This window comes from Brevundimonas sp. (assembly GCF_036677305.1).
In the GTDB taxonomy this organism is placed as follows: domain Bacteria; phylum Pseudomonadota; class Alphaproteobacteria; order Caulobacterales; family Caulobacteraceae; genus Brevundimonas.
Genome location: NZ_JAKFEB010000085.1, coordinates 1 through 57,671, shown reverse-complemented (window position 1 = coordinate 57,671; position 57,671 = coordinate 1). Strand labels below are relative to the sequence as shown.

34 protein-coding genes (1 of these 34 running past the window's edge) are annotated in these 57,671 nt (G+C 68.6%); 14 read left to right on the top strand and 20 right to left on the bottom strand.

The window, feature by feature from the left end; all coding sequences use genetic code 11:
• Window positions 1-1,315, top strand: the 3' portion of a protein-coding gene (gene gyrB, locus V6M42_RS05020) for a DNA topoisomerase (ATP-hydrolyzing) subunit B (protein ID WP_332677586.1). Its footprint begins 1,136 nt before the window's first position; only the last 1,315 of its 2,451 coding nucleotides appear in the window; the start codon falls outside the window, past its left edge; it ends in the stop codon at window positions 1,313-1,315.
• Window positions 1,316-1,318: 3 nt separating this feature from the next.
• On the opposite strand, the gene V6M42_RS05015 is transcribed toward gyrB, so the two are convergent.
• From V6M42_RS05015 to V6M42_RS04995, 5 genes are all read right to left on the bottom strand, one after another.
• On the bottom strand, window positions 1,319-1,753 hold the full coding sequence (locus V6M42_RS05015) for a surface-adhesin E family protein (RefSeq protein WP_332677585.1): 435 nt from the start codon (window positions 1,751-1,753) through the stop codon (window positions 1,319-1,321).
• A gap of 74 nt (window positions 1,754-1,827) precedes the next feature.
• Window positions 1,828-3,003 (bottom strand): DNA cytosine methyltransferase, encoded by a 1,176-nt coding sequence (locus tag V6M42_RS05010; protein ID WP_332677583.1) that lies wholly within the window; start codon window positions 3,001-3,003, stop codon window positions 1,828-1,830.
• Window positions 3,004-3,056: 53 nt separating this feature from the next.
• Window positions 3,057-3,338: a DUF5985 family protein gene (locus V6M42_RS05005; protein ID WP_332659125.1), complete on the bottom strand. Its 282-nt coding sequence runs from the start codon at window positions 3,336-3,338 to the stop codon at window positions 3,057-3,059.
• Window positions 3,335-3,595 carry a DUF5985 family protein gene (locus tag V6M42_RS05000; protein ID WP_332677581.1) on the bottom strand — a complete coding sequence of 87 codons (261 nt, stop codon included), beginning with the start codon at window positions 3,593-3,595 and terminating at the stop codon, window positions 3,335-3,337. Before V6M42_RS05000 ends, V6M42_RS05005 begins: the two co-directional genes overlap by 4 nt.
• An 8-nt stretch (window positions 3,596-3,603) precedes the next feature.
• Window positions 3,604-3,996, bottom strand: a complete 393-nt coding sequence (locus V6M42_RS04995) for a hypothetical protein (protein WP_332677579.1) — start codon at window positions 3,994-3,996, stop codon at window positions 3,604-3,606.
• A 246-nt stretch (window positions 3,997-4,242) separates the two neighbouring features.
• Between V6M42_RS04995 and V6M42_RS04990 the strand changes: the two genes are divergently transcribed.
• Both V6M42_RS04990 and V6M42_RS04985 read left to right on the top strand, forming a co-directional pair.
• Entirely contained in the window at window positions 4,243-8,943 is a 4,701-nt protein-coding gene (locus tag V6M42_RS04990; protein ID WP_332677577.1) for a HAMP domain-containing protein, read from the top strand.
• Entirely contained in the window at window positions 8,943-10,970 is a 2,028-nt protein-coding gene (locus V6M42_RS04985) for a response regulator (protein ID WP_332677575.1), read from the top strand. The genes V6M42_RS04990 and V6M42_RS04985 overlap by 1 nt, the downstream gene beginning before the upstream one ends.
• 19 nt (window positions 10,971-10,989) lie before the next feature.
• Here V6M42_RS04985 and V6M42_RS04980 read toward each other — a convergent pair whose 3' ends face one another.
• The 3 genes from V6M42_RS04980 to V6M42_RS04970 form a co-directional block, all read right to left on the bottom strand.
• Entirely contained in the window at window positions 10,990-12,009 is a 1,020-nt protein-coding gene (locus V6M42_RS04980; protein WP_332677573.1) for a cupin-like domain-containing protein, read from the bottom strand.
• Between the two features lie 118 nt (window positions 12,010-12,127).
• Entirely contained in the window at window positions 12,128-13,213 is a 1,086-nt protein-coding gene (locus V6M42_RS04975; protein ID WP_332677571.1) for a LacI family DNA-binding transcriptional regulator, read from the bottom strand.
• 60 nt (window positions 13,214-13,273) lie between these two features.
• Window positions 13,274-14,575, bottom strand: a complete 1,302-nt coding sequence (locus V6M42_RS04970; RefSeq protein ID WP_332677569.1) for an MFS transporter — start codon at window positions 14,573-14,575, stop codon at window positions 13,274-13,276.
• Between the two features lie 319 nt (window positions 14,576-14,894).
• On the opposite strand from V6M42_RS04970, the gene V6M42_RS04965 reads away from it, so the two are divergent.
• Complete coding sequence (locus V6M42_RS04965) at window positions 14,895-17,027, top strand: alpha-glucuronidase family glycosyl hydrolase (protein ID WP_332677567.1); 2,133 nt, start codon at window positions 14,895-14,897, stop codon at window positions 17,025-17,027.
• Here the strand turns inward: V6M42_RS04965 and V6M42_RS04960 are convergent.
• From V6M42_RS04960 to V6M42_RS04935, 6 genes are all read right to left on the bottom strand, one after another.
• On the bottom strand, window positions 17,024-17,878 hold the full coding sequence (locus tag V6M42_RS04960) for an aldose 1-epimerase (protein ID WP_332677565.1): 855 nt from the start codon (window positions 17,876-17,878) through the stop codon (window positions 17,024-17,026). The two genes, V6M42_RS04965 and V6M42_RS04960, sit on opposite strands and share 4 nt — an antisense overlap.
• Window positions 17,875-18,735, bottom strand: coding sequence for an SMP-30/gluconolactonase/LRE family protein (locus V6M42_RS04955; protein WP_332677563.1), 861 nt, complete (start codon window positions 18,733-18,735; stop codon window positions 17,875-17,877). The genes V6M42_RS04960 and V6M42_RS04955 overlap by 4 nt, the downstream gene beginning before the upstream one ends.
• Before the next feature lie 3 nt (window positions 18,736-18,738).
• Entirely contained in the window at window positions 18,739-20,181 is a 1,443-nt protein-coding gene (locus V6M42_RS04950; RefSeq protein ID WP_332659138.1) for an aldehyde dehydrogenase family protein, read from the bottom strand.
• 74 nt (window positions 20,182-20,255) lie between these two features.
• Complete coding sequence (locus tag V6M42_RS04945) at window positions 20,256-21,695, bottom strand: sugar porter family MFS transporter (protein ID WP_332677560.1); 1,440 nt, start codon at window positions 21,693-21,695, stop codon at window positions 20,256-20,258.
• 47 nt (window positions 21,696-21,742) lie between these two features.
• Window positions 21,743-22,498 (bottom strand): SDR family NAD(P)-dependent oxidoreductase, encoded by a 756-nt coding sequence (locus tag V6M42_RS04940; RefSeq protein ID WP_332659140.1) that lies wholly within the window; start codon window positions 22,496-22,498, stop codon window positions 21,743-21,745.
• Window positions 22,473-23,642, bottom strand: a complete 1,170-nt coding sequence (locus V6M42_RS04935) for a fumarylacetoacetate hydrolase family protein (protein ID WP_332677558.1) — start codon at window positions 23,640-23,642, stop codon at window positions 22,473-22,475. Before V6M42_RS04935 ends, V6M42_RS04940 begins: the two co-directional genes overlap by 26 nt.
• 169 nt (window positions 23,643-23,811) lie before the next feature.
• Between V6M42_RS04935 and V6M42_RS04930 the strand changes: the two genes are divergently transcribed.
• A complete protein-coding gene (locus tag V6M42_RS04930; protein ID WP_332677556.1) occupies window positions 23,812-25,542 on the top strand; it encodes a glycoside hydrolase family 43 protein in 1,731 nt (576 codons plus the stop codon).
• Window positions 25,543-25,572: 30 nt separating this feature from the next.
• Here V6M42_RS04930 and V6M42_RS04925 read toward each other — a convergent pair whose 3' ends face one another.
• Window positions 25,573-28,002, bottom strand: coding sequence for a glycoside hydrolase family 3 N-terminal domain-containing protein (locus V6M42_RS04925; protein WP_332677554.1), 2,430 nt, complete (start codon window positions 28,000-28,002; stop codon window positions 25,573-25,575).
• A gap of 155 nt (window positions 28,003-28,157) precedes the next feature.
• On the opposite strand from V6M42_RS04925, the gene V6M42_RS04920 reads away from it, so the two are divergent.
• From V6M42_RS04920 to V6M42_RS04910, 3 genes are all read left to right on the top strand, one after another.
• Entirely contained in the window at window positions 28,158-28,904 is a 747-nt protein-coding gene (locus tag V6M42_RS04920) for a FadR/GntR family transcriptional regulator (RefSeq protein ID WP_332677552.1), read from the top strand.
• 75 nt (window positions 28,905-28,979) lie between these two features.
• On the top strand, window positions 28,980-30,764 hold the full coding sequence (locus V6M42_RS04915; RefSeq protein ID WP_332677549.1) for an IlvD/Edd family dehydratase: 1,785 nt from the start codon (window positions 28,980-28,982) through the stop codon (window positions 30,762-30,764).
• 21 nt (window positions 30,765-30,785) lie between these two features.
• On the top strand, window positions 30,786-32,330 hold the full coding sequence (locus tag V6M42_RS04910; RefSeq protein WP_332677547.1) for a tryptophan halogenase family protein: 1,545 nt from the start codon (window positions 30,786-30,788) through the stop codon (window positions 32,328-32,330).
• Here the strand turns inward: V6M42_RS04910 and V6M42_RS04905 are convergent.
• The 4 genes from V6M42_RS04905 to V6M42_RS04890 form a co-directional block, all read right to left on the bottom strand.
• Complete coding sequence (locus V6M42_RS04905; protein WP_332677545.1) at window positions 32,288-34,192, bottom strand: glycoside hydrolase family 9 protein; 1,905 nt, start codon at window positions 34,190-34,192, stop codon at window positions 32,288-32,290. The two genes, V6M42_RS04910 and V6M42_RS04905, sit on opposite strands and share 43 nt — an antisense overlap.
• The gene (locus V6M42_RS04900) at window positions 34,189-34,776 is read right to left on the bottom strand and encodes a hypothetical protein (RefSeq protein WP_332677541.1); all 588 of its coding nucleotides are present in this window, start codon (window positions 34,774-34,776) and stop codon (window positions 34,189-34,191) included. The genes V6M42_RS04905 and V6M42_RS04900 overlap by 4 nt, the downstream gene beginning before the upstream one ends.
• Before the next feature lie 96 nt (window positions 34,777-34,872).
• A complete protein-coding gene (locus tag V6M42_RS04895) occupies window positions 34,873-36,375 on the bottom strand; it encodes a tryptophan halogenase family protein (protein ID WP_332677539.1) in 1,503 nt (500 codons plus the stop codon).
• Window positions 36,376-36,385: 10 nt separating this feature from the next.
• Window positions 36,386-37,888 (bottom strand): tryptophan halogenase family protein, encoded by a 1,503-nt coding sequence (locus V6M42_RS04890; RefSeq protein ID WP_332677537.1) that lies wholly within the window; start codon window positions 37,886-37,888, stop codon window positions 36,386-36,388.
• Between the two features lie 271 nt (window positions 37,889-38,159).
• Between V6M42_RS04890 and V6M42_RS04885 the strand changes: the two genes are divergently transcribed.
• The 4 genes from V6M42_RS04885 (at window position 38,160) to V6M42_RS04870 (ending at window position 47,076) form a co-directional block, all read left to right on the top strand.
• The gene (locus tag V6M42_RS04885) at window positions 38,160-41,285 is read left to right on the top strand and encodes a TonB-dependent receptor (protein ID WP_332677535.1); all 3,126 of its coding nucleotides are present in this window, start codon (window positions 38,160-38,162) and stop codon (window positions 41,283-41,285) included.
• Window positions 41,286-41,345: 60 nt separating this feature from the next.
• Entirely contained in the window at window positions 41,346-42,485 is a 1,140-nt protein-coding gene (locus V6M42_RS04880; protein ID WP_332677533.1) for an endo-1,4-beta-xylanase, read from the top strand.
• Between the two features lie 86 nt (window positions 42,486-42,571).
• Window positions 42,572-45,097: a glycoside hydrolase family 3 protein gene (locus V6M42_RS04875; protein ID WP_332677531.1), complete on the top strand. Its 2,526-nt coding sequence runs from the start codon at window positions 42,572-42,574 to the stop codon at window positions 45,095-45,097.
• Between the two features lie 20 nt (window positions 45,098-45,117).
• Entirely contained in the window at window positions 45,118-47,076 is a 1,959-nt protein-coding gene (locus V6M42_RS04870) for a sialate O-acetylesterase (RefSeq protein WP_332677529.1), read from the top strand.
• A 3-nt stretch (window positions 47,077-47,079) separates the two neighbouring features.
• On the opposite strand, the gene V6M42_RS04865 is transcribed toward V6M42_RS04870, so the two are convergent.
• Entirely contained in the window at window positions 47,080-47,919 is an 840-nt protein-coding gene (locus V6M42_RS04865; protein ID WP_332677527.1) for a transglutaminase-like cysteine peptidase, read from the bottom strand.
• Window positions 47,920-48,351: 432 nt separating this feature from the next.
• Between V6M42_RS04865 and V6M42_RS04860 the strand changes: the two genes are divergently transcribed.
• Window positions 48,352-49,998 (top strand): ShlB/FhaC/HecB family hemolysin secretion/activation protein, encoded by a 1,647-nt coding sequence (locus V6M42_RS04860; RefSeq protein ID WP_332677525.1) that lies wholly within the window; start codon window positions 48,352-48,354, stop codon window positions 49,996-49,998.
• 54 nt (window positions 49,999-50,052) lie between these two features.
• On the top strand, window positions 50,053-57,671 hold a 7,619-nt coding region (locus V6M42_RS04855), incomplete at its 3' end, for a two-partner secretion domain-containing protein (protein ID WP_332677523.1).

Here is a 57,671-nt window from a genome sequence, read left to right as displayed (position 1 = left end):
CTCGGAAGGTCTGTCGACCTGGTTCGAGGAACATCCGGTCGAGGCCAGACAGGTCGTCGCCAAGATCATCGAGGCCGCCGCCGCCCGCGAGGCCGCGCGCAAGGCCCGCGACCTGACCCGCCGCAAGACGGCGATGGAGATCAGCTCCCTGCCCGGCAAGCTGGCCGACTGTCAGGAACGCGATCCGGCCAAGTCCGAACTGTTCATCGTCGAGGGCGATTCCGCCGGCGGCTCGGCCAAACAGGCCCGCAACCGCGAGAACCAGGCCGTCCTGCCCCTGCGCGGCAAGATCCTGAACGTCGAGCGCGCCCGCTTCGACCGCATGCTGTCGTCGGAACTGATCGGGACGCTGATCCTGGCGCTGGGCACCGGCATCGGCCGCGACGATTTCAACGCCGACAAGCTGCGCTATCACAAGATCATCCTGATGGCCGACGCCGACGTCGACGGCGCCCACATCCGGACCCTGCTGCTGACCTTCTTCTACCGGCAGATGCCCGAGCTGATCGAGCGCGGGCACGTCTATATCGCCCAGCCGCCGCTCTACAAGGTCGCCAAGGGCAAGCAGTCCCGCTACCTCAAGGACCAGTCCGAGATGGACGCCTACCTCATCGAGGAAGGCTCGTCCGAGGCCGAGCTGGACCTGCCGACCGGCGAGCGCCGCACCGGCATGGACCTGCAGTCGCTCGTGCGCGAGGCCAAGGCCTTCAAGGCCGGCGTCGACCGCCTGAGCCAGCGCGCCCCGACCTTCGCCATCGAACAGGCGGCCCTGGCCGGCCTGTTCGACGAAGCCGCCGCCGACCCGGCCAAGGCCGCCGCCCGCCTGAACCTCTACGCCGAGGAAGGCGACGGCGACTGGACCGGCTCGCCGGGCGCGCAGGGGGCCGTGGCCTTCGAACGCGTGCGCCGCGCCGTGACCGAGCGCATCGTGCTGGAAGAGGCCCTGATCCGCTCGCTGGACGCCCGCCGTCTGGCCGAACGCTCGGCCGCCTTCGAGGGCCTGTTCGACAAGCCGGCCATCTTCCGCCGCAAGGACAAGGTGGTCACGGTCCGCGGTCCGCTGGACCTTCTGGAAGCCGTCCTCGACGCCGGCAAGAAGGGCATCGCCATCCAGCGCTACAAGGGCCTGGGCGAGATGAACCCGGAACAGCTGTGGGAGACCACGCTCGACGTGAACGCCCGCACGCTGCTGAAGGTGCAGGTCGAGCATCAGGAAGACGCGTCGGACCTGTTCGCCAAGCTGATGGGCGACGTGGTCGAGCCGCGCCGCGAGTTCATCCAGGCCAACGCCCTGGACGCCGCCGTCGACGCCTGACGCCTAGGGGCGGCCTGCGTCGACGAATTCCTTGATCGTCGGCCAGACCGGCGGCTGGGCGCGCGAGCCCTCGCAGGCGATGTTGCTGAGGAAGGCGGGCGCCGTATTGGGCCGCACGTCCTCGAACGGCGAGCCCTCCTCGGGATAGCGGTCGGTTTCCGCGCCGTCGGCGCCGTATTCGACCACCCCCGCCGTGCGCCATTTCCGGTCGGCGCACTGGAGCTCATAGGTCTCGATCGAGTGGCTGTAGTCGCCCGGCGCCCCGCGGCGCGGCGCCGTGACAACCCGCACCGAGGTGACGTCGCCGTTCACGACGATGCTGTCGACGTCGGCCATGAAGACGTTGTTCGGGCTGCGCGAAAACGGATGCCAGCTCTCGGCCGCCGCCGGCGCGGCCCCGGCCGTCAGAACGACGAGGCTCAACACAAGATATTTCACGATGATCTCCCCAGACCCCTGCATCCGCATGATGCGCCGCTGAACGGCTTTGGCAAGAGGGCGCCGTGGCGGGCTCAGGCGGCGCGTCGAGCCGCCGCAGCGCCGTCCAGGATTGGCTCGAACAGCCATTTCGCCAGATGGCGCACGACCGGCACGGCGACGCCGTCTCCGGTCAGCCGGTACGCGGCGCTGCTGGACGCGGGAAGCCGGTAGCTGTCCGCCAGGCCCATCAGCCGGGCGGTTTCCCGCGCCGACATCAGGCGCGACCGGACCTCGCCCCGGTCGATGACCAGCACCGTCTGCCGGCTGGATCCCCCCGCCGGGGTGCGCAGGCAGCCGGCGATGTCGAACCGGACCTCGGCCCGCTGAAGCTTGCCGCCGTCGGCGCCCTGACGGGTCCGCCGGTACAGGGCTCCGACCCTCCGTCCGCCGTCGCGGCGCGCCTGCTCGACCTTGGCCAGATTGACGGGCGACATCAGGGCCAGCAGCCGCGCCGTCCGCTCCGGGGGGCTCCAGGGCGCATCGGCCGGATCATCCTCGATGACCGTCGCCAGATCCGTCGGCGGCGTGGCCGGTTCGGGCAGCCGCCACCAGGCCATCCGGGCGCGCAGCGCCTCCGGCAGCCGGTCGACGGCGCGACGCAGGGAGGCCGGGTGGAACGGCTCCAGCGGCCCCGGCGCGGCGAGCCCCGGGGGCGTGGCCAGATCGCCTCGAACGCCGATCACGAACAGGCGCGGCCGCGACTGTGGCACGAACCGGTCGGCGTTGATGATCAGGACCCCCGGCCGGTAGCCGGCGTCGACATAGGTCTGGCAGACGACCTCGAAATCCCGCCCGCCCCGCGAGGTCAGCGTGCCGCACACATTCTCCACGGCCACGATGGCCGGCGCCCGTCCGTCGGCGGCCAGGCCCCGGGCCACGTCCCAGAAGGCGTGAAACGTGCCCGAGCGACGTCCGCCCAGCCCGGCTCCGGCCCCGGCGAGCGACAGGTCCTGACACGGAAACGAGCCCCACATCAGCTCGGCCTCGCCGGGCAGGCCGGAGGCGGAAACGGCGCCGATGTCGCCAAGATGGAAATCGGCCTCGCCCCAGTTGGCGCGATAGGCCAGGCCCTTGCCCGCGTCGATGTCATTGGCGAACAGGCAGCGCCAGCCCTCGCCCAACCCGGCCCGGACCATGCCGCCGCCGGCGAAGAACTCGTAGAAGCCGGGCCGCCGATCATGGGGCGGTTGGGCGGGCGATTCGATCATGTCCCGACTCTCACGCCCCGGCGCCCCCAAGTCCAATGAAAGGCGCGGGCGATCTATTCCGGCGGTTGCTGTTTCGGCGCGGCGCGTGACTTGCCGACAATGGCGCAGATGATGATCACGAAGGCGGCCAGACGGATCAGATAGAAGGGACTCTGCTCCTCGCGCGGGACCTGCATCAGGGTCGTCAGAAGCGGGACCAGTCCCATCAGGAGGAATGCCGCGGCGAACGCCAGGAACAGCCGGTCGTCGGTCCGGCGCCAGAATTTGAGGAAGAAGAGGGCCGCGATGACATTGCCCATGATCACCGCGCCGTTGGCCATGGCCATGGCGCTCATCGGTCGACCTCCCAGATGAAGCCGTACAGCAGGACCCCCACGGCCAGGAGGGCGGTCACGACGCGAGCCGGTCCGAGATCGACTTCCCGCAGAACCAGGCGGTCCAGGAACAGCAGCAGGTTGTTCGCCGCCAGAAGGCTGAAGCAGCCAGCACTCCAGAGGAGCAGGGGCTGCCGCGACCTTCGCCAGGATCTCGCCAGCAGCACGGCGCAGATCGCGCTGGTCAGCAGGCAGAGCCCGTACACGAGTTGCGGCATCCAGTCGGTCATGCCTTCCATCCCCCCAGCCGGAACGAGTCCGCGAACCCTTTCAACGGGTCGGACCTTCGCGCCGTGATCCAGTTGACGACGGCGACGGGCCGTTGGCGATAGGCGCCCTGCAACGCGTCGGCCAGGCCCGCCAACGCGGGCGAGGCGGGCGCGTACCGGACCGACCCCGAATGTTCGATGACCAGGCCGGCGCGCTGGAGAACCAGTATGCAATCGGTCACCAGCGTCGCGCTGGCGCGCATTTCCGCGACCAGATCGTCGGTCGCCCAGCCGATGTCCGGGTCCCGTTTCAGAACGATCAGCGCCTCAAGCGCCCACACGGAAGGAATGGCCGCCTCGATGAAGGCCGCCAACTCAGGATCCACGCCGCCTTGCCCCGCCGCGCTCACGCCCCGAACGCCCGCTCTGGCTTCGTGTGCATGGCGGGGGAAGCTAGCGGCGGAATCCTGATTGGCAATGGCAAAATTTCTTCCTGTTCGCCGGAACCCATTGCCACCTTGGCAGTTTTTTCCAGTTGGTTCGGGGGCGTGGACGGCGCATGGCGGGGGCGTGGCGGACGCGGGAGCGGTTGCCACATTTTCTGCACATCGCGGACCCAGCCGACGGACAGCCTGCTTCTGAGCTGAAGGTGAATGATGTCGCTTGCCACCGTCGTTGAACCCACCCTCGACAACCGCCAGCTCCTCACGGCCCTGAGGGCCTTCCGAAGGGGCGACTTTTCGGTCCGCCTGCCCGGCGGGCTGACCGGCATGGACGGCGAACTGGCCGAGGCCTTCAACGACGTCGTCGAGCTGAACGACCGGATGAGCCGGGAATTCAGCCGCCTGGGCGAGGCCGTCGGCCGGCAGGGCAAGATCAACAACCGCGCGCGCGTGCCGTCGGCGACCGGGGCCTGGGCGGACAGCGTCGATGCGGTCAACACCCTGATCGCCGACATGGTCCACCCGACCGCCGAAATGGCCCGCGTGATCGGCGCCGTGGCCAAGGGCGACCTCAGCCAGACCATGGACCTCGAGAACGAGGAACAGCCCCTGCGCGGCGAATTCCTGCGCATCGGCCGGGTCGTGAACACCATGGTGGGCCAGCTGGGCTCGTTCGCCTCGGAAGTGACGCGCGTGGCCCGGGAAGTGGGCACCGAGGGCAAGCTGGGCGGTCAGGCGAACGTGAAGGGCGTGGCCGGCACCTGGAAGGACCTGACCGACAACGTGAACTTCATGGCCGCCAACCTGACGGGTCAGGTGCGGAACATCGCCGAGGTGACCACCGCCGTGGCCAACGGCGACCTGTCCAAGAAGATCACCGTGGACGTGAAGGGCGAGATCCTCGAGCTCAAGTCGACCATCAACGTCATGGTGGACCAGCTGAACGCCTTCGCCTCGGAAGTGACGCGGGTGGCCCGTGAAGTGGGCACCGAGGGCAACCTCGGCGGTCAGGCGCAGGTGACCGGCGTGACCGGCACGTGGAAGGACCTGACCGACAATGTGAACCTGATGGCCGACAACCTGACCGGTCAGGTGCGCAACATCGCCGAGGTGACGACCGCCGTGGCCAACGGCGACCTGTCCAAGAAGATCACCGTGGATGTGAAGGGCGAGATCCTCGAGCTGAAATCCACCATCAACACCATGGTGGACCAGCTGAATGCCTTCGCCTCGGAAGTGACCCGGGTGGCGCGTGAAGTGGGTACGGAAGGCAAGCTGGGCGGCCAGGCCAACGTGAAGGGCGTGGCCGGCACCTGGAAGGACCTGACCGACAATGTGAACTTCATGGCCGGCAACCTGACCGGCCAGGTCCGCAACATCGCCGAAGTGACGACCGCCGTGGCCAAGGGCGACCTGTCCAAGAAGATCACCGTGGACGTGAAGGGCGAGATCCTCGAGCTGAAGAACACCATCAACGTCATGGTGGACCAGCTGAACGCCTTCGCTTCCGAAGTGACCCGCGTGGCCAAGGAGGTCGGCACCGAGGGCAAGCTGGGCGGCCAGGCGCGCGTGGAAGGCGTCGGCGGGACCTGGAAGGACCTGACCGACAATGTGAACTCCATGGCCGCCAACCTGACCGGTCAGGTGCGCGGCATCGCCGACGTGGTGACCGCCGTGGCCAACGGCGACCTGAAGCGCAAACTGACCGTGGACGCCAAGGGCGAGATCGCCTCGCTGGCCGACACCATCAACGGCATGATCGAGACCCTGGCCATCTTCGCCGACCAGGTGACCAACGTGGCCCGCGAGGTGGGCATCGAGGGCAAGCTGGGCGGTCAGGCCCGGGTGCCCGGCGCCGCCGGCCTGTGGCGCGACCTGACCGACAACGTGAACCAGCTGGCCGGCAACCTGACCACCCAGGTCCGCGCCATCGCCGAGGTGTCGACCGCCGTGACCAAGGGCGAACTGACCCGCTCCATCACCGTCGAGGCCTCGGGCGAGGTCGCGGCGCTGAAGGACAACATCAACGAGATGATCCGCAATCTGAAGGATCAGACCCTCAAGAACACCGAACAGGACTGGCTGAAGACCAACCTGGCCCGCTTCACCCGCATGCTGCAGGGCGAGCGTGACCTGGCCACGGTGTCGAACATGGTGCTGTCCGAACTGGCGCCCCTGATCAACGCCCAGCACGCCGTGTTCTACGTTTCCGACAAGGACGCCAACGACGAGCCCATCCTTGTCCTGGCCGCCGCCTACGCCTCGACCGAGCGCGAACAGCTGTCGCCGACCTTCCGTCTGGGTCAGAGCCTGATCGGCCAGGCCGCCAAGGAGAAGGAGCGCATCCTTCTGACCAACGTGCCGCAGGACTACGTCCAGATCGGTTCCGGTCTGGGGGCCTCGGCGCCGCTGAACATCATCATCCTGCCGGCCCTGTTCGAGGGCGAGGTCAAGGCGGTGATCGAACTGGCGACCTTCGGCGAGTTCTCCGAGACCCACCAGTCCTTCCTCAGCCAGCTGATGGAATCGGTCGGCATCGTGCTGAGCACCATCGCCGCCAACATGCGGACCGAAGGTCTGCTGAGCCAGTCCCAGCTGCTGACCGCCGAACTCCAGGCCCAGCAGGAAGAGCTGAAGTCCACCAACGACCGGCTGGAACAGCAGGCCGCCTCCCTGCGCCAGTCCGAGGAACTGCTGCGCGCCAAACAGGAGGAGCTGCAGCAATCCAACGCCGAACTGGAGGACAAGGCGGTCCTGCTCTCGGCCCAGAACCAGCAGGTGGAAGCCAAGAACCGGGAGGTGGAACAGGCCCGTTTCGCGCTCGAGGAAAAGGCCGAACAGCTGGCCCTGACGTCGAAATACAAGTCCGAGTTCCTGGCCAATATGAGCCACGAACTCCGCACGCCGCTGAACAGCCTGCTGATCCTGTCCAAGATGCTCAGCGAGAACACCCAGGGCAATCTGACGCCCAAACAGGTCGAGTTCTCGCGGAACATCCACGCCGCCGGTTCGGATCTGCTGGGGCTGATCAACGACATCCTCGACCTGTCGAAGATCGAGTCGGGCACCGTGACTCTCGACATCGGCGAGATGGCGCTGGAATCGCTGCGCGACCAGATGCACCGCACCTTTGCCCAGATCGCCCAGGACAAGAAACTCGACTTCTCCATCGACATCGATCCCGAGCTTCCGCCGTCGATGTACACCGACGACAAGCGACTGCTTCAGATCATCAAGAACCTGCTGTCCAACGCCTTCAAATTCACCGAGAGCGGCTCGGTGCGGCTCCGCGTCGACCGTGTCGCCGAGGGCTGGAGCCCCGGCAACGAACACCTCAACAAGGCCGGCCAGGTCCTGTCCTTCTCGGTGCATGACAGCGGCATCGGCATTCCCGAGGACAAGCAGCGCATCATCTTCGAGGCCTTCCAGCAGGCCGACGGCACCACCAGCCGCAAATACGGCGGCACGGGTCTGGGCCTGTCGATCAGCCGGGAAATCACCCGCACCCTGGGCGGCGAACTGAAGGTCGAGAGCGAGCCCGGCGAGGGCTCGACCTTCACCCTGTTCCTGCCGCTGAACTTCAGCCCGACCGCATCGACCGGCCCGACGGCCCGGGAAGCCTCCCGCGCCGTCACCGTTCGCACGGCGACCGAGGAACCCGAGATCGAGGCCGTCGAGGTGATCGCCGACGACCGCGACACGGTCGCGCCCGGCGACCCGGTGATCCTGATCGTCGAGGACGACCCGCGCTTCGGCGCCATCCTTCTGGCGCTCGTTCGCGACAGCGGTTTCAAGGGCGTCATCACCCACGAAGGCATCACCGCCGCGGCCCTGGCCCGCCGCTACAGCCCGCAGGCGATCATGCTGGATGTCGGCCTGCCCGACATGGACGGCCTGGCCCTGCTCGACCTGCTGAAGCGCACCCCCGAGACGCGGCACATCCCGGTGCATGTGATCTCGGGCCATGACCAGGCCGGGCTGGGCCTGTCCATCGGCGCCTTCGGCTTCACGCCCAAACCGATCGATCGCGAGGGGGTGGTCGCCAGTCTGGACGAGGTGAAGAAATTCGTCTCGGCCGCCAACCGTCGCCTGATCCTGGTCGGCCCCGCGGGCGAAGCGCAGGCCCTGCTGAAATCGGCCTTCGGCTCGGTCGTGAGGGTCGAAGGGCTCAAGGGTCTGGCGAAGACGAAAATGAAGCCCGCCGACAGCGTGATCATCGATGTCTCCGCCGCGCCCATTCCCGATCTGGTGGACTGGCTGAAGGCCGGCGATCGCCCCGCCGTGGTCTATGCCGGCGACTCCCTGTCGTCCCTGGACGAGCGCCGTCTGAGGCTGGCGGTCTTCGCGGGCCACGCCCGCCTGGCCCGCACGCCCGAACAATTGCTGGAGCAGGCCACCCTGCTGCTCCACGAGCCGACCGACCGGCTGTCGGAAACAGCCCGCACCACCCTGGCGCAGACGCGCAAGGAGGACGCCATCCTGACCGGCCGCACCGCCCTGGTCATCGATGACGACATCCGCAACATCTTCTCCATGGCCAGCGCCCTGGAGGAGTTCGGCGTCGATCTGCTCTATGCCGAAAGCGGCCGCGCCGGTCTCGACCTGCTGGCCCAGCATCCGGAGACCGACCTGATCCTGGTCGACATCATGATGCCCGACATGGACGGCTACGAGACCATGCGGGAGATCCGGGCCCTGCCCCGGTTCGCGCAGATTCCGATCATCGCCGTGACCGCCAAGGCGATGAAGGGCGACCGGCAGAAATGCATCCAGGCCGGGGCCTCGGACTACGTCTCCAAGCCGGTCGACATCGACTATCTGATCTCGGTCATGCGGGTGTCGATCCAGCGCGCCGATGCGGGCCGGATGTCCGTGTCCGAACAGGGCGCGCTTCCCGCGCCGGCGGCCGTCTGATGGCGCGACGCCCCAAGCCGAAGCCACTGACCGCGCGCGTCCTCATCGTCGACGACGACGAGCGCAACGCCTTCGCCGCCCGCGAGGCGCTGGAGGTGCTGGGCCACGACCTCGTCATCGCCCGGTCGGGCGAGGAGGCGCTGCGGCTGCTGCTGCACCAGGAGTTCGCGGTCATCCTGCTGGACCTGCACATGCCCGGCATGGACGGCTATGAGACAGCCAAGCTGATCCGCGAACATCCCCGCACGCGCGACACGCCGATCGTCTTCGTCACCGCCGTGTTCCGCGACGAGGCCCACATTTTCCAGGCCTATACGGCCGGGGCCGTCGACGTGGTGTTCAAGCCCGTCGACCCCTTCATCCTGCGCTCCAAGGTCGCCATCCTCGTCGAGCTGCATCTCAAGACTCTGGAGGTGCGCCGGCAGGCCGAGGAACAGCACGCCCTGCTCGAGGCCAACGCCCGCATCAGCGAGGAAAAGCTGGCCGCCGAACTGGCCCTGCGCGAGGCGCGGGAACGCCAGGACACCATTCTGAAATCCCTGCCGGTGGTCTTCACCTCCCGCGCCAGCGCGCATCCCTATCCGGCGCTGTTCGTCAGCGACAGCATCATGCCGCTGACCGGATTCGCGCCCCAGCGGTTCGTCGATGAGCCCGAGATCGGCATGGGGCGGATCCATCCCGAGGACGTCGAGAAGGTCGCCGCCTGCCTGATGCAGGCCTCGACCAGCGGCGCCTACGCCTGCGAATACCGCTGGCAGTGTTCGGACGGGACCTATCGCACCTTCCTCGACCAGGGCGTCTGGGTGCCCGACGCCAACGGCGGCGGCGGCGAGATCCTCGGCACCCTGCTGGACGTCACCGACCGCCGCCAGCTGGAGGAACATCTGGCCCAGGCGCGCAAGATGGAGGCGGTGGGTCAGCTGACCGGCGGCGTCGCCCACGACTTCAACAACCTGCTGACCGTCGTCCTGGGGAACGCCGACATCCTGTTGCGCCGGCTCGGCGACGACGAGCCTCGCATCACGCGCCAGCTGACCGCCATCCGCTCGGCGGCCGAGCGCGGCCAGACCCTGACCCGCCAGCTGCTGGCCTTCTCGCGCCGACAACAACTGAACCCGCAGGTCATAGATCTGAACGCCCTGATCCGGGACTTCACGCCCCTGGTGCAGCAGGCTGTGGGAGAGGGCGTCACCATCACGCTCGAACTGTGCGATGGCCCGCTGCACGCCTCGATCGACCCGACCCATCTGGAGACAGCCCTGCTGAACCTGGCGGTCAACGCCCGGGACGCGATGGAGGGGGATGGCCAGCTGATCGTGACCACCTCGGAAACGGCGGACGGCGATGCCGGGTCCGTGGCCTTGATCCGGGTCCGCGACACCGGACCGGGCATGGCCGAAGAGGTCGCCCAGCGCGTCTTCGAACCCTTCTACACGACCAAGGAAGTCGGTCGCGGCACGGGTCTGGGCCTGTCCCAGGTCTATGGTTTCGTCAGCCAGTCCGGGGGCCGGATCGATGTGTCAGCCACGCCAGGCGAGGGCGCGATCTTCGAGCTGACCCTGCCGCTCACCGACGAAACGCCGGCCGTTGCGGCCGCCGAGGCCGAGGCCGTCCCGGTCGAGGCGGGCTCGGAACGGGTGCTGATCGTCGAGGACGATCCGGCGGTCCTGAGCCTCTGTCTCGATATGCTGGCCAGCCTCGGCTACCGCTGCGATGTCGCTTCCAACGCGGCCGGGGCGTTGCACCGCCTGGAGACGGACCCGGACTTCGACCTGTTGTTTTCCGACGTGATCATGCCCGGCGGCATGAACGGCATAGAGTTGGCGCAGAAGGCGCAGGAACGCCGTCCGGACCTCAAGGTGCTGCTCACCTCCGGCTATCTCGGCGAGACCGGAAACCAGATGGAGCACGACTTCCCCCTGATCGACAAACCCTACCAGTGCGCGGAACTGGCCACCCGGCTCCGGGCGGTGCTGGGCGCGCCGGTCATGGCCGAGGCGGCCGCCCCCGAACGCGGGGTCCGCTAGGTCGGCGCCTTCGACCCGTTCACTGCGGCTGCGACAGGGTGCGGGCGAGGATTTCGCGGACCTGGGCGGCGGCGGCGGCGTCCATCGGCCCCTGGATTCCCTGACGTCCGGGCGGCAGGTGTCGGCCGGCCGGGGTTTCAGGGCCGAAGACGAAGGCCTCGAACATGCCGGCCCAGGCCGCGCGTTGGTCGGCGGGAAGGTCGCGCACCGCCATCATGGCGTGGATGAGCGCGGGCATGGGCGCGAGATGGGCCGGGGCCGGGTTCCACCAGTAGTTGGCGAGCACCGAAAAGGCGTCCAGCGAACGGACGTGGTGCCACCACATATAGGGGATGTAGAGCGCGTCTCCCGGCTCCAGATCGGCCAGTTCGGCCTCCGCCCAGGCGTCGGCGAACCGGGGAAAGCGCGCGTGGTCCGGAGCTTCCAGCTTCACCATGCTGACCAGGGCGCCGGCGGGCGTGGTCTCGAACGGGCCGACGTAGAGGTCCCGGGTCCGGGACGGCGGAAACAGGATGAAACGCCGCCGGCCCGCCACTGCGCAGGCGATGTTCTCGTACAGATCGTGGTGGGTCTGGACGGTGACGGCGTTGCCGATCCACAGGCGCGCAAAGGTATTCCGGTCGAGGAGCGGCTGGGGATTGGCGGCGCCGAAGCCGGGCAGGATGTCGGGCTCGGGCGCCGCCTGGACCGCCAGACCCGGGGCGTCGATGGCGGCCAGATCGGCCAGCAGCCTGTCCAGGACCTCGCTCACGGTTCCAGGCCGCTGCGCGAAATTCAGGGCCGTCAGGTCGTCGTTGTAGAAGAACCGCCCCTGCAGCGCCGGCTCCGTGGAAACGACCCTGACCGGCTTGCCGGTGTCGAAGGCGCGGATGTGATCGGCCAGGGCGGCTTCCGATCGCCGGCCCGCCTCGACGGCGGGCCAGTGCGAGACCAGCCCCTTGAGAATGGCCGGTCGTGTCAGCGGCCGGATATCCCGTTCGAACGACTCCCGCGTCACCGCCTCGAACACGGGCGTACGGCGGTCCGGATCGGGGATCAAAGGCGGCCCTCCAGCCGGGCAGGAACATGAGGCCGGAAACGGATAGGGGACATGGACCGCTCCTGCGGGAAATGTCCGACAAATAGCCGCTCGACCGCCGCTTGCGAAGCGTCCTGATTCAGGCGCCGGAAGCCGTCGGCGCGTCGCCGTCATCGCCGGCCGGCGGATGGCCGTCCGACTGGCGCCGGATGAGGGCGAAATCCATCAGCTCCGACGTGGCGGTCGGGGGTTGGCCGTCGATCTTCCGCCGGATCGCATCGGCGAGGATCGTCACGGCCTCGCGCGACATCTCGGCGACCGGCTGCCGGATGGTGGTCAGGGGCGGCCAGACGCTGCTGGCCAGCGCCGTGTCGTCATAGCCGACGATGGTCAGGTCGCGCGGCACGTCCAGGCCCTGTCGATGGGCCACGGCGATGGCGGCGGCGGCCATGTCGTCGTTGCTGGCGAAGATGGCCGTGGGCCGGTGGCGCAGGTTCAACAGCTTGTCGGCCGCGTCGAGGCCCGAGTGATAGGTGAAATAGCCCTGGACCACGAGGCGGTCGTCGACCGTAAGGCCGTGCTCGCCGAGGGCCTTGGCATAGCCTTCGTAGCGCAGGCGGCTGGCGGTCTGGTTGGGGTGGCCGCGCACGAAGGCGATACGGCGATGCCCGAGGCCGATCAGGTGACGGGTCATGGCCTCGGCGGCGGCCTGGTCGTCGATGCGGATCGCCGAGACGCTGGGCAGCGGGTCGCCCGAGGCGACGGCGACGGCGGGCAGGCCTGCGGTCTTCAGGCGTTCGATGACGATGCTCGAATCGCAGAGCGGAGGCGGCAGCAGGACGCCGTCCACGCCGCTGGCCAGAAGGCGTTCTATGGCGACGATCTCGCCCACTTCAGGCTCGCATTTCTCGACGATCAGCTGGATGCCGGAGCGGCTGCACTGATCGAGCCCGCCGAGCAGGAACTCGCTCAGATAGGCGGCGGAGGGGTTGCTGTAGAGCAGGCCGATCTTCAGCGTCTGGGCGCTGGCCAGGCTGCGGGCGGCCTGGTTCGGCGCATAGCCCAGCTCGCGAATGGCGTCCGTCACCCGCTTGCGGGTGGTGTCGCGGACGTTGCGTTCGTCGTTGATGACGCGCGACACCGTCATCGGCGAAACGCCCGCGTGCCGGGCGACGTCGTCGATGGTGTGGCCGCCGCCTTTTCGTCTTGTCGATCTCGGCTTCAATCTTTTCTCCAGCAGAGCCGGCACCCTAGCGCCCGCCGCGATCCAGAGCGAGCATGGCGGTCATTCTGCGGGCAGGCTCACGGGCGCAAGGCGCGGGGTCAGCAGATGGATGACGCCGAGGGCGATCAGATAGGCCGTTCCGGCGAAGGCCAGCAGCGGGACATAGCTGCCGGTGGTCTCCAGCGTCCAGCCGGCGAATTTGGAGATGAACATCCCGCCGACCGCGCCCCCTGCGGCGCCGAAGCCCACGACCGTGGCCACGGCGCGCCTGGGAAAGACGTCAGACACCAGGGTGTAGAGATTGGCCGACCATCCCTGGTGCGCCGCCGCCGCCAGGCCGATGACGCCCACCGCCACCAGCAGGTTGTCGGCGAAGACGGCGATCGAGATCGGGGTCGCGCACAGCGCGCACAGCAGCATGGTCCCCTTGCGGGCCCGGTTGACCGTCCAGCCCCGCGCGATCAGCCGCGACGACAGCCAGCCGCCGCCCACCGAACCCACATCGGCCAGCAGATAGACCGCCACCAGCGGCGGCCCGAAGGACAGGATGTTCAGATCATAGGTCCTGGCGAAGAAGTCCGGCAGCCAGAACAGGAACAGCCACCACACCGGGTCGGTGATGAATTTGCCCAGCAGGAAGGCCCAGGTCTCGCGTCTGAAGGCGATGACCCGCCAGCCGACCCGGCCCGGCGGATCGGCGGGGTCGCTTTCGATATGGGCCAGTTCGGCCGCCCCCAGCCGCGGATGATCGCGCGGCTGGCGATACAGCACCAGCCAGACGGCCAGCCAGAAGAAGCCGGTCAGGCCGGTCAGGATGAAGGCCCACCGCCAGCCCATGGTCACGACGATCAGCGGCACGACGATCGGCGTCAGAAGGGCGCCCACGTTCGAGCCGGCGTTGAAGATGCCCGTCGCCAGCGCCCGTTCCCGTTTGGGGAACCACTCGGACACCGCCTTGACCGAGGCCGGGAAGCCGCCGGACTCGCCCAGACCGAGGACGAAACGGGCGATGGCGAACTGGATCGCCGACCGGGCCCCGGCGTGGGCCATGGCCGCCAGACTCCATACCGTCACGGCGACGGCCAGACCCCAGCGGGCGCCGATCACGTCCATGAACCGGCCGAAGCCCAGCAGGCCGATGGCGTAGGCCGCCTGGAAGGCCACCACGATGTTGGCGTAGTCGTTCTCGTTCCATCCCAGCTCGACCTCGAGCACGGGCTTGAGCACCCCCAGCACCTGCCGGTCGATGTAGTTGATGGTGATGGCGAAGAACAACAGGGCGCAGACGGCCCAGCGATAGCGCCCGATACGGCCTGGCCCGGTTCCCTGCGGCGTCGCGGCTCCGGCGACGGGGTCGCTCATGCCCCGGCCCCGGGGCGCCCGCCGGAGCGGGCCCGCGTTCCGTCTCCCGGTCGGGTCGCCCGCAGATGGACGTGTCGGGGGGAGGGCCCGCGGCTGGACACGCGGGCCGTGATCGTCGGATCAGACAAGCCGGTTTCCTCCCGCAGCCCTCGTCGCCGTCGTGGCCCTTGCCGTGGCGGCCGGGCATGGCATGATAGCGCTACCAGAATACGATCGGCGGAGCTTGTCAACGGCTCGGAACGGTCGAGGATCAGGGCCGGAAGGCCGACGGGAGGATCGGAAGATGCGCCTTGCTGCATGGCCGCCGCTGATTGTCCTCATGCTGGCTTCCCTGCTGACATTCGCGGTGTCCGACTCGGCGGCGGCCGAGGACGGATACGAGCTGTGGCTCCGCTATCGGCCTGTGGAGGAGGGCGCCGTGCGGCCCTATCGCGCGGCGGCGACCGGCCTCCTGCCGGCCGGCGACACGCCGACCATCCGGGCCGTCACGACCGAGTTGACACGGGGGCTTTCGGGCCTGACAGGCCGGGCGGTCGGGATCGTCGAACGGCCGGGGGCGGGGACGATCGTCTACGGCACGCCGGCGTCATCTCCGCTCATCGCCGGCCTGGATCTGCCGCTGGAGGGACTGGGGGAGGAAGGCTATCTGATCCGCAGCGTGAGACTGGAGGGGCGTACCGTCACGGTGATCGCGGCCAACCGCGACATCGGCGTCCTGTACGGAGCCTTCGACTTGCTGCGCCGCATCCAGACGCGCCAGCCGGTCGCCGACCTGGACCTGCGCTCGGCGCCGGCCGTGAAGCTCAGGCTGCTGAACCACTGGGACAATCTGGATCGCACGGTCGAGCGCGGCTATGCGGGCCAGTCGATCTGGGACTGGCACAGGCTGCCGGATTTCACGCCCCGGCTCTATACCGACTACGCCCGCGCCAACGCCTCGATCGGCATCAACGGCGCGGTGCTGAACAACGTCAACACCAACGCCCTGTCGCTGACCGCGCCCTATATCGCCAAGGCGGCGGCCCTGGCCGATGTGTTCCGGCCCTGGGGGATCCGCGTCTATCTGTCGGCCCGTTTCAGCGCCCCGATGGAGATCGGAGGACTGCCCACGGCGGACCCGTTGGACCCTCGAGTCCGGGAATGGTGGACGGCCAAGGCGGACGAGGTTTACGCCGCCATCCCCGACTTCGGCGGCTTCCTGGTCAAGGCGAATTCCGAAGGCCAGCCGGGTCCGCAGGACTACGGCCGCTCCCACGCCGACGGAGCCAATATGCTGGCCGAGGCGTTGGCGCCGCACGGCGGCGTCGTGATGTGGCGGGCGTTCGTCTATTCGCACGAGAACCCCGAGGACCGGCACAAACAGGCCGGCGCCGAGTTCGAGCCGCTGGACGGCCGGTTCCTGCCCAATGTCATCGTTCAGGTGAAGAACGGCGCCATCGATTTCCAGCCGCGAGAGCCCTTCCATCCGCTGTTCGGCGCCATGTCGAAAACGCCGCTGATGATGGAGTTCCAGATCACCAAGGAATACCTCGGCTTCGCGACCCACCTCGCCTATCTCGGCCCCCTCTATGAAGAGGTGCTGCAGTCGGACACGCACCGGCCGGGACGGGGTTCGAGCGTGGCGCGGATCGTCGACGGGCGCGCTTTCGGCCATCAGCTGACCGGTATGGCCGGCGTCGCCAACATCGGCTCGGACCGCAACTGGTCCGGCAGTCATTTCGATCAGGCCAACTGGTACGTCTTCGGCCGCATGGCATGGGACCCCGAGGGAACGCGGGCCCGGCCCATCGCCGGGGAGTGGGCCCGCATGACCTTCTCCAATGACGCGCGTTTCGTCGAGCCGGTGGTCGCGATGATGATGGGGTCGCGGGAGGCGGTGGTCGACTACATGACCCCCCTGGGCCTGCACCACCTGATGGCGACGGGCCACCACTACGGACCGGGACCCTGGGTGTCCGACCTGTCCCGGCCGGAATGGAACCCTGTCTATTATCACCGCGCCGATGCGCAGGGGATCGGCTTCGACCGAACGGCGTCGGGCTCGAACGCCGTGGCCCAGTATGCGCCCGAAGTGGCGGCCGGGTTCGCTGATCTGTCGCGCGTCGACGAGCGTTATCTGCTGTGGTTCCACCATCTGCCCTGGGACCACCGGATGCGGTCCGGGCGGACCCTGTGGGACGAAATGGTGCTGACCTACGATCGGGGCGTGACCACGGTCGGCGGGATGCGGGGGACCTGGGCGTCGATGCAGCCCTATGTCGACGACCAGCGCTTCGACGAGGTCTCCGCCTTCCTGTCGATCCAGCAGAAGGAGGCGCGGTGGTGGCGCGACGCCTCGGTGGCCTATTTCCGCACCCTCTCCAACCGGCCGTTGCCCGCCGGCTCCCCTGAGCCGGAGCATTCGCTGGACCACTACAGGGCGCTGAGCTTCCCCGAAGCGCCCGGGAACTAGGCGCCGGCGTCGATCGTCATGGACAGCGAGAGGGTCTGACCGGGTTCGAGGATGACCAGACCGGACGCTTCGTCGGCGGAGGCGTTCAGCGCGTTCGGCCGGTGACTGACCGGCTCGATACAGACGAAGCCGGCGCGGCGCGGCGCGTAGACGTGGACGCGGCGCGTCCCCGGCGAGGCGAGGGTCACGGACCAGTCCGCATGCGCCAGCCGGGCCAGCCCGTTCCAGTCCTCGTAGGCGTTGTCCACGAACGGGGCGTCGGCGATCGCGGGGCCGTCGCTCCAGTCGAACACGGCCGGGGCCGGAACGCGTTCGCGCGGAATCAAGGTGTCGTCGGCGCGCCAGACGCGCGGCGCCGCCACCGTCAGCCGGTCCTCCGGAAGGCGGTTGAGATAGGGATGCAGACCCAGCCCGGCGGGCTGGGTCTCGCTGTCCTGGTTGGTCATCGAAAGCGTGATCCGGAGACCGCGCCCGGACAACTGGAACCGCTGCCCGGATGAGAAGGCCCACGGCCATTCTCCTCCGCCGGGATGCCGGAAGGTCAATACGGCTTCGGCCGGGTCGGCCCTCTCGACTTCCCAGGGGCGCCGCCAGCCGAGACCATGCAGGGCGTGCGGCTCGAAACCGGGCGTGACGCCGACATCGCGGGCGCGGCCGCCGAAGACGAACCGGCCGTCGGCGATGCGGTTGGCGTAGGGAACCAGCGGAAAACAGGCGGTCTGCAGCGGATCGACCGCATCCCGCGGCGTCGGCCTGAGGACCGGACGCCCCAGCCACTCAAGTTCGGCGACCGAGCCGCCCAGCGCCGGGTTCAGGACGGCGCGCCAGTCGCCGGCCTGAAGACGGATCACAGGCGGATCAGGGCCTGCGGCAGGCCCGGTCGATCCACGCTCATGCGGAACAGGCCGCCGGCCGCCGGCGCCTTCGCGCGCTGGGCGGCGTCCATGCCCATCCAGGCGGTGGTGAAATACATCGTCTTCAGATCGTCTCCCGCGAAGGCGACCTTGGTCACGGCGGGAACGGGCAGCTCGATCTTCCCGAGCGGGCGGCCTTCCGGGTCGAACCGGTCGACGCCCCAGCCGCCGAACAGGCCGACGTGCAGCACGCCGTCGGCGTCGACGCACGGGCCGTCCGGATAGCCGTCCCCGGTCAGGGCGAACAGGCGGCGCGCGGCGATCCGACCGTCGGCGTGGTCATAGGCATGGATCGTCTTCTCGAGGGTGTCATGGTGGTACATGGTTCGCCCGTCGGGGCTGAGCGCGGGACCGTTGGTGACGCCATAGCCGTCGTCCATCCGTTCCGGTTCGCCGCCCGTCCAACGATACAGGGCGCCGGACCTCGATTCCTCCGCGTCGTCCATAGATCCGAACCACAGCGATCCGTCCGGAGCGACGAAGCCGTCGTTGAGGCGATTGCCCGGGCGGTCCGTCTCCACCGGCCGGATCAGGCTGAAAACGCCCGTCGCGGCGTCGAACCGGTGCAGCCCGCCGCGCACGCCGCAGATCAGCGTCCCGTCCTCGGCCGGCAGGGCGAAGCCGATCTGGTCCGGCGCCTCCCACGAGGCCTGCGACCCGTCGTCGTGGCCATAGCGGTGCAGCCGACGGCCCTTGATGTCGACGAACCAGAGCGCCCGGTCCCGCGCGACCCACACCGGGCCTTCGCCCAGTTCGGCCTTCACGTCCCAGACCAGTTCCGGCGCGCCGCCCACGGGTCAGCTCCAGCTGTAGGCGGTCTTGGTCTGGGTGAAGAACTCGACCGCCGCGAACCCCTGTTCGCGCGCGCCGTAGCTCGACTTCTTCGAACCGCCGAAGGGCACGTGATAGTCGACTCCGGCGGTCGCCAGATTGACCATCACCATCCCGGCCCGCGCGCGCCGCTGGAAGTCGCGGGCGTGTTTCAGGGAGGTGGTGACGATGCCGGCGGACAGGCCGAACTCCACGCCGTTGGCGATCTCCAGCGCCTCCTCATAGCTCCCGACCCGGATGGTCGAGGCGACCGGACCGAACACCTCCTCGGTGTTGATGCGCATGTCCGGCAGGGTGTCGGCGATCAGGGTCGGCTGGACGTACCAGCCGGGCTTGGCCAGCTTCAGACGTTCGCCGCCGGTGACGATGCGGCCGCCGTCGCCGCGCGCCACGTCGATGTAGCGGTACGAGGTTTCCATCTGATCCTCGGACACCGCCGGCCCCATCTGGGTCTCCGGATCGAGAGCGTCGCCGACCCGCAGCGCCGCGACCTTTTCGGCCAGGGCGGCGACGAAGCGGTCGTGGATGGCGTCGTGGACGATCAGGCGGCTGGAGGCGGTGCAGCGCTGGCCTGTGGCGAAGAAGGAGCCGTCCAGCGCGATCTGCACCGCGCGGTCGAGGTCGGCGTCGTCCATGACGATCAGCGGATTCTTGCCGCCCATCTCGAGCTGGACCCGCGCCTGCCGCTTGATCGCGCCCAGGGCCACGCCGGCGCCGACGCCCTGCGAGCCCGTGAAGCTGATCGCGTCCACGTCCTTGTGGTCGACGATGGCCTGTCCGACGCGGCCGCGGCCGATGACCATATTGACCACGCCCCTGGGCAGGCCGGCCTCGTGCAGGATGGAGACGAGGGCCTCGGCCGTGGCCGGCGTGGGACCGGCGGGCTTGATCACCACGGTGTTTCCGAAGGCGAGGGCCGGGGCCATCTTCCAGGCCGGAATGGCGATCGGGAAGTTCCACGGCGTGATGAGGCCGTAGACGCCGACCGCCTGGCGATAGGTCTGGATCTCGACCCCGGGGCGCACCGACATCAGGTTCTGGCCGTGCAGGCGCAGGGCCTCGCCGCCGAAATATTTGAGGATGCGCGAGGCGCGGACCGTTTCGCCGATGCCCTCGGGCAGGGTCTTGCCCTCTTCGCGGGACAGCAGGCGGCCGACCTGTTCACGGCGCTCGAACAGGATGTTGGAGGCCCGGTCCAGCACGTCGGCGCGGACTTCGGGCGAAGCCTCCGACCAGCCGGTGAAGGCGGCCTTGGCCGCGGCGACCGCGGCGTCGACCTCGGCCTCGCCGCCGTCGGGCGTGCGGGCGACGATGTCGCGCGTATCGGACGGATTGTGGCTCTCGCCGGGCCGCTCGGTCGTCACCTTCTCGCCGTCGATCCAGTGAGAGAGTTCCAGCGTGTCGGTCATGGCCCGTCCTTTGTCGTTGGGTCGTTCGGGCGGCGGGGGAGCGCCGCCCGTTCAGTCGTCCGGCCGATGTAGGCCTAGCCGGTCATGTCTTCCAGTTCGCGTCCCTTGGTTTCCTTGATCAGTGACGAGACGAGGAAGAAGGAGACGACGGCGCTGGCGGCGTAGAAGCCGTAGGTGATGGTCAGGCCCAGCGACGCCGCCATGGGCGGGAAGCTGACCGAAATGCCGAAATTGGCGATCCACTGGGCGAAGCCGGCGACGGCCAGGGCCGAACCCCGCATCTGGTTGGGGAACATCTCGCCCAGCATCACCCACATGACGGGGCCCCAGCTGAGGTTGAAGAAGACCACATAGGCGTTGGCCGCGATCAGGGCGATCATGCCGGTCTGGTCATCCAGATGCAGCGCGCCGTCGAGCATGGTCGCCCGCGAGAAGCACCAGGCCATGACGGCCAGGGTCACCGCCATGCCGGCCGAACCGATCAGCAGCAGCGGCTTGCGGCCGATCTTGTCGATGACGGCGATGGCGAACAGGCAGGCCGCGATCGACAGCACGCCGGACAGGATGTTGATCTGCAGGGCGTCGTTCTCGGAGAAGCCCACCGACTGCCACAGGACGGCGCCGTAGTAGAAGACGATGTTGATGCCGACCAGTTGCTGGAACACGGCCAGGATCAGTCCGGCCCAGACGATCGGCTGGATCTTGCGGGTCGTGGGATGCAGCAGGTCCGAGAATTTCGGTTTGTGGTCCCTGGCCAGGGAGGCGCGGATTTCGGCCACCTTGCGGGCGCCCGCGCCGGCTCCGAACAGCTTCGACAGCACGACCTCGGCTTCGGCGTCGCGGCCCTTGACGACGAGGTAGCGGGGGCTCTCCGGAATGAAAAGCAGGGCGATCAGATAGATGCCGGCCGGGATGACCTGCATCCAGAACATCCAGCGCCAGGCGGGGAAGCCCATCCAGAACTCGGCGGTCGATCCGCCCGCCGTCGCCGCCAGCGCATAGTTGGCGACGAAGGCCCCGGTCAGGCCGATGATGATCATGATCTGCTGGATGCTGGACAGTCGTCCGCGGATGGCGGCCGGGGTCACTTCGGAGATGTAGGCCGGCGCCAGGACGCTGGCCGCGCCGACGCCCAGGCCGCCGATGAAGCGGGCGATGATGAAGTGGGTCGAGGTGTCGGCGGCGCCGGCCCAGATGGCGCTGATGATGAAGGCCACGGCGGCCAGCAGCATCACCGTGCGGCGGCCGATCAGGTCGGCGAGGCGGCCCGCGATGAAGGCGCCGACGGCGCAACCCAGCAGGATGGCGCCGACGTTGAAGCCGGTGCCGAGGGCCGACAGGTTGAAGGCGCTTTCCAGCCCGTCCTGGGTGCCGTTGATGACCCCCGAGTCATAGCCGAACATGAAGCCGCCGATGGTCGCCACGGCGACGATCAGCACGATGAAGCCGATATTGACGCGATCCGCGCCCGCCAGATCCGGGCCTGACGCCCCTGTCGGTCCTGCCATCTTCATTCCCTCCCTTGGCGGCCCTTGCCGGGCCTTATGATTGGACGTTCGACCTACCTCCAGCCGGCGTCCACGAAATACTCATGACCCGTTACAAAGCGCGCGTCATCCGAAGCGAGGAAAAGGCCCAGGGCGGCGACGTCGCCCGGTTGGACCCGGCCCTTCAGGCACTGGGCGGCGACGATCTCGGCCTCGCCTTCCGGCGTGTACCATCTGGCCTGGCGCGGCGTCTGGACGTTGCCCGGAACGATGCAGCAGACGCGCACCCCGTCCCCGCCCAGCTCGCGCGCCAGGGCGCGGGTCATGCCTTCGATGCCGGCCTTGGCCGTCTCGTAGAGCGACAGGTCGGGGAGGCCGAGGTGCCAGGAGATGGAGCCGAGGTTCAGGATCACCCCCTTGCCGCGCGCGCGCATCGCCGGCGTCACCGCCTGGGTCGCGAAATAGAGATGGCGCAGGTTCACGCCGATACGGTCGTCCCAGTACTCGGGCGTAACCTCGTCCAGGGCGTGGCGATCGTCGTTGGCGGCGTTGTTGACCAGCACGTCCGCGTCGCCGTGAGCGGCCGCGATATCGGCGAAACAGGCCTTGAGCGAAACCAGGTCGGTCAGGTCGCAACGCTTGAACACCGGGGCGGGCGACAGGTCGGACAGCGAGGCCTCGAGCGCGCGGGATTCCGCCTCCATGACGTCAAGGAAGACCACCCTCGCGCCCTGTCGGGCGAAGGCCTCGGTGAAGGCGGCGCCGATGCCGGAACCGCCGCCGGTGACGATGATCAGCCTGTCTCTAAGAGACGGATAGACGGCGCTCATTCGGTCGCTCCCCCAGAAGGCCGCGACCGGCCAGATTGTACATCAGATCGACCACGCCGAACCGCCAGGGCGGCGCCCGGTCGGTGGTGGTCACGCGGTTACGCAAGGTTCCGAGCCGCCCGGACGAGACGGTGACCAGATCGCCCGGCTTGTGGGTGAAGCCTTGGCCCGGCGCATCCCGATCCTTGATCGGGGCGAACATGGTGCCGAGATAGAGGGCGAACCCGTCGGGGTACTGGTGGTTCTCGTTCAGCGTCTGGCTGATCAGGTCCAGCGGATCGCGGCTGATCAGGCTCATCGAGGATTCGCCCTCCAGTACGAACCCGTCCTGGCCGCGCACCTCCAGGGAAATGCGGGCGCCGCGGACGTCGTCCATGTCGAAATCGTCGCCGAACAGACGGACGAACGGCCCCAGCGCGGCCGAGGCGTTGTTGTCCTTGGCCTTGCCGAGCAGCAGGGCCGAGCGGCCCTCGATGTCGCGCAGATTGACGTCGTTTCCGAGCGTGGCTCCGACGGGGCGGCCGGTCGGATCACAGACGATGGCGACCTCGGGCTCGGGATTGTTCCAGGCGCTGTCCGGCCGCACGCCGACGAGATCGCCCCAGCCGACCGAGGACAGGACCGGGGCCTTGGTGAAGATCTCGGCGTCCTTGCCGATGGCGACTTCCAGATACTGCGACCACAGCCCGTCGGCGATCAGGGCGTCCTTCAGGGCGTAGGCCTGGTCCGAGCCCGGCTTGACCGCCGACAGATCGGCGCCGACGCGGTCGGCCAGGGCGGCGCGGATCGACTGGGCGCGGTCCGCGTCGCCCCGCGCGCGTTCCTCGATGACCCGTTCCACGGCGGAGACGGCGAAGGTCACGCCCGACGCCTTGACGCACTGAAGGTCGACCGGGGACAGCAGGCGAGGCGAGCGGTCGGAGTCGTCCCACGCGGGGCCGAGATCAAGGGATTCGAGGTCGCCCAGATCCACGCCGGGGGCGTCGCGCAGGTCGGTCGCGGCGGCCGCTTGCGCTGACGTAGGGGCGAAGGCGGAGATATCGGTCACGCGCCCGTCGCGGACCAGGACGGGGGTCGGTCCTTCGGGCAGGCTCAATCGACCCAGGAACACGCCCTGACGCCAGTCGACCGGCAAATCGTTCACTAGAGCCGTCAATTTCCCCCGCTGTCCCCGTCTGTGCGGAGCTCTTCTTTGGTAGCGCTATCATCTCTATTCGCCGCCCCGACTGTCAAGCGCTTTGGCAGAGAAGCGGACTTGTTTCCGGTGACCGGTTCCTTAAAAGTCGGACAAATAGATAGCGGGCGGGTGGCGAATGTCGAGACTGTGCAAAAGGTCCGTCGGACCCGTCCTGGCCCTGATCCTCGCCGGCGGCGTCTGCGGCGCGGCCCTGGCCCGGCCGAATGACGACGCGCTCGCCGGGACAGCGGTGTTCGAACGCTTCGTCTACCGCGGCGGCGATCCAGCACACGAAGGTCTCCGGCCCCGCCCGGACCAGTATCTGAACCCGATCCTGCAGGGCTTTTATCCCGACCCGTCGATCACGCGCGCGGGCGACGACTACTATCTGGTGACCTCGACCTTCAGCTACTTCCCCGGCATCCCGGTCTTTCACAGCCGGGACCTGGTGAACTGGACCCAGATCGGCAATGCCATCGATCGGCCGGGCCAGCTGGATTTCGGCAAGCTCGGCCTGTCTCGCGGCGTCTTCGCCCCGACGATCGAGCACCGCGACGGCGTCTTCTACATCCTCAACACCTGCGTCGACTGCGGCGGCAATTTCCTCGTCACGGCGTCCGATCCCGCCGGGCCGTGGTCCGATCCGGTCTGGCTTCCGGACCTCGAGGGCGGCATCGACCCGGGCCTGTTCTTCGACGAGGACGGCAGCGCCTGGATCGTCAACAACGGTCCCCCCGAAGGGACGCCCCGGTATGACGGCCACCGGGCCATCTGGATCCAGCGATTCGATCCGGCGGGGCGGAAGACCTTCGGCCCGCGAACGGTTCTGGTCGATGGCGGCGTCGATCCCTCGACCCGTCCGATCTGGATCGAGGGGCCGCACATCATCCGGCGCGGCGACTGGTACTATCTGGTGTGCGCCGAGGGCGGGACGGCCGAAGGGCATTCCCAGGTCGTGCTGCGCTCGCGCCGCCCCGACGGCCCTTACGAGGCCTCGCCTGACAATCCCATACTGACCCAGCGCGGCCTGCCGCGGGACAGGACGCATCCCGTCACCTCGGCCGGCCATGCGGATCTGGTGCAACTGCCGGACGGGTCATGGTGGGCGACCTTCCTGGCGGTCCGGCCCTATGGCGACGATCTCTACAATACGGGGCGCGAGACCTTCCTTCTCCCCGTAGACTGGTCAGGCGACTGGCCGCGCATCCTCGAGCCGGGGCGCGCCATTCCGTACCTCGCTGCGCGCCCGAACCTGCCGCGCCGGCCATCGGCGGTCCCTCCGACCAGCGGCGACTTCCAGGTCGTGGACGAGTTCGACGGCGCGCGTCTGGCCCCATCCTGGATGATGATGCGAAATCCGCGCGACCCCTGGTTCGACCTGACCAGTCATCCCGGCGCCCTGACCCTGCGCATGAGGTCCGAAGGGCTGGGCGACAACGCCAACCCGTCCTTCCTCGGCCGCCGTCAGCAGCATCAGCATGCGACGGCCGAAACGATCCTGCGCGACATCCCCGCCCGGGAGGGGGATCGCGCCGGCCTGGCCGTGCTGCAGAGCGACGACTACTGGTATGCGCTCGGCGCCGTGCGACGGGACGGGCGCGCCCTGATCGAATTGCGCCGCCGCCGGGGGGCGGAAACAGATAGCGCCGGAGAGGTGATCGCCACGGCCCCGCTGGGCGGTGAGGGGCCTGTCAGGTTCCGCATCGCCGCCCGCGCCGGCGCCTATGACTTCGCATGGGCGCGCGGGGAAGGGCCCTGGACGACGCTGCTGGAAGGCGCCGACGGCGAGATGCTCAGCACCCGTGTCGCGGGCGGATTTGTCGGCGCCGTTTTCGGACCTTTCGCCCAGGCCGGACCGCCGCCCTGAAGCGGGTCCGGCCCGGCGCTGTTGATCGCCCTAGTCCGTCACCGTCAGGGTCGCCGTCTTCAGATCGACCGAGTTCGGACCGGACATCACGGTGAAGGTGCCGGGTTCGACCACCCGTTCCATGTCGATGTTCCAGAACCACAGGTCTGACGGCCGGATCTCGAAGGCCACGGTGGTGCGGGCGCCCGGCTCAAGGGTCACGCGCTGGAAATGCTTCAGCTCCTTGACCGGCCGCGTCACCGAGGCCTGGTCGTCGCGGACATACAGCTGGACCACCTCGTCGCCCTTGACCGGGCCGGTGTTGCGGACGTCCACTTCCACCCGGACCGTCTCGCCGTTGCGAATGCTGGCGCGCGCCAGACGCGGTTCGGAGATGTCGAAGGTCGTGTACGAAAGGCCGTAGCCGAACGGGAACAGGGGCTTGGTCTCGCCGAGCAGATAACCCCGCCGCGAGGTCGGTTTGTGATTGTAGAAGATCGGCAGCTGACCCACGTGGCGAGCGACCGAAAGCGGCAGCTTGCCGCCCGGATTGACCCTGCCGAACAGCACGTCGGCGACGGCGTGACCGGTCTCCTGACCGAGATACCAGCCTTCGATCAGGGCTGTGGCGCGCTCGGCGAGAAGGTTTACCGACAGGGGGCGGCCGTTCAGCAGCAGAACCACGGTGGGCTTGTTCAGGGCGAACACGGCGCGCGCCAGATCGTTCTGCTGGCCGATCAGGTCGAGGGAGTCCCGGTCGCCCAGGTGGCCGTCGGCCCAGGCCTCGCGGCTGGTCTGCTCATTGTCGCCCAGCACCATGACGATGACGTCGGCGTCGCGTGCGTCCTGCACGGCCTGCTCGATCAGCCGGGCGTTGACCGCCGGATCGACCAGGGTGACCGTGTCGGCCGCCCAGACGCGGCTTTCGGTGATGCGGACCGCCTCGGAATAGACGACCTCGAACTTGCCGCGGCCTTCAGCCTGAAGGCCCTCCAGGACACTGACCACGTGTTTGGGAACCTCGGAATAGCCGCCGATCGGCGTGTCGCGCGCATGGGTGCCAAGCACCGCCAGCTTGCGGATACGGCCCGCGTTCAGCGGCAGCAGGCCGCCTTCGTTCCTGAGCAGGATCATCGAACGCTGCGCCGCTTCCCGGGCCAGGGCGACGGCGTCCGGCGTCGCGGTCAACCGCTCGGCCGCGCGGGCGTCGACATAGGGCCGCTCGAACGCGCCCGAGAGGAATTTCATCGTCAGCAGACGTCGCACCGCCTCGTCGATCTGGGCCTCGGTCACCTTCCCGGCGCGGACCAGGTCCGGCAGGCGCGCATAGCCCTCGCCGTCGGGCAGTTCGATATCGACGCCGGCGTCGAGCGCGCGGACGGCCGCCTCCTCGATCGAACCGAACATCCGGTGGCGGGTGTTCAGTTCACGGATGGCGAAATAGTCGCTGACCACGGCGCCCTTGAATTCCCACTCCGCGCGCAGGACGTCGTGCAGCAGCCAGCGGTTGGCGTGCGACGGCAGGCCGTCGATCTCGTTGTACGACGCCATGACCGACATCACCGGCAGTTCGCGCACGGCGCGCTCGAACGGCGGGAAGAAATTCTCCCTCAGCGTCCGCTCGGAAATGTTCGACGGGCCGACGTTGGTGCCGTTCTCCGGTTGGCCGTGGCCGGTCATATGCTTCAGCGTCACCAGGACCTTGTCGGGCGCCAGGGGCAGGGTCTCGCCCTGGAAACCGCGGATGGCGGCAAGCCCCATCTCCGACACCAGGTGCGGATCCTCGCCGTAGGTTTCCTCGATGCGGCCCCAGCGCGGATCGCGGGCCACGTCCACGACGGGGGCGAGGGCCAGCTGGGTTCCGCGCGCGCGCATCTCGCGCGCAGCCACGGAGAAGACGCGGGTGACCAGCGCAGGGTCCCAGGTGGAAGCCAGGGCGATGGCCTGCGGGAAGCTGGTGGCGCCGCGCGCCACATAGCCGTGCAGCGCCTCCTCGTGCATCGTCAGGGGAATGCCGAGCCGCGTCTTTTCGACCGCCCAGCGCTGGGCGGCGTTGACGTAGTCGGCGGTCTGGCGCGGGTCGCGATTGACGGCCGCGCCCGCGGCGCCGGCTGCTCCGTTCAGCGCGGGATCGACGCCGCGGAAGTCCGAGGGGCGCGATATCTGGCCCAGGCCGTGGGGGAATTTCTCGCTGGCCCTGGTCGCGGAGAAATCGCCGTCCGGTTCCTGGATGTCGCCCTTCTTCTCCCAGATGCCGACCATCTGGGCGACCTTCTCGTCCAGGGTCATGCGCCGCAGCAGATCCTCCACCCGCGCCGCGACCGGCTGAGCGGCGTTTCGATACAGTGCGGCGGCTTCGGGACGTCCGGCCGTCTGGGCGCGGGCGGCGCCGGCCAGCGGCGCGACCGCGGCGGCGCTGAGCAGGCCGGTGACGAACGTGCGACGCCCAAGCGTCACGGACAAACCGTTGGCGGTTTTCATCGGACTTCCTCCCATGTGACCCCGCCAGTTCGGGAAAACCCGTCCAGCGATGATAGCGCTATCATTCAGGTTATGACCGGCATGGTCCAGCCGTCAACTGACTCCCGTTACCCGGGTGTGCTAAGGCCCTGTCCGAACCCCCGATGAAGGAAACGATGGCTGTTTCTCCCCCCGTCTTTCACAAGGAATCCGGTCGCCGGAAGGTCGGCAAGGAACGGCTGCACGGCTCGATCGCGCACCAGCTCGGCGTGGCCATCACGTCTGGCCGGCACAAGCCCGGCGACATCCTGAGCAATGAGATCGAGTTCAGCGAACGGCTGAAGGTCTCGCGCGGCGCCTATCGCGAGGCGGTGCGGATCCTGGCGGCCAAGGGCCTGGTCGAGAGCCGTCCGCGCGTCGGCACCCGGGTGACGGAGATGATTCGCTGGAACCTGCTCGATCCGGACGTCCTGGCCTGGTTTTTCGAAGCCGAGCCCGCGCGGGAGGTGGTCGAGGGCCTGTTCGAACTGCGGATGATCGTCGAACCCGCCGCCGCCGCCCTGGCCGCCCTGCGTCGCACGGAGGAGCAGGTCGAGGTCATGCGCGCTGCGCTGAACGACATGGAGCGGCTTACGCTGAAGACCGAGGCGGGGCAGGCGGCCGATCGCGACTTCCACCAGGCCGTCCTGGCCGCCACCTGCAACCCGCCGCTGGCCAGCCTGGCCTCGACTATCGGCGCCGGGGTGCGCTGGACCACCTTCTACAAGGGGCGCAAGCGCAAGCTGCCGGCGGATCCCATGCCCGAACACTGGGCGGTCTTCGACGCCATCGCCGCCGGCGATGCGGACGGCGCCCGGGAGGCGATGCAGGTTCTGGTCGCCAACGCCCTGTCCCAGACGGCCGAGGCGCTCGGCGATCGCTGAAGCTCGGGCGGCGCCATTGCCAAGGCTCGGCGGCGCCGTCTATTTGTCGGAGTATTGAACTCCACGAGCTGTTGAATGACCCGCCGACTCCGTTCCCGCGCCTGGTTCGACAACCCCGACAATCCGGACATGACGGCCCTCTATCTGGAGCGGTACCTGAACTACGGCCTGACGCTGGAGGAGCTGCGCTCGGGCAAGCCGATCATCGGCATCGCCCAGACGGGTTCGGACCTCAGCCCCTGCAACCGCCACCATCTGGTTCTGGCCGAACGGGTGCGCGAGGGCATTCGCGAGGCCGGCGGCATCGCCCTGGAATTCCCGGTCCATCCGATCCAGGAAACCGGCAAACGCCCGACCGCCGGGCTGGACCGCAACCTGGCCTATATGGGTCTGGTCGAACTGCTGCACGGCTATCCGATCGACGGCGTGGTCCTGACCATCGGCTGCGACAAGACCACGCCGGCCTGCCTGATGGCGGCGGCCACGGTCGACATCCCCGCCATCGCCCTGTCGGTCGGACCGATGCTGAACGGCTGGCACAGGGGCGAGCGGGTCGGGTCCGGTTCGATCATCTGGAAGGCCCGCGAGATGATGGCGGCCGGCGAGATCGACTACGAAGGCTTCATCGAGATGGTCGCGCGCTCGGCGCCCTCGGTCGGCTACTGCAACACCATGGGCACGGCGACCACGATGAACAGCCTGGCCGAGGCGCTCGGCATGTCGCTGCCCGGCTCGGCCGCCATTCCGGCGCCCTACCGCGAACGGCCGCAGATGGCCTATCTGACCGGCAAGCGCATCGTCGAAATGGTCGATGAAGATCTCAAACCCTCCAAGATCCTGACCCGGCAGGCGTTCGAGAACGCCATCGTCGTCAACTCCGCCATCGGCGGTTCGACCAACGCCCCGGTTCACCTGACGGCCCTGGCGCGGCACGCCCACGTCGACCTGCCGCTGAAGGACTGGGAGACGATCGGCCATCAGGTGCCGCTTCTGGTCAACCTTCAGCCGGCCGGCGCCTATCTGGGCGAGGACTTCCACCAGGCCGGCGGCGTTCCCGCCGTCGTGGCGGAACTGATGCGCCACGGCCTGATCCATGAGGACGCCCTGACCGTGAACGGCCGGACCATCGGCGAGAACTGCCGCGACGCCGAAGCCGTCCTGCCCGATGTGATCCGCAGCTTCGACACGGCCCTGGTCGAGGACGCCGGCTTCCTGATCCTGAGCGGCAATGTCTTCAGCAGCGCGGTCATGAAGACCAGCGTCATCAGCGCCGAGTTCCGCGACCGCTATCTGTCTGACCCGTCCAGCCCCGACGCATTCGAGGGCGTGGCCGTCGTCTTCGACGGGTCCGAGGACTATCACCGTCGCATCGACGATCCCGCCGAGAACATCACGGCTGACAGCATTCTGGTCATGCGTGGAGCCGGCCCCGTCGGCCATCCCGGCGCGGCCGAGGTCGTCAACATGCGCCCGCCTGCGTACCTGATCCGCCAGGACATCCTCGCCCTGCCCTGCATCGGCGACGGGCGGCAGTCGGGCACGTCGGGCTCCCCCTCGATCCTGAACGCCTCGCCCGAGGCGGCGACGGGGGGGAACATCGCCCTGCTGAAGACTGGCGACCGGATGCGGATCGACCTGAACACCCGCCGCGTCGACGTCCTCATCGACGACGCCGGGATGGCCGAACGCCGCAAGGCCCTGGAGGCCGCGGGCGGCTACCGGTATCCCGCGTCCCAGACCCCCTGGCAGGAGTTCCAGAGGGGCTTCGTCGGAGAACTGGAGACCGGCGCCGTGCTCGAGCCCGCAGTCAAATACCACCGGATCGTCGACACCCTCGGCCTTCCGCGCGACAACCACTGAAGCCAGCGAGGGGAGGCGACCATGGACAAGCCGTCGGGTCCGGCGGGCGGCATCCGCCGCGTCGTCATCGTCGGGGGCGGCACTGCGGGCTGGATGACCGCGGCGGCGCTGGGCAAACTGGTCGCGCCCACCGGGGTCGAGGTGATCCTGATCGAGTCAGCCGAGATCGGAACGGTCGGGGTCGGGGAATCGACCCTGCCGCACATCCGCGACTTCAACGCCCGGCTCGGGATCGACGAGGCCGAGTTCATGCGCGCCACCCGGGCGACGTTCAAACTGGGCATCGAATTCACGGACTGGGCGCGCATCGGCGACCGCTACATGCATCCGTTCGGGGAGTTTGGAGCGCCCGGCGGAAGCACGCCCTTCCACCACTACTGGCTGGCGGCGCGCGAACTCGCCGATGTCGGGTCGCTGGACGACTATTCCGTACCGATCGTGGCGGCCTACGCCGCGCGCTTCGGGCCGCCGGACGATGATCCCCGATCGATCCTGTCGACCTACAATTACGCGTACCAGCTCGACGCCAGCCTCTATGCGCAATTCCTGCGGCGGTTCGCCGAGGGGCTGGGCGTCACGCGGATCGAGGGCAGGATCGTCGACGTCCGCCAGGACGGCGAGACGGGCGCGATCCGGTCTGTGGCCCTGGAGCGCGGCGAGACGGTAGCGGGCGACCTGTTTATCGACTGCTCGGGCTTCCGCGGCCTGCTGATCGAACAGACGCTCCGGTCAGGATATACGGACTGGTCGCACTGGCTGCCGTGCGACCGGGCCGTGGCCATACCGTGCGCAGGCGTCGGCCGCACCGAGCCCTATACCCGATCCGCCGCCATGGGCGCGGGATGGCGGTTCCGCATCCCGCTGCAGCACCGCATCGGCAACGGCTACATATACGGCAGCGCCTTCATCGATCAGGACGCGGCCACCGCCGACCTGATGTCGAAGCTGGAGGGCGAGGCATTGAATACGCCCAACCATCTGCGCTTCACGGCCGGACAGCGGACCCGGAACTGGGTCGGAAACTGCGTTTCCGTGGGGCTGGCCTCGGGCTTCATCGAGCCGCTGGAGTCGACCAGCATCTATCTGATCCAGGCCTCGATCACCAAACTGGTCGAGCTGTGGCCGTCCCGTCCGCTGGACGAGGTCGCGGCGAAGGAATTCAATCGCCAGATGGATCTGCAATACGAGCGGATCCGGGACTTCATCATCCTGCACTACAAGGCCACCGAGCGCGACGACACCCCGTTCTGGGACTACATCCGGACGATGGGCATCCCCGACAGCCTGGCGGAGAAGATCGAGCTGTTCCGGGAAAAGGGCGTGGTCCAGGAGTATCGCGAAGGCCTGTTCCTGCACCCGTCATGGGTCTCGGTCTATGTCGGGCAGCGGATCATCCCGCGAACGCATCACATGCTCGCCGACGCTGAAAATCCGGAGCGGCTGGTCGCGGGCCTGCAGCGCCTGCGGACCGCTGTGGCGGAGGCGGCGGGACGGCTGGCCCTGCAGGACGACTATATCGCGGGCTACTGCGCGCGGCCCGCCGAGCCGGCGGCGCCCGCGGCCTGATCGTCCAGCGGCGCGGGGTCGATGAAGGCGGCGACCCAGACCAGGGGTGCGTTCCAGTTGATGGCGACCTCGTTCAGCGCATAGGCGCGCAGGTCGTCCGCCCAGCACGTCAGGGGCGCGCAATGCCCGGCCATGGTCCGGGCGACGTCGTCCGTCATCGCCGTATTGTTGGGGCCGCCGGACAGGGCGCCGGCGGGCGGAGCCGGCCAGGCCGGATCGGCCGAATGAGCCCAGAACCTGTGATGGGGATTCACCATCGGCCGCGCGCCCCATCCGCTCACGAACGAGCGGTCCAGCGGGTTGCGGCCCAGCAGGAAGTCGAGCGCATGGATCACGCCGTCCCGGAACGCCGCCTCGCCCGTGAAGTCGTGGGCCAGGCCCAGGATCATGGCCCGGTTCATCAGCGCGCCGTTCGAACCCCATTCGAACCGCGTCCCGCCGCGCGGCAGGCCATAGCCCTGGGCCCGGCCTTCGACGAGATACGCGCGGGCGGCCTCGACAAGGCGCCGGCGGGCCGTGTCGCGGTCGGCCGGGTCCAGCGCCGTCGGAACGACGGCGAGGGTGATGGTTCCCAACGCCGCGGTCGCGGGCCAGGCGGGGTCGCCGGTCGCCGAGGCGCCCGAGCGGGGGCCTCCCAGCCAGTGGGGCGAGGCCTTCAGCGCCTCAAGGTATCCGGCCTCTCCGGTGGCCGCGAACAGCTCGGCGGCGGCCCAGTAGAATTCGTCCGCGACCTGGCCGTCGCCATAGCCGCCGCCGCCGTCGAAGGCGCTGCTGGCGAAGACGGCGGGATGGCGCCGCGCCGCCGCCCAGGCGCGCCGCGCCGCCGTCAGGCAGGTGGCGGAGAAGGCGGGGTCCGCCTCGCGCCAGACCCGTGCGCACTGGGCGGCGACAGCGGCGAGATTGAGGGTCGCCGCGGTCGAGGGCGGGTAAAGCAGCCGCTCGGCCGGGGCGTCCGCCGGGGCGGTGGGCAGGGAGGTCCAGCTGCGGTCGTGGACCTTGTGATGCGCCATGCCGCCCGCATCGATCTCGATCAGGCGCAACGGCTCGCCGGCGGGCGCCAGCCGGCCGTCGGGAACCCGGGCGGTCGCGCCGTCGGGTATCTGCATCCGCAGCAGAAAGTCGATCTCGTAGCGGGCCTCGTCGAGCAGGTCGTCGACGCCGTTTCCAGCCTCGGGGATATCGAGGCGCCCGTCATCGAAGGCGCCTCGTCCGGCGCTCCGCGCCCGCTCCGCAGCGTTGACCAGGGTCCACACGGAGATGCCGCCGTTGACGACGTATTTGCCGTGGTCGCCCGCGTCGTACCAGCCGCCCGTGACGTCCAGGCTGTAGTCGCAGCCGGGCCAGGCCGTGCCGCGCTGGTCGACGCCCGAGAAGCAGGTCGCGACCTCGCGCGCATGGCCCGCGGGCCGGGCGAGGTCCGGACGGGACACGTGATCCGCCGAGATCGGGACGCCCGCCCGGTTCTGATAGAAATAGGCCATGGCGTCGTACTTCAGCCGGGCGAACGGTCGCGCGGCGATCCCGAACGGTCGGCTGGTCTGGTTCGCGACCTCCAGGCGGTAGCCTTCGCCCGCGCGCGTCAGCGTCGAGAAATCGATCTGGTGGACCGTCTCTCCGGAGGCGGCGTCGGCGCCGAACACCGTCGTGACGCCCCGGGCGACGGTCGTCCCGGCCGTATCGACGACGCGCCAGGGCAGGGGAGCGGCGGCGGCCGAGGCGACCGTGGCCGCCTTGGGCCCGGAGATTTCAAACCCCGCCTGGTTCATGCGCACGGCGGCGGGGCCGGAGACCTGGGCGGCGGCGGAGGGGACCGCGGCGAGGACGCACGCGACGACGGCGAACGCTGCGCGGCGGGGGCTCATGGCTCGTTACGGGGCAGTTTGGCCGCGTCGTAGTCCTGGCCGAAATTCAGGACCAGCGCCGGTCCGAGGTCGACGGTCTGGTTGTCGGTGGCCAGATGAACCGACAGGTTGGTCTGACCGCCGGCGAAGTCCTGCTGGGCCACGCCCGAGGCATAGATCATCTTCCATTCGGGGCCGACCTCGCCGGTGTCCTGGGCGATGGCCGCATAGGGGGCGGCGGCCTGCTGGACCCGGAGCGGCAGGCGGCTGGTCTGCCGGCCCTCGGGCGGCGTCTCCAGCCGGGCCCAGACGGCCAGAAGGATGGTGTCGCCGCGCTTGATCTCGCCGCGGATCGGCATCTGCGCGGCCATCGTCCATGGCTGTTCGGCCCGCTGGGCGGCGACGCGGATCGCGCGCTCGCCGAGAACCCCCTCGGCCCGTTGCGGACGCGGCGCGCGGCTGACGCCAAGCACCTGCCAGGAGTCCACCGGCGGGCTGTTGATGATGCGCTGCACGATGTCGTCGTCCTGGGCCATGACGGCGACCGGCGCGGGCGCGGCCGACAGCATCAGGGCCGCCGTTACGGCGAGCAGGGTCTTCCGCATGTCCATCTCCCTCGTCCGGGTTCTGCGACCCGGTGATCGTCAATACTCAGACAATTATCGAGCGATTGGCAAGGGTCGGCGCCGGCCCTGTGCCGGTCAGGCCGCGCAGTTGTTGCGGATGAAGTCGGCGTGGCCCGGCATCTGGTCCGCGCAGGTGCGCATCACGCTCCTGATCTCGGCGAGACGGGCGCGCGTCTCCTCCAGACTCAGGACCTCGGCCACAGGATCGAACCGTTCGGGCGTCAGGCCCTGGCCGGTCATGACGGCGAACCAGCTGGTGTCGTTGAACAGCTCGTCGTCCTCGCGGAAGATCCGGCCGGTTGTTTTGAAGAGCCGGTATTTCTCCTTCAGGCTCTCGGGCACATCCATGGTGCGGACCTGATCCCAGAACGGCGTGTCGTCGCGTTCGGTGGCGTTGTAATGCAGCACGATGAAGTCGCGGACCTGTTCGACTTCCCGCTTCGTCATGCGGTTGAAGCGGTCGATGTCGGCCTGGGGGAAGGTCCTGTCGGGGAACATCTGCAGCAGTTTGGCGATGCCGCTCTGGATCAGATGGATGCTGGTCGACTCGAGCGGCTCGATGAAGCCGGAGGACAGGCCGATGGCGACGCAGTTCTTCACCCAGGCCTGTTTGCGCCGCCCGGTGACGAAACGCAGCATGCGCGGATCGGCCAGGGGTTTGCCGTCGAGATTGGCCAGCAGGGTCGCCGCCGCCTCGTCGTCTGAGATGTGGTCGCTGGAGTAGACGTAGCCGTTGCCGATCCGGTGCTGCAGCGGGATCCGCCACTGCCAGCCGGCGTCGCGCGCCGTGGAGCGGGTGTAGGGCGTGAAGGCCGGCGCGCTTTCGCACGGCACGGCCACCGCCCGGTCGCAGGGCAGCCAGTGGGTCCAGTCCTCGTAGCCGGCCTTCAGCGTCTGTTCGATCAGCAGGCCGCGGAAACCGGAGCAGTCGATGAACAGTTCGCCCTCGAGGCGCTCTCCGCTCTCCAGGACCACGGCCTCGATGAAGCCGTCGGTCGACCGCTGCTCGACGCTGACGATCTTGCCTTCCTGGCGGCGGACGCCCCGCGCCTCGGCGAAGTCGCGAAGGAAGCGGGCGTAGAGGCCGGCGTCGAAATGGAAGGCGTAGGCGATGCTCGACAGCGGCGACGGGCCGGCGTCGATGGAGCGCATGAAGCGGTTCTCCTTCGCCGCCAGCGCCTGCAGCGAATAGGCGTCGACGGAGTGGGTGTCGCCCAGCTGATGCAGCCGCTGCCAGTAGGCGTGGAAGGAGACGCCTTCCATGTCGACGCCATAGGGGCCGAACGGATGGAAATAGACGTGCCCCTTGCGGCCCCAGTCGACGAACTGGATGCCCAGTTTGAAGCTGCCCTGGGTGCGGCGCAGGAATTCGTTCTCGTCCAGACCGAGCATGCGGTTGAAGATGCCGATCTGGGGAATGGTGGCCTCGCCGACGCCGACGATCCCGATCTCGTCGGACTCGACGAGGACGATCTCGGCGTAGTTCGGGCCCAGAAGCTTGCCCAGGGCGGCGGCCGTCATCCAGCCGGCGGTTCCGCCCCCGACGATGACGATCTTCCGGATGCGGGTATCGGACACGGCGGACTCCTCAGGCGGCCGCGACGTGGCGGGCGATGGTTTCGGATTGCAGCGGCATGGCCTCGGCGACGGCGCGCACATGGGCGCGCGTCTCTTCCAGCAGGCGGACCAGGTCGGCCTCGGGCAGGGCGTCGACCAGCGGATCGTAGGTTTCGGGCGTCACCTTCTGGCCGAGCATGACGGCCAGCCAGCTGGACTCGGCGAACAGTTCGTCCTCGTGCCGGAAGAAGCGGCCGCTGTGCCGGAACAGGTCCATACGGCGCTGCAGGGATTCGGGGACTTCCATCGCGCGGCAGGCGTCCCACAGCGGCTCGCCGACCCGGCCGTTGGCCTTGTAGTGCAGGATGATGAAGTCGCGGACCTGCTCGATCTGCATATTGGTCAGGCGATTGTATTCGGCGATGTTGCGCGGGTCGAAGCCGCGGTCCGGGAACATGGCCAGCAGTTTGGTGATCCCGGCCTGGATCATGTGGATGCTGGTCGACTCGATGGGCTCGAGGAAACCCGAGGCCAGACCCAGGGCGACGCAGTTCTTGACCCAGGCCTGTTTGCGGCGTCCGGCGCGGAAGCTCAGCTTCCAGGGCTCGGCCAGCGGCGCCCCGTCGAGGTTGGCCATCAGGGTCGCGGCCGCCTCGTCATCCGAGATGTGGGCGCTGGAATAGACATAGCCGTTGCCGATGCGGTGCTGCAGCGGGATGCGCCACTGCCACCCGGCCCTGCGCGCGGTGGCGCGGGTGTAGGGCGTCAGGGGCCCGTCGCCATGGGCGCACGGGACGGCCACGGCGCGGTCGCAGGGCAGCCAGTGGTTCCAGTCCTCGAATCCGGCCTTCAGGGTCTGTTCGATCAGCAGGCCGCGGAAACCGGTGCAGTCGATGAACAGGTCGCCCTCGACGGGGTCGCCGTGCTCCATGACCACGGACTTGATGAAGCCGGTGCCGCCATGCTGTTCGACGCCGGTCACCTTGCCCTCGCGCCTTATGACGCCGCGCGCTTCGGAATATTTGCGCAGGTAGCCGGCGTAGAGGGCGGCGTCGAAATGATAGGCCCAGACCATGCGGGTGACCGGCGACCCGGCATCCCCCGGGCCGAAGCGGTTGAGCCAGGCCGCCGTCTCGCAAAGATTGTATTCGCCGAAGGCTCCGGCCTTCCCCTGATCATGCAGCTTGCGCCATATCTGGTGGAATTTGACGCCGTCGATGTCCCCCCCGAACGCGCCGAACGGGTGCATGTATCGATCGGTCGGCGAGGTCCATCCGACGAAGTCGATGCCGAGTTTGAAGGCGCCCCGGGTCTGTTTGACGAAGTCGGCCTCGTCGATCCCGAGCATGGCGTTGAACGTCCGGATCGGCGGGATGGTGGCCTCGCCGACGCCCACGGTCGCGATGCTGTCGGACTCGACAAGCGTGATCTGCGTCACTCCGTTGGCGCGCAATCGCGAGAGGGCCGCGGCGGCCATCCAGCCCGCCGTTCCGCCTCCCACGACAACGATGTTCCGAATCGGATTCGACGCCATTCCACTTCCCCACCGAGCGCGATCTCCGCCGCGTCTCACTCGACAATCACCTTGCAGAACAGCGAAATCAACGGGCTTGCGCACTGCCGAATGCTGAGATACGTTCATTACTCAGACATTTCACCGCTACACAATGGTAGCGCTAACACAAAGAAATGCTGAGCAGGGGAGGTTCAAGGCCATGCGTTTTACCACGCCACGCGTCCGTCCTGAGATCGCCAGGAGCTCAATGCTCAGAGGGGGCGCATCGCTTATCGCTTTCGCCGCCGTCATGGCTGCGACCCCGGCGTTCGCACAGGATCAGACGCCGCAGACGGACGCCACCGAGGTCGACGAGGTCGTCGTAACCGGCATCCGGGGAAGCCTGCGCAGCAGCCAGACGATCAAGCGGGACGCCGAGGTCTTCGTCGACTCGATCACCTCCGAGGATATCGGCGCCCTGCCGGACCGCTCGGTGACGGAGGCGCTTCAGCGCGTGCCCGGCGTGGCCATCGACCGTTTCGCCGCCGGCGTCGATCCGGATCACTTCTCGGTTGAAGGCTCGGGCGTCGTCGTTCGCGGCCTGACCTTCGTCCGCTCCGAGCTGAACGGGCGGGACACCTTCACCGCCAACAACGGCCGGGCCCTGAGCTTCGCGGACGTTCCGCCCGAGCTGATGGCCGGCGTCGACGTGTTCAAGAACCCGTCGGCCGACATGATCGAGGGCGGCATCGCCGGCACGGTCAACCTGCGCACGCGCGTGCCCTTCGACTCGCCCGGTCGGGTCATCGCCTTCTCGACCGAGGCCAGCTACGGCGACTTCGCCGAGAAATGGGCCCCGACCTTCTCGGGCCTGATCAGCGACCGCTGGGACACCGAGGCCGGTGAATTCGGCCTGTTGCTGAACGCGGTCTATTCGCAGCTGCTCTCGCGCGGCGACGGGCAGCAGATCTCCAACTACGGGCCGCGGACGCTCTATTCGAACGGCGACGTCGTCTCCAGCCCGGGCGCGACGGCCGTCGGACCCGTGTGGTTCCCGCGCGGCGCCGCCTTCCGCTCGCAGTCCTTCGACCGTGAACGTCGCGGCTATGCGGCCGCCGGCCAGTGGCGCAGCAACGACCGGACCATGATCGCGACGGCGCAGTTCCTGCGCTCCGACGCGAGCCAGGCCTGGACCGAGCACGCGATGGAAATCGCCACCGACAACGTGACCAACAACGGCGACTCCCAGGCGCAGCAGGGCACGACCCTGACCTTCGGCCCGGACGGCCTGTTCACCAACGGCATCATCACCGGCACCACCGGCTGGCGCGCCGACCAGAACGGACCGGATCCCCGCACGCCGATCAACGGCCTGCAGAGCAACAACATCCGCCGCGACGTGAACCAGAACGCGGTCACCACCGACTACGGCCTGAACTTCAAGTGGCGGGCGACCGACCGTCTGGGCCTCACGTTCGACTACCAGCACGTCGACTCGACCGTCGATGTCCTCGACGCCGGCATGTGGAACACCACCTACCAGAACGCCTCGATCGACATTAACGGCAGCGACATTCCGGTCGTCACCTTCCTGCCGCCGTTCCTGAACGGCACGCCTTGCGCTGGACCGCCGACGGCGGCCTGCCCCGGCTACTACCGCGGCGCCAACAACAATTTCTCGTCGCCGTACAACAGCTTCCCGCGGTCGGCCATGGATCACAAGGAGGCCAGCGAGGGCAAGCTCGACGCCTTCCGGGTCGACGCGGACTACAGCTTCGAGGACGGCTGGATCCGCTCGCTGCGGTTCGGCGGACGCTTCGCCAAACGGGACCAGACGACGCGGTTCAGCACCTATAACTGGGGCGTCCTGTCCGAACAGTGGGGCGACAACGGCCCCGTGTGGCTGAGCGACCTGGTCGACGGCGTGCCGAACGCCGGCGGCGCGCCCGGCACGGTCGGATTCAATCCGATGGACTACAACGCGCCCTTCTCGTTCGACAACTTCATGCGCGGCGAGGTTCCCACCCCGACCGGAGACCAGCCCCGCCTGTTCTTCAACCGCAACATCATCGACCAGTACCAGGACTACGCCGCCTACGGCCTGGCCATCGGCGACGAATGGCGCGCGCGTCTGAACGGCGCGGGCTGCCCGCAGAACTGGGTGCCGCTGGCGTTGCGATGCAATGCGGACGCCGACGGCTTCCTGCGCCAGGAAATCAATCCGATGCAGGAGGAGACCGCCTCCGGCTACATGATGATGCGGTTCGGCAACGAGCTCTCCAACGGCTGGAACCTGAGCGGCAACGTCGGCCTGCGGTACGTCACCACCGATCGCGCGGCGCAGGGCTTCCAGGCCTTCAACCTGGTCACCTTCCCGGATGAGGCGACCTGCGCCATCCCGGTGCCGCCGCCCCAGCAGCCGGTGCCGTTCTGCACGCTGGCTCCCAGCGTCCGGGCCGAGGCTCGCGCCTTCGCGAACGGCGCCGTCATCGCGACCGATGCGGAGACGTCGTTCGACTACTGGCTGCCCAGCTTCAATGCGAAGCTTGAAGTCGGCAACGGCTGGCAGTTCCGCTTCGGCTTCTCGCAGGCCATCACGCCGCCTGACATCGGCCTGACCCGGAACTACTACAACATCGCCCTGTCGGCGAACCAGCAGGACATCGTCAACGGACGTCCCACGGGGCGGTTCGCGGTCGGCAATCCGTATCTGAAGCCGATCACCTCGACGAACTGGGACGCCTCGGCGGAGTGGTATTTCGCCGCCGTGGGCCAGCTGACGCTCTCGCTCTTCTACAAGGAGCTGGACGACGTCATCACCAACGGCACCGAGCGGCTGTCCTTCACCAACAACGGGGCGACCTTCGACTCGGTGGTGACGACGCCGGTCAACTCGGAAGACACCGGGACCGTGAAGGGCTTCGAGCTGGCCTACCAGCAGACGTATGACTTCCTGCCGGATCCGTTCGACGGCCTCGGGATCAGCGCCAACTACACCTACATCGACTCCTCGGGCGTCGCCCAGAGCACGCTGTCGTCGACCGATCCCGATGTGGCCGCCGGTCGTGTCGCCAATATCGACACCAGCCTGCTGCCGCTTCAGAATCTCTCCGAGCACACGGTCAACTTCGCCGGGTTCTACGAGAAGGGACGGCTTTCGGCCCGCCTCGCCTACACCTGGCGGTCCGAGTTCCTGATCACGCCCCGGGACGTCATCGTTCCCTTCGCGCCGATCATGAACGAGGACACGGGCCAGCTGGACGGCTCGATCTTCTACACCGTCAACGACAACTGGAAGATCGGCATGCAGGCGGTCAATCTGACCAATGAGCTGACCCGCACGTCCCAGGTCCTGAACAACGACCTGCTTCGGGCGCCGCGCTCCTGGTTCATGAACGACCGTCGCTTCACCCTGATCGCCCGGGCGACGTTCTAGGTGTCTCCGCCTTCAGGGGCGCGCCGCACGCCGGCGCGCCCCTGATTTTTTCGAGGACCGATGCTTACTCGTCGACAGACCCTCGCTATCGCCGCCGGCAGTCTCGCCGCCGCCTGTTCCGGCCTGCCGGCCAGGGCAGGGACGGAAAGCCTGCAGCAGCTCGCCGCCCGGTCGGGCCGCCGCTTCGGCAGCGCGGTCGGAGCGGGACGGGCGTTGACGGCGTCGCTGGCGGACGCCGGCTATCGCGACCTGCTGATCCGGGAATGCGGTCTGCTGGTGCCCGAGAACGAACTGAAATGGTACGCGCTCCGCCCCGATGCGGAGACCTTCAACTATGCGCCGGCCGACAGCATCGCGGATTTCGCGCGCGAGCACGGCATGGGCGCGCGCGGCCACACCCTGCTGTGGCATCACCCGCGATGGTTCCCGGCCTGGGCCGAAGGGCATGACTACGGCCCGCGTCCGGCCTCGACGGTAGAGCGGATGCTGGTCGATCACATCGAGGCGGTGGTGGGCCGCTATGGCGCGCTGATCGATTCCTGGGACGTCGTGAACGAGGCGGTCGACGCGGATACGGGAGCTCTGCGCGAAACCCCGTTCTCGAGCCGGATGGGCGGGCCGGAGGCCGTCATGGACCTGGCCTTCCGCACGGCCCGCGCCGCCGCCCCCGGGGCCCAGCTGGTCTACAACGACTACATGAGTTGGGAAGCCGGGCACGAGACGCATCAGGCCGGCGTCCTGCGACTGCTCGAGGGTTTCAGGGCGCGCGGCGTTCCGGTGGATGCGCTCGGCGTCCAGAGTCATATCGGCTCGGGCAATACCGACGACTCCGAGGGTTTCGACACGGCGCGCGAGGACAACTGGCGCCGCTTCCTCGATACGGTCGTGGGCATGGGCTACGATCTGGTGATCACCGAGTTCGACGTCCACGACAAGAATCTGCCGCCCGATCCCGCCCTGCGCGACGCGGCCGTGGCCGAGCTCGGAGGCCGCTACCTGGACCTGATGCTGTCCTATCCGCAGATGGGCGACGTGATGTGCTGGGGTCTCTGCGACCGCTATACCTGGCTTCAGAACACCTGGCTGCGCGCCGATCGCCTGCCCAAGCGTCCGACGCCGTACGACGCCGACTATCGCGCCAAGCCGCTGCGGGGCGCGATCGCTGAGGCCCTGCGGAAAGCCCCTCCAAGAGCGGCCTGAAGCGGCGGATATTGCCCAATGAGAACGTTCGCAGGATAGATATCGACCTAGCCGGGCCTCCGTCCGGGAACCGCTCCGAGGACCGCATGATCCGTTCGTCTCTGCGCATTTCCGCTCTCGCCCTGGCCGTCGCCCTCGGGGGCTCCGCCGCCTGGGCCCAGTCCGCCGCGCCCGCGGTCCCGGAAGCTGCGCGGGCCCATCCGGAGCTCTGGCCCCGCGCGGCCTCGCCGGCGGCCATGACCGACAGCCGGACCGAGGCCTTCGTCGCCGGTCTGATGGCCCGGATGACGCTGGAGGAGAAGGTCGGCCAGCTCATCCAGGCCGACATCTCCACGATCACGCCGGATGACATGCTGACCTATCCGCTGGGCTCCATCCTGGCGGGCGGCAGTTCGGGGCCGTGGGGCGACGACAAGGCGTCCGCCGACCGGTGGCTGGCGCTTGCGCGGGCCTTCCGCGAGACCAACGCCCGGCGCGGCGGGACGGTGATCCCGCTGATCTACGGCATCGACGCCGTGCACGGTCATAACAACATTCCCGGCGCCACCCTGTTTCCGCACAACATCGGACTGGGGGCGGCGCGCGATCCGGACCTGATCCGCCGCATCGGCGAGGCGACGGCGCTGGAGGTGGCGGCGACCGGCGCCGACTGGACGTTCGGGCCGACCCTGGCCGTGCCGCGCGACGACCGCTGGGGCCGCGCCTACGAGGGTTATGCGGAAGACCCCGAGGTGCAGCGGTCCTATGCGGGCCCGATGACCCTCGGCCTGCAGGGCGAGCTGAGCGCCGACCGGCCGTTGGCGCCGGGCCGGATCGCCGGATCGGCTAAACATTTCCTCGCCGACGGCGGCACCTTCGAGGGCGTGGACCAGGGCGATTTCCGCGGCACGGAGCAGGAACTGATCGACACTCATCTGGGCGGCTACGTCCAGGCGATCGACGCGGGCGTGCTGTCGATCATGGCCAGCTTCTCAGGCTGGAACGGGGTCAAGCATTCGGGCAATCCGACGTTGCTGATCGACGTGCTGCGCGGCCCGCTGGGCTTCGACGGCTTCGTGGTCTCCGACTGGAACGCCCACGGTCAATTGCCCGGCTGTTCGAACGAGAGCTGCGCCCTGGCGATCAACGCCGGCATCGACATGCTGATGGCGCCGGACAGTTGGAAACCTCTTTACGCCAGCACCCTGGCCCAGGCGCGTTCAGGCGAGATTCCAGCGGCGCGGCTGGACGAAGCCGTGCGCCGCATCCTGATCGCCAAGGTCAAGACCGGCCTGTTCGAGACCGCCCGTCCGTACGAGGGCCGGTTCGAGGTCCTGGCCTCGCCCGAACACCGCGCCCTGGCGCGTGAAGCGGTGCGCAAGTCGCTTGTGCTGCTGAAGAACGAGAATTCGGTCCTGCCGATCCGCGCCGGGGCGCGGGTGCTGGTGGCCGGCGCGGCGGCCGACGACATCGGCCAGGCGGCCGGAGGCTGGACCCTGAGCTGGCAGGGCACCGGCAACACCAATGCCGACTTCCCGCAGGGGCAGTCGATCCGCGCCGGCCTCGAGGCGGCGGTGCGCGAGGCCGGCGGGACCGCCAGTTTCGCGGCCGACGGCGCCTTCGGCGAAAAGCCGGACGTCGCCATCGTCGTCTTCGGCGAGACCCCCTATGCGGAATTCCAGGGCGATCTGGACAACCTCGACTTCGCGCCCGGCGAGCCGCTGGAGATGCTGCGCCGGTTCAAGACGGCGGGGATACCGACCGTCGCCGTCTTCCTGTCCGGCCGCCCGATGTGGACCAACCCCGAGATCAACGCCTCGGACGCCTTCGTCGCCGCCTGGCTGCCGGGGGCGGAGGGCGGCGGGATCGCCGACGTGCTGATCGGGGATGGCGAAGGACGGCCGCGTCACGACTTCACCGGCCGGCTCTCGTTCAGCTGGCCCGGGGACGCGGCGGGCGCGCCGTTGAACCGGGGCGACCCGGGCTATGATCCGCAGTTCGCCTATGGCTACGGCCTCAGCTATGCGGCGCCCGCCCCGGTGGGGATGCTTTCGGAAGAGAGCGGCGTATCCGGCGAGGCCTCGAACATCGACCGCTATTTCGTCGACGGCCGGTTCGTGGCCCCCTGGGGTCTGGTGCTGCGCGACGCCGGGGGAGAACTGCGGCTCGGTGGCGAGGCCCGCGGGGAAAGCCCCCGCCGCGGCGTGACCGCCGCCCCCGCTGACGGGGAGGCCCAGGAAACGGCGCGCGCCCTGACCTTCGCCAACGGCGGCGGCGAGGCCGCCATTACCGGCCCGGTGGTCGATCTGGGTCGCCAGACCAACGGCGAACTGACCATCGCCTTCCGGTATCGCGTCGACGCCCGGCCCACGGCGTCGGTGGCCCTGGTTCTGGGAGGCGGCCGGGTGGACCTGACCCCGGTGTTCGCCGCCGCCCCAATGGGCGAATGGAGGACCGCCACGGTGCGCCTGTCCTGTCTGCGGGATGCGGGAGCCGACGTCGGGGCGCTCGACCAGCCCTGGGGCTTGGCGACGCGGGGCGCCTTCGCCGTCACGGTCGAGGCGATCCGGCTGCAGCCGAACAGCGGCGACACGGCCTGCCCCGCTTCAGGGGCCGGCGCCGGCGGGAAATAGGAACGATGTCGATGCGCGGGATGCGGCGAGCCCTGCAGGGTCTGGCGATCGTTGGAACGATGGTCCTGACGTCGCCGGCCGAGGCCCGGGAAGCCCCGCGTCTCGCCGCCATCTTCGCCGACCACGCCGTGCTGCAGCGCGACCGCCCGATCTCCGTCTGGGGAACCGGGGCGGCGGGCGCCCGGCTGACGGTCGACCTGGGCGGTCAGACCGTCCGGACGACGGCCGGGGCCGACGGCCGCTGGCGCGCCCTGCTTCCGGCGCGCGGCGCAGGCGGGCCCTTCACGCTCAAGGTCGTCGACGCCGACGGCGCGGGGGACGAGGCCGGAGACGTGCTGGTCGGCGATGTCTGGCTGTGTTCGGGCCAGTCGAACATGGAACTGCAGGTCAGCAGGACGCTGAACGGACCCAGCGTGATCGGTTCGGCGAACGACCCGGCCCTGCGGCTGCTGACCGTCGCCAAGGATTTCGATCCCGCGCCCCAGGCGGAGTTCCGCAACCCGGTGTCATGGGCTCCCGCGGGACCCGAGGCGGTCGGGAATTTCTCGGCGACCTGCTATTATTTCGGCCATGACCTGCGGCGCGACCACGAGGTCCCGATGGGGCTGATCAACGCCAGCTGGGGCGGCTCGAACATCGAGACCTGGATGAGCGGGGAGGCGCTTGAGCGGGCGGGGGAGGGCCGGCGGCTGTCCATCCTGTCGCGGCTCGCGAGCGATCCCGTCGCCGCACAGGCCGACTGGGGCGGGCAGTGGCAGGCGTGGTGGGGCGGACAGGCGAGCGACACGCCCTGGTCGCCCGCCGACGCCGGTCCCTGGACCGCCGTCCCCGCCATGGCGCCGTGGGAGCGCTGGGGCGTGCCTGAACTGGCCGTCTACAACGGCATGGTCTGGTTCCGGCTGGATATCGATCTGACGGCGGCGCAGGCGGGGGAGGCGCGGACCCTGTCGCTGGGCAATGTCGACGAGGCGGACCAGACCTGGATCAACGGCGTGGCCGTGGGGGCCTCGGGCTCCGGCGACCGTCTCTATCAACTGCCGCGCGGCCTGCTGAAGGCCGGCTCGAACACCATCGTCGTCAACGCCTATGACACCTGGGAAGTCGGCGGCCTGTACGGGCCGGCGGAGAAACGGGCGCTGATCCTCGCGAACGGGGAGTCCGTGCCGCTGGACCCGGCGGGCTGGCGCTACCGCGCGGCCACGAATGTGGGGATCGCGCCGCCGCGCGCGCCCTGGTCCTCGACATCCGGCCTCACCACCATCGGCAACGCCATGATCGCGCCGCTCCACGACTACGGCCTGAAGGGAGCCCTCTGGTACCAGGGCGAGTCCAACACCGGCGAGGGTCTGCGCTACCGCGACCTGCTGGCGGGACTGATGGCCGACTGGCGCGCGCGGTTCGGCGCGGAAGACCTGCCGTTCCTCATCGTCCAGCTGGCCAATTTCGGACCGCCGCCGACGGCGCCGGGTCCTTCGGGCTGGGCCGAGCTGCGCGAGAGTCAGCGGCGGGCGGTGGCGGCGGACGATCACGCCGGACTGGCCGTGGCGATCGATCTCGGCGACCGCTGGGACATCCACCCGGCGCAGAAGCAGGAGCTGGGGCGGCGGCTGGCGCGCGCGGCGCGCCACGTCGTTTATGGCGATCCGGCGCCGCCTTCGGGGCCGACGCCGACTTCGGTCGAGCGGATCGGAGACGAGATCGTGATCGCCTTCGCCGATGTCACGGGCGAACTGAGGACGCTCAGCGGCGCGCAGATTGTGGGCCTCGAGCTGTGCGTCACCGGTGACGACTGCCGCTATGCCGCCGCGACGGCCTCGGGTCGCACGGTGCGGATTCCGGCGCAGGCCGGCGAGCAGATCGGCGAGGTGCGGTTCTGCTGGGCGGATAGTCCGGTCTGCAACCTCTATGACGCCGCGGGTCTGCCGGCGGGCCCGTTCCGCGAACGGGTCGGCTTCCGGAGCCTGCCCGGGTCGGATTGACCCCTAGCGACCGGCCGGGGCCGAGGTCTCGGCCAGGGCCATCTCGAACGGCGCGGCGGGCGGGGTCGCGCCCGGGAGGCGGCGGCGGGGCTGGATCTGCATCACCAGGGTGCGCCCGCCGTTGACGATCCGGTTGCGCGTGCGCTGCGGCGCGCCGGGCTGTTCGGCGGCGGCGAGTTGCAGGGGCAGGGCGATGCGGCCGTCATCCAGGGCGTACAGCAGCTGATACCGGTCGGCGACCGCGGCGAGCGGCGTCAGGTCGGCCCGCTTGTTGTCCAGCACCAGGGTCCGTTCGCCGGCCCGCGCCAGCAACACGGCGTGCTGTTCGCGATCGACGGAGTCCCAGACCACGGCGATGCGCAGGTCCGCGGCGGCGAAGCCCAGCTGGCGCAGCGCGAAATATTTGGCGGTGGCGAAATCCTCGCAATCGCCGCCGCGCTCCAGCATCTCGCGGGGGGTGGCCCAATAGTCGGCCTGGGCCCAGTTGTCGGTGTCGGCGACATAGGTCAGGGCGTTCACCTGGCGGTTGACGGCCTTCAGTTGGCGGACGTCCGGGCGCGCGCTGAGCTTGTCGAGCTTGCGGCTCCATTCCGCCGCCTGGCAGCCGGGCGCCGTGGTCTTGGCCGCGGGCTTGCACGCGGGGGCTGCGGGACGCGGCGCGGCGTCCTCGGCCGCCATGCGGGCGGTCATCGCCGCCCAGCGCGGGGCGACCATGGCGGTCCCCCCGCCCGTTGACGCGAAGGCGAGGTCCAGCGCGGCTTCGGCGTCGTGGGCGCTGGCCGGAAGGGCGGCGCACAGCATGGCCGCTGCGGCGAACACTGTGATCCTGAAGCCCTGGCGCATGAAGTAAATCCCGGTCGTTTGACTGACCGGAAGCTTCGCAGCGGGGCTTTAAGGACACGCTCAACAGAGGTGGTTAAAATATTAAGAACGACAGAATAGTTATGAAACCATATATAAAGCTTAATCAATCGATTTAACTATTCAAGCATTGCATGCGACTCAATTGAGGCGCGAAGGGTGAAATCAAATAGTTCCGGGCAGGATGTAGGTAGAAAACCCTAGGGAATGCCGGGCGTGTCTGGGCTCCATCAATATATGGGGTAAAACGATCGTGGTTAACCGCAATATGTGGGGCTGGCCTCCCTAAAATATTGCGGTTATATCTGTCGGCGGTCGGGTAGGCAGCCTCGGGCGGCGCGCCGTCCAGCTCCCGGGGGGACTATGAAATTGACGCGCCTATTCGCGCCGGCGACGGCCGCGACAATCCTGGCCATGAGCGGTCTGCTCCTGACCGCTGTGAACGCCCATGCGCAAGTGGCCCGCGCGCCCCAGGTCGATCCCGGGCGGATCGACGAGCGTCTGCGCGACCGTCGCGAGCTGCCGCCGGTTTCGCCCGTCGAGGTGCCCCTGCTTCCGCAGCAGGAGGCGGGACCGGAGACGAGCCTGTCGGTGACCTTGCGCGAAGTCCGGTTCGAGGGCGCGACGGCGGTCCCGATCGAAACGCTCAATGCGATCGCGCAGCCCTATCTCGATCGCGAGATGCCGTTGTCAGGCGTGTTCCAGCTCGCCGAGGCCGTCACGGCCGAATACCGCCGCCGGGGCATGGTGCTGTCCCGCGCCGTGGTGTCGCCGCAGCGGATCGAGAACGGCGTGGTCACCATCCAGGTGCTCGAAGGCTATATCTCCACCGTGACCATAGAGGGCGACGCGGGCGGCTATCGCCCCTTCCTCGAACAGTACACGGCGCCTGTCACTGCATCGCGCCCGGCAGACGGACGCGTTCTGTCGCGGGCCCTGCTGCTGGCGCGCGACCTGAAGGGCCTCGATATCCGTTCGGTCGTCACGCCCTCGGCCACCCTGCCGGGCGCGGCCGACCTGAGCCTGGTCGTCGAGCGCAAGCCGGTCGACGCGTTCTTCGCCGTCGATAACCGCGGCTCCCGCTGGCTGGGCCCGCTTCAGTTCTACGGCGGCGTGACCTTCAACGACGGCCTCGGCTTCGGCGAGAGCATCGCCGCCGCCTTTGTCGCCGCGCCTGCCGATGGCGAGCTCGGCTACGTCTCGCTGGACTATGACCAGCCGCTGGGCGGATCGGGTCTGCGCTTCAACGGCTTCTTCAGCTACACCCGCACCGAGCCGGGAGAGGAACTGGGCATCCTCGGCATCGAGGGCGAGAGCACGACGGCCGGCTTCGGCTTCGAATATCCCCTCATTCGCAGCCGCGAACTGAATGTGATCGGCCGCACCACCTTCACCGTGCGCAACGCCGAGTCCAGCAACACCCTGGTCGATCCGATCTTCGAGGACCGCCTGCGGACGCTCACCGCCGATATCGGGGGCAACTACGCCGATCCCTGGGGCGGACTGAACAGCGCCCGCCTGGGGATGGTGACCGGCTTCAGCATTTTCGACGGCACCGTCCTGGCCGACCGCGACAAGTCCCGCGCCACCGGCACCGGCGTCTTTATCCGGCTCAATTTCGAGATGTCCCGCGTCCAGCACCTCGCGGGCGGCGTCTATGTCCAGGCGGCGTTGGCGGGGCAATGGAGTTCCGACAGCCTGCTGGCCTCCGAGGAGTTCGGCCTCGGCGGCTCCTACTTCGGCCGCGCCTTCGATCCGTCCGAGATCACCGGCGACGAGGGCCTCGCCGGCAAGATCGAACTGTTCAAGACCATCTCTCTCGACGGCGTGTCGTCGATCGAGCCCTACCTCTTCTATGAGACCGGCTTCGTGCGTCAGATCGATCCGCTGCCGGCCGAATCCCGACGGGACACCCTCGGCTCCGGCGGCGTCGGCGTGCGGATCGCCGCCGACGACAACTGGGCCGCCTCCCTCGAATACTCCCAACCCTTCGAAAGGGACGTGGCGTCCCAGGGCGACCGCGACGCCCGCGTATTCTTCTCGATATCTGCCGCCTTCTAAGGCTCGGAAAAAACTGCGCCCGCCCCGGGCGAAAACGGGGCCCTGGAGACGACCATGAGCAAGCGCACCAACCTCCGCACCGCCCCCGCCGTTCGCCGCAGGTCCGTACTGATGGCCACGGCGGCGGCCGTCGCCCTGGTCGGCTTGCCGATCGGCCCCGCATGGGCCGATCAGGACGTGGCCTCGCCGAATGGCGGGTCCGCCGCCGTCGGCGGACCAGAGCGGTCGCGCGGCGAGGATCTCGCGCGCGGGCCCCAGGGATCGGCGCGGATCCCGCGCCGCGAAAGCGTCGCACGCGTGCCCTACACGGCCCCGACGCCCCTGCCGGCCGTCGCTCGCGACGCCCTGCCCCGGGATCCCAACGTCGTCGCCGGCGGCGCGACCTTCGCCGAGGACGGTTCGCGCCTTGACGTCACCCAGTCCACGGATCGCGTGGTCATCGACTGGCGCAGCTTCGACATCGGCCAGGGTTCCGAGGTCAATTTCTTCCAGCCCGGCACAACCTCGATCGCGGTCAACCGCATCTCCGAGGGCGGCCTGCCCAGTCAGATCCAGGGCATCCTGCGCGCCAACGGCACGGTGGTGATCCTCAATCCGAACGGCGTGATCTTCTCGGCGACCTCGCGCGTCGACGTCGGCGGCCTTGTCGCCTCGACCGGCCGCACGGACGTGGGCCAGTTCATGGCCGGTTCGAACCGACTGGAGTTCACCGGCGCGACCTCGGGCGAGATCCTGATGGGCGGCTCCATCAACATCGCCGACGCCGGCCTGGCGGCCTTCGTCGCTCCCCATGTGCGTAACGACGGGGTCATCAACGCCCGCCTCGGCCGGGTCGCGCTCGCCTCGGGCGAGACCTTCACCCTCGACCTCGCCGGCGACCGGCTGATCGAGCTGGGCCTCGGTTCCAGTTCGCCGCTGGTCGAGAATTTCGGATCCATCCTGGTGGACGGCGGACGGGTTCAGCTCAGCGCCGTGGCCGCCGGCGCGGTGGTCGACCAGGTGATCAACGCCGGAGGTCTCATCTCCGTCGCCTCGGCCCGCGCCGAGGGCGGAACGATCGTGCTGGAGGGCGCCAACGGCGGCGTGACCGTCAGCGGCGAACTGAACGCCTCGGGAGCGACCGGCGGGGGCGACATCACCCTGGGCGGCGCGAACATCCAGACCACGGCGGGCTCGCTCCTCCGCGCCGACGCCGTGGACGCCGGCGACGGCGGCTCGATCGTGGCGATCGCAGACGGCAAGGGCTCCTACGCAGGCGCCCTGTCGGCGCGGGGCGGCGCGAACGGCGGAGACGGCGGCTTCATCGAAACCTCCGGCAAGACCGTCAGCCTCGACGCCGGACTGCGCGTGGACACGACGGCGGTCAACGGCGTGAACGGATCATGGTCGATCGATCCGGAAGATCTGGTGATCGGCGCCGGCGAGGCCGCGGCCGTGGTCGCCAGCCTGTCCACCACCAATGTCGTGCTGCAGGCGCAGAACTCGATCACGATCGACAGCCTGATCAACAGCTCGGCCCAGTCCAACGCCAACACCCTGTCCCTCAATGACGAGGGCGGCGTCGCCGGCCTGACCGTCAACCTGAACGCGGCGATCCGCCTTGGCGTCAACCAGCGCCTGCTGGGCCAGGCCACGCAGGTCAACGTCCGCAACGGCGGCGTCATCCAGAATGCGGTGGACGTGGCCCTGGCGAACGCCGGGATTCTGATCAGCGCCGGGGACTATGTCGGCGGGACGATCATCAACAAGAACGGTCTGACCCTGACCGGCGAGGCGGGCGCCCGGATCGTCATGCCGGAGACGCCCGAACTCAACGGCGTGACCATCGCCGCCGACAATGTGACCGTCCAGGGCCTTGAGATCGTCGGCCCGGCGTCCGCCCAGTCCTATCTGACCTATGGCTGGTCGGGCATCACCCGTGGCATCTTCGCGATGAACGGCGCCGACAACTTCACCATCGCGAACAACAACATCCACGGCGTCCGCACCGGCATCCTGGTCGATGGCCGCAACGCCGGCGGCTCGATCACCGGCAATATCATCGACAACACCAAGAGCGGGATCTCGGTCCAGTACACGGACGCAGGCCTGCTCAACGCCGAAGGTTTCGCGGTCAATATCGCGGGCAACAGTCAGGGTCCGTTCGGCAACGAATGGGGCTTCAACTTCCACCTGAACGGCCACCAGACCCCGGGCGGTCTCGTCGGCAACGCCGTCAAGATCGCGCCCACCGCCTCTATGGCGGTGCAACAGGCCCTGCTGGCCGTGTCGGCGGCCAACGGCGGCATGTCGGCCCAGGACCAGGGGTATAATTTCTCCAACCGGACCTCGGTCAATGTCGGCGTCGGCGGCAACGACGCCAACCAGGGCAGCGCCCTGGGCCAACTGGCCACGATCCAGGCCGGCATCAACGCCGTGGTCACCGGCGGCAGGGTCAATGTCGGCGCCGGCACCTTCGTCCAGCCGACCGGCTCGCCGGCCTATCTGTGGGTCAACAAGTCGGTCGAGATCGCCGGCGCGGGCCAGGGTCTGACCATCATCGACGCGCGCGGCGCCTCGACCTACGGCATCCGCGTCCAGGCCGACAACGTCAACCTGCACGACTTCACCCTGTGGGGCGTGGCGGCCGCCGGCAACACCTACGGCATCAAGGTCGAGCCGCTGCAGACCGGCCCGAGCGATCCGAACGCCCGCCTGTTCAATTTCGCGCTCAGCAACGTCACCATCCAGGGCTCGGGCAAGACCGAACTCGACCTGAACGGCGTCATCGGCGCGACGATCGCCAACGTCACGGCCAACGGCATGGCCGTCGGCGGGTCGACGATCACGGCCGGCAACGGCATCTCCATCACCGACAGCGCCAACATCACCCTGACGGGCGTGACCACGCTCAACAACGGCTGGGGCGGCCTGGCGCTGTACCAGACGAACAGGACCTTCAACCAGCAGGTCGACAATATCTCGGTCGACGCCTCGAACACCTTCAACGAGGCCAACGGAATCTATCTCGAGGATCAATCCGACGGCGGCGGCCTCAGCGTCGTCGGCGGCGTCGGTCTCGACTACGGCGCCCTCAGCATCGCCGGCTACGACTACATCGTGAATGACCGGAGCAATCCGGCCGACATCTACACCTGGTTCCAACGCGACCAGGCCAGCGCCTTCAACTGGCTGGGCCTGACGGGCCGGGCGGCGACCGGTTCGATCGAGGGCTGGAACGGCTCCGGCGGGAACAACGTCTTCTCCGTCGGCGTGATCGGCGGAACCGCCATGTCGATCAACTCGGCCATCCGCGCGGCGCGCAGCGGCGCGATCATCAACGTCGGCGCGGGGACCTACGGACAGGCGCTCGATATCGACAAGTCGCTGTCGATCCTCGGCGCCGGCGCCGGCCTGACGATCATCCAGCCGACGGCGCTGCTGGCGACGGGCGTGGGCCACAAGTACGACGCCAACATGAATGTGTCGGTCTTCGTCCACGGCGCGAGCAATGTGATCCTGGACGGCCTGACCATCGACGGCAACAACCTGGCCGGCAACGCCGGGGTGTTCTGGTCGAACGCCTCGGGCGAGCTGCGCAACTCCCACATCACCAATGTGCGGCCCTTCAGCGGGCTCCAGACCGGTCATGGTCTGGCGGTCGACGCCACAGCCGGCAACACCACCAACCTGCTGGTCTCCAATGTCCTGTTCGACAACTGGAACAAGAACGCCATCGACGCCGTCACCGGCCAGGGCGCGACCAACAACGGCGGGACCATCAACCTGACGATCCAGGGCTCGACCTTCACCGGCCGCGGCGCGACCGGGACCATAGCCCAGAACGGCGTCGTGCTGTGGGAGCGTGGCGGCGGCGTGGTCAACGGGACCATCAACAACAGCACCTTCTCGAACATCGAATACACCGGCTCCAACGCCACGGCTTCCGGCCTGCTGGTCTATGGTTCGCCGAACGGCCAGACCTCGGTGCACGGCACGAGCTTCTCCGGGGTGCAGACCTATCTCGCCCTGGACGGCGGCACGCTGAACGAGCTGAACGCCACGGGGAACGTCTTCGACGGCGTCGCCGCCGACACGGCCACCCTGGCGCAGCTGTTCGCCATCGAGGACCGCATCAGTCACGGCGTCGATCTCGCCGGCGCAGGCCTGATCCGCATCAAGGCCGGCCAGGTGTTCGTCACCACCGGCGCCGGTTCGGGCGCCATCAACCGGGGCCTCGCCCTGGCCTCGACGGGCAACACCGTCAATGTGGCCGCGGGCACCTATGCGGACACCGTCCAGATCTCCAGGGGCGTCACCCTCGCCGGCGCCGGCATCGGCCAGACCAATCTGACCGGCGGCATTCTGATGTCGGGCTCGTTCAGCGATCTGACGCTGAGAGGCTTCACCGTCACCGGCAACGCGGGCGGCAATTTTGTCGTCCAGGGCGGCCAGATCACCAACCTGACCGTCGACGGCGTGCGCATCGACGCCCAGAACGTCACGGGCCGCCACGGCTTCGGCAGCGGCCAGTACGGCGGCGCGATCTCGATCACCAACTCCCAGTTCGCCAACATCGACGGCTGGGTGGTGTTCGACACCCGCAGCGGCGCGGGCGCCGGAGGCGGCACGCAGATCGCCAGCGGCGTGTTCTCGAACAACATCATCGACAACTCGAACGGCAGCATCGCCTTCCGCCAGCAGACCGGGGCCTTCGCCTATCCGAATATCGTCATCGCCAACAATACGGTGACCAACGTCGGCAACTCGACCAACTCGTTCGGCGGCGTCTTCAAGGTGTTCAACGGCAATACCGTCGACTTCACCGGCAACAGCGTCAGCGACGTCGGGACCAGCGGCTTCAACCCGGCGGGCGAGGCGGCCTACGGCGCGGTGCTTATCACCCGCGACGTCCAGCAGCTGAACATCATCGGCAACACCTTCACCAACAACAACCAGGTCCTGGCGATCGAGCCGGGACGCGGCCTGTCGACCAACACCTTCCTGGCGGGCAACACCTTCACCAACAACCGCTACGGCATCTACATGCCGAACAACGCCCTGGCGGGCGGCGCGGTCACCTTCGGGGCCGGCAACAACTTCATCGCCGGCGCCAACACGCTGCAGCACATCGTCTGGCGCAGCGCCGCGGGCCTCGACCTGACCGGCGTGGCCTTCAACGGCAAGCTGGGCTCGGCGATGAGCCTCGCGGAACTGTTCGACGTCGAGGACCTGATCAGCCACGGCACCGACGTCGCCGGGCGGGGCCTGGCCCGGGTCAAGGCTGGCCAGGTCTTCGTCACCACCGGCTCGGCCTCGGTCCAGCGCGGGGTCAATGTCGCCAGCACGGGCGACACCGTCCATGTCGAGGCGGGGACCTATACGCTTCCCGGCGAACTGAGCATCACCCGCAGCGTCAGCCTCGTGGGCGCCGGCGTGGGCGGCACCATCTTCAACTCCCAGTCGGCCGGCTACGGCATCTTCGCGGCGGCTGACAACGTGACGCTGAGCGGCTTCACCTTCAACGGCAATCCGACCGGCAGCTACGGCATCAAGGTCCAGCCCAACTCGGGCGCGGCGGGCGCCCGCGTTCATGATTTCGCCATCACCAACGTCGCCATCAACGGCACGCGCCGCACCGGTCTGGACCTCAACGGCGTCGTCGGCGCCGTCATCGACGGGGTCACCGTGACCGGCTCCATCGCGGGCAACGGCATCTCGATCACCGACTCGGCCGACGTGACCGTGCGCAACACCACCACCTCGGGCAACGCCTGGGGCGGGCTGGCGCTCTACCAGGCCAACCGCTTCTACAACCAGCAGGTCAGCGACATCGTGGTCGAGGCCAGCAACGTCTTCGGCGAGGTGCGGGGCCTCTACACCCAGGACGAGTCGGCCCTGTTCGGCTTCGGCTCGCTGACCCTGCTGGGCTTCGACTTCACCGTCCGCAACGACGTCTTCCAGGCGGACGCCGCCGGATACACCTTCTACAAGGCCACCCTGCAGGACGCGCTGAACTACGGCGTCGCCCTCGGCGCGGCGGGCAGCTACGTCCAGGGCTGGGACGGCAGCCAGGGCGACAACCACTTCTATGTCGGCGCGGGCAATGCGGGCGCGGGCCAGCAATTCCTGTCGATCCAGACCGCCTTCGACAAGTCGTCGACCGGGTCGTTGATCGACATCGCGTCCGGCGCCTATGGCGGCGTCGCCACCCTGGCCGGTCAACGCGACCTGCGCTTCGGCGTGGTGGAGCTGGGCGGGCTCAACCTGACTTCGGGCGCTGCGGGAACGATCATCTCGGGCGACGTCACCGCGACCGGAGGCCTCGACTTCGACGGCGCGATCGTGCTGGGCGGCGACACCCGTCTGGCGGCGGCCGGCGACATCAGCCTGATCGGCGTCGACGGCCAGCACGCGCTGGCGGTCGAGGGTCAGGGCCAGGTCTATGTCGGCCAGGCCGGCGCCTCGGTCGCGCTGGCCTCGCTCTCCGTGCTGGGCTCGGACATCGTCCTGCGCGGCGCGACCACCACCGGCGGCCAGTCCTTCGCCGGCGACACCGTGCTGCTGTGGGGCGGCTTCGACGCCGGCGGCAACGTCATCGTCAGCGGCCCGGCGACCCTGGGCGGCGACACGGTCATCGACAGCGACGGCGACATCCAGCTGGGTTCCGTCGACGGCGAGTACAACCTGTCGCTCAATGCGACCGGCGCAGTGGACGTCGGCGCGATCGGCGCGGCGGAGGCGCTGAATGGCCTCAACGTGCTGGGCGCCGCCATCACCTCGCACGGCGCGACCACCCAGGCCGCGCAGAGCTGGAACGCGACGACGGTCGGCCTGTCCGGCGCCTATGCCGCGGGCGGGGACATCACCGTCAACGGGGCGGCCAACCTGAACGGCTCGACCAGCCTGACCAGCGACGACTATGTCGCCCTCGGCTCGGTCGACGGCGCTCACGACCTGACGGTCGAGGCCGCCAACTCGGTGAGCGTGGGTCAGATCGGCGGAACCACGGCCCTTGTCGACCTGGTCATCGAGGCCGGCCAGATCACCGCAGCCGGCGCCCGGACCACGGGCAGCCAGATGTTCTCCGGCGCCCGCGTCGGCCTCTCCGGCGCCTTCATCGCCGGCGGCGATTTCACGGTCGACGGCGACACGGATCTGAACGGCGATGTCGTGATCGACGGCGACGACGTCACCCTGGCGTCGGTCGACGGCGGCCATGACCTGTCGGTCGAGGCGGACGGCGCGGTGAGCCTCGGCGCCCTGGGTTCGACCACCGCTCTCGCCTCGCTCGACGTCTCCGGCGTCTCGATCTCGTCGAACGGCGCAGCGACTACCGGCGACCAGAGCTTCCGGGCCGCTTCGATTGGTCTGTCGGGCGGTTACATGGTCGGCGGCGACTTCACGGCCGACGGCGCCACGAACCTGACCGGCGACGTCGCCATCGACGGCGATGACGTCACCCTGGCCTCGGTCGACGGCGCTCACGACCTGTCGGTCGATGCGGACGGCGCGGTCAGCCTCGGGGCGGCGGGTTCGACCACCGCCCTGGCGTCGCTCGACGTCTCCGGCGCCTCGATCGCGTCGAACGGCGCAGCGACAACCGGATCGCAGACCTTCCAGGCGGCTTCGATCGGTCTCTCCGGCGGTTACATGGCCGGCGGCGACTTCACGGCCGACGGCGCCACGAATCT

What these genes read in the sequence shown, in the direction of transcription:
- V6M42_RS04945 (WP_332677560.1), bottom strand. Translation starts at nt 21,695, where the DNA reads ATGAAGATGGCAGGACCGACAGGGGCGTCAGGCCCGGATCTGGCGGGC.
- V6M42_RS04865 (WP_332677527.1), bottom strand. Translation starts at nt 47,919, where the DNA reads ATGCGCCAGGGCTTCAGGATCACAGTGTTCGCCGCAGCGGCCATGCTG.
- V6M42_RS04870 (WP_332677529.1), top strand. Translation starts at nt 45,118, where the DNA reads ATGCGGCGAGCCCTGCAGGGTCTGGCGATCGTTGGAACGATGGTCCTG.
- V6M42_RS04900 (WP_332677541.1), bottom strand. Translation starts at nt 34,776, where the DNA reads ATGCGGAAGACCCTGCTCGCCGTAACGGCGGCCCTGATGCTGTCGGCC.
- V6M42_RS04880 (WP_332677533.1), top strand. Translation starts at nt 41,346, where the DNA reads ATGCTTACTCGTCGACAGACCCTCGCTATCGCCGCCGGCAGTCTCGCC.
- V6M42_RS04885 (WP_332677535.1), top strand. Translation starts at nt 38,160, where the DNA reads ATGGCTGCGACCCCGGCGTTCGCACAGGATCAGACGCCGCAGACGGAC.
- V6M42_RS05000 (WP_332677581.1), bottom strand. Translation starts at nt 3,595, where the DNA reads ATGCCGCAACTCGTGTACGGGCTCTGCCTGCTGACCAGCGCGATCTGC.
- V6M42_RS04965 (WP_332677567.1), top strand. Translation starts at nt 14,895, where the DNA reads ATGCTGGCTTCCCTGCTGACATTCGCGGTGTCCGACTCGGCGGCGGCC.
- V6M42_RS04860 (WP_332677525.1), top strand. Translation starts at nt 48,352, where the DNA reads ATGAGCGGTCTGCTCCTGACCGCTGTGAACGCCCATGCGCAAGTGGCC.
- V6M42_RS04890 (WP_332677537.1), bottom strand. Translation starts at nt 37,888, where the DNA reads ATGGCGTCGAATCCGATTCGGAACATCGTTGTCGTGGGAGGCGGAACG.
- V6M42_RS04910 (WP_332677547.1), top strand. Translation starts at nt 30,786, where the DNA reads ATGGACAAGCCGTCGGGTCCGGCGGGCGGCATCCGCCGCGTCGTCATC.
- V6M42_RS04930 (WP_332677556.1), top strand. Translation starts at nt 23,812, where the DNA reads ATGTCGAGACTGTGCAAAAGGTCCGTCGGACCCGTCCTGGCCCTGATC.
- V6M42_RS04875 (WP_332677531.1), top strand. Translation starts at nt 42,572, where the DNA reads ATGATCCGTTCGTCTCTGCGCATTTCCGCTCTCGCCCTGGCCGTCGCC.
- V6M42_RS04920 (WP_332677552.1), top strand. Translation starts at nt 28,158, where the DNA reads ATGGCTGTTTCTCCCCCCGTCTTTCACAAGGAATCCGGTCGCCGGAAG.
- V6M42_RS04970 (WP_332677569.1), bottom strand. Translation starts at nt 14,575, where the DNA reads ATGAGCGACCCCGTCGCCGGAGCCGCGACGCCGCAGGGAACCGGGCCA.
- V6M42_RS04985 (WP_332677575.1), top strand. Translation starts at nt 8,943, where the DNA reads ATGGCGCGACGCCCCAAGCCGAAGCCACTGACCGCGCGCGTCCTCATC.
- V6M42_RS05005 (WP_332659125.1), bottom strand. Translation starts at nt 3,338, where the DNA reads ATGAGCGCCATGGCCATGGCCAACGGCGCGGTGATCATGGGCAATGTC.
- V6M42_RS04915 (WP_332677549.1), top strand. Translation starts at nt 28,980, where the DNA reads ATGACCCGCCGACTCCGTTCCCGCGCCTGGTTCGACAACCCCGACAAT.
- V6M42_RS04990 (WP_332677577.1), top strand. Translation starts at nt 4,243, where the DNA reads ATGTCGCTTGCCACCGTCGTTGAACCCACCCTCGACAACCGCCAGCTC.
- V6M42_RS04950 (WP_332659138.1), bottom strand. Translation starts at nt 20,181, where the DNA reads ATGACCGACACGCTGGAACTCTCTCACTGGATCGACGGCGAGAAGGTG.
- V6M42_RS05010 (WP_332677583.1), bottom strand. Translation starts at nt 3,003, where the DNA reads ATGATCGAATCGCCCGCCCAACCGCCCCATGATCGGCGGCCCGGCTTC.
- V6M42_RS04905 (WP_332677545.1), bottom strand. Translation starts at nt 34,192, where the DNA reads ATGAGCCCCCGCCGCGCAGCGTTCGCCGTCGTCGCGTGCGTCCTCGCC.
- V6M42_RS04925 (WP_332677554.1), bottom strand. Translation starts at nt 28,002, where the DNA reads ATGAAAACCGCCAACGGTTTGTCCGTGACGCTTGGGCGTCGCACGTTC.
- V6M42_RS04940 (WP_332659140.1), bottom strand. Translation starts at nt 22,498, where the DNA reads ATGAGCGCCGTCTATCCGTCTCTTAGAGACAGGCTGATCATCGTCACC.